Consider the following 57,671-nt stretch of genomic DNA (forward strand, 5'->3'; position numbering starts at 1 on the left):
AGAATCCCTGACATCCTGTCCGTCGAGCAGACGGGGCAACTATTTGCCGCAACCAAAACCTTGAGCTACAAGGTCTTCTTTTTTACCTGCTACAGCATGGGCCTGCGCCTTGGCGAAGGCATTCGACTCACAGTCGGCGACATCGACGCAGGCAACATGCGGGTCCATATTCGTGATGCCAAGGGTAACAAGGACCGGCTGGTGCCGCTGCCAGACAAGACCTTGCGGGTGCTGCGGGAGTTCTGGGCCATGCACAAGCATCCCCGGTTCCTCTTCCCCAGCAGGAAAAGAGGTCTGAAAAATGCCCACCTGGTTGATTTGCCCCTGGACAGGGGCGGCATTCAAACCACCATGCAGACCGTTGTCCGGCAACTCGGCATAAAAAAAAATCTCATGCCACTCCCTGCGTCACAGCTATGCCACCCACATGCTGGAGGCCGGGGTTGATCTGCTTGAGCTGCAGCAGATCCTTGGCCATGTCAGCATCCTGACCACCGCCAGATACACCCACCTGACCTCCACCACGGCCAACAATGCGAGACTGGCCGTCAATTCCCTGGTCAACTCCCTGGACATCAGATGGGGAGGGCGTAAATAATGCTGCTCTCCACGATCATCAACAAGTTCAGGGACAGCTTCTTCCGCACCTACAACAAAAATCTCCTGTCAGGCCACATCAAGGCTCTGGAGTCCATGGCCCGATGCAGATACGAGCATGGACCGCACATGCTGGCCCGTTGTTCGGACCACCGGTGCGGCGAACGGATCTATATTCCCCATTCCTGCGGCCACAGAAACTGCCCCCATTGCCAGAACCATGAGAGCCGGCAGTGGCTGGAAAGCCAGCTTGACAAACGACTGCCGTGTCAATACTACCTGATCACCTTCACGCTGCCCGGGCAGATGCGGGATCTGGCGTGGAAACACCAGAAAACCGTTTACGCCCTGATGTTCAGGGCAGTACAGGACCTCCTGAAATCCTTCACCAATAACGACAAAAAACTCGGCGGATCAGCGGGATTCACCGCCATCCTCCACACCCATTCCAGAACCCTGGACTATCATCCGCACATCCACGTTGTCATGCCCGGAGCAAGCATCAACCCGCAAACCGGGCTGTGGAAGGAAAAATCCGGGAAATATCTCTTCAGCCACAAGGCCATGGCCAAGGTCTTTCGGGCGAAGCTGCTCCAGACCCTGGTCGAAAACAAGCTGCCGGTTCCCCATGATTGCCCCGATCAGTGGGTGGTTGACTGCAAGGACGCGGGCAACGGCGAGAAGGCCCTTATCTATCTTGGCCGTTATCTGTACCGGGGTGTTATCCGGGAAAAAGACATCCTGCACTGCCGGGACGGCATGGTCACCTTCCGGTATCGCCATGCCAAAAGCGGAGAAGACCGGACCCGAACCGTCAAGGGCGAGTACTTCCTCTACCTGCTTATGCTCCATGTGCTGCCCCGAGGGTTTCGACGGGCAAGGTCGTATGGTTTTCTCCATGCATGCAGCAAAAAGCTGCTCCGCTTCCTGCAGCTGGTGCTGCGGGTCGCGCCATGGCGCGCCCTTGTCCGCAACCTGAAGCAACGGCCGGCTATCATCTGCCCGGCCTGCGGGGCCGCCATGGTGATCGCCGCGACAATGATCGCCCGGCCACCGGCCATGGCCGCTCCGTTACGGCAATAGACGAGCCGGAGGCATCGGGTATGTAAACGAAAGCCGTGAACTTGCCGAGGACACAAGCCGGATTGCACCGGGACGGGACTCCTGCGCCCGAAAAACGCCGGAAATCAGCGTAAAGCAGCATGATACAGCACCAAAATCCTTTTCAAAGAACATTGCGGGGGCCACTCCCGTCTTCCTTCGCCTGATCCGATCCCTCCGGAACCCAAAAGCTCTTTTCTATATACGTCCACCGGGCTCGTCCAACCACCGGTTCAGATTGTGGCGCGCTACGCTTGCACAATCTAACCTTGTTCGTTGGATCCTGACCGCGACTTTTATCATCATCGCAAGCTCGGCCGCAGTCGGCGTTTTTCGATGAATATCATCAAGAGAACAGATTTCCTGCAAAGAGTCCATGTAGGCGAGGGTGCGGAAGATGTCGCCGTCAATGGTGAGATATTTTTCCCCATAGGAAAGGAGACTTGTCAAGGTGTGGCCTTCCGGCAGATTGTTTTTGTAGAGAAACAACGCCATCAAGTGTTTTTCGATTCCCATGGCCACCACGTTGTACAACGTTTCCGGGGAAAACTTTTGCGGATTATGGATGCCTTTTTCCGCCAGATGAAGAAACTGGTCGCCTTCCGAGAAATATTTCCGCCACTCCAGCGGCTTTGCAAAAGGGTTTTCCTGTATTTCAGGAAGAACTGACAGTGATTGCATTAATGGCTCCTTCATAAATAACGGCGGTAATACCTCGTTTTGCCAGTTCCTCCCGGGGGCGGTCACCGATCCGGGTCGCATAGACCTGACTGCAGCCTTCAAGCGCCGCAATTACGGCATCAAACCTTTTTTCGTCAAAGGCATGGGATTTATCGCCGGTGGAGAGTGGGGAAACCGGGCGCTCCTCGATTTGCATGAGACCTGCGCCGACTGTTTCAAAAATAAGGAAACGATCAGCCTTGCCGAAGTGTTCATCAACATTTTTTCCGTCTGTTGAAACAATCGCCATCTTCATCTTTTTATCCTCCTTTGATTTTTAATCTTCGATCAACCGCAGCCGTTGCCGCCGCCGGTACATGCCCCTTTTGAAGTGCATTTCTGCTGGCGGCTTTTTAGCTGATTCAGGCCCTCGCCGCTGTAAATCGCTTCGAGACCCATATCGATGAATCCGCTCATGGTCACCGGTTTGATACCCATTTTTGTCAGAATTTCCCTGGGCGTTTCACCGATGTCATTCACCAGCACGGCCTGGCAGTCGTGCAGGGCTCGGGCCAGATTGTGCCAGCGCCGGGGGCCGCCGCTGGGAACCGAGGCGGGTCGTTCCTCCTTCATGTTGAAAGAGCCGTCTTCCCGTTTTTCCCAAATCTGGAAGCGGGTTGCTTCGCCGAGGTGCTGATTGACCAGAACCCCTTCAAGGGTGGCCACCGCTACATAGGGTCGTTCCTGCTTCGGCAGGGAGGGCAGGGAGGCGCAGGCCGACAGGCAGCCGGCCATTTCCTCGCTTTGGTCCTGGCCGAGCAGTCCCACGGCATCGGCCCGGCAGCGTGTACAGTGGCGCATCTGCGGCAGATATTTTTCGCCTTTTTGGCGCAGATCTGCCATCATCTTTTTGCTCGGCTCCGGGATGTGGGCAAAGGGCGTGTCCACATTGGGGAACATGGCCATGCAGTTAAAAAGGTCTGCCCCAAGTTCCGCCATCTTTTTCGCCACTTCCTCGACATGGTGATCATTGATGCCGGGAATGGCGATGGTGTTGATTTTGACCGTAATGCCATGCTCCTTGAGCATGGTGATGGCACTAAGCTGCCGGGCCAGGATCAGTTCCGCCGCCTGGATGCCCCGGTAAACAACATTGCCGTCACGCACCCAGCTGTAGATGTTTTTGATGATTTCCGGGTCAACCCCGTTCACCGTTACCGTGACATGGGAGACGTCGATTTCGGCCAGGGCCTCCACATGGGGGGCCAGGTTCAGACCGTTTGAGGCCAGGCAGAGAATCATATGGGGATACTTTTCCCGGATGAGCCGCATGGTTTCCAGGGTCTCTTCGGCGTTGGCGAAAGGGTCGCCGGGACCGGCAATGCCGGCCACGGTGATGCGCGGCTCGTTTTCCAATACCCGATCCATATAAGTCAGCGCCTGCGTGGGGGTCAGGATGGTGCTGGTGACGCCGGGCCGGGATTCGTTGACACAGTCGTATTTGCGGTTGCAGTAATTGCATTTGATGTTGCATTTGGGGGCAACGGGAAGATGGACACGTCCGAACTGTCCCTTGACCTTGGCATTGAAGCAGGGGTGGTGACTGTAGTCTTTTTTAAGCATGACAATCTCCGGATGAAGGGGTGATAGATTGGTAAATGTTTTGCGTTGGCGTTCTGGGGTTTCTGGGTTTTACTGTTTCAGCGTTTCAGCGTTTCAGCGTTTCAGCGTTTCAGCGTTTCAGCGTTTCAGCGTTTCAGCGTTTCAGCGTTTCAGTGTTTCAGCGTTTAAACGTTTAAACGTTTAAACGTTTGAACGTTTTACATGTAGCTGTAGCCGATCGATGAATCGTTCTGCTTCTTTTCAATCAGGCTGTTGACCACCGTGTCAAAAAGCATTTGCCCGCCCCGGTATCCCAGATGCAGGATGCGCTGGCCGCCGATTCGGTCGTGGATGGGAAATCCAACCCGGATAAGGGGGATGTTCAGTTTGCGGGCCAGTGGGTAGCCTTTGCTGTGGCCCACCAGCAGGTCGGGGCCGAGGCTTTCCGCTTCTTCGGCGATATCAAAAAAATCCATGCCTTCATACACCAGGGGCTGTTCTTCCATCACCCCTTCAGTCACTGCGGCAATGGCATCCGCAAAAGACCCGCTCCTGCCGCCGCTTGCGCAGAGAATAGGTTTCACTCCGATTTCCGCAAGAAATGAGGTCAGGCCCACAACCAGGTCTTCTTCACCGTAGATGATGGCCTCTTTGCCGAAGACGTATTTGTGACCGTCCACATAGGCGTCCACCAGCCGGCCTCGTTCCTGTAAATATTTTTCCGGAGTTTTTTGGCCGGTGAGCGTTTTCAGGGTGGCAAAAAAACGGTCGGTTTCACTGATGCCCATGGGCAGTCCCAACTGAAAATTGGGGACATCGAATTTTTTGGCCAGGATCGAACCTCCGGTCTGGATTTTGCCGATGGTACGTCCGAATTCAACCGTTGCCGCCGCACCTGCCATTTTGACGACGGCGGCAAGAGGGGTACCGCCTTTGGGCACCTTTTCATATTCGAGCAAGGCTTCGCCGTCCAGGGTCTCGGCCAGATCCGGCAGCACGGTTGCCGCAATCCCGCAGTCATCCATGATCTCGTGGAGATGGCGGAAATCGGCCGAGGAAACAAAACCGGGCAACAGGTTAATGGTGTTGTTCGCGTCGTTTGCTTCGCAAAGCTGCTCCACCACGGAGGACACCGCGGCGTGGAACCCTTCCATGTGGGTGCCGGAATAACTGGGAGTGGAAACATGGACGTTCAGCGGTGTGCTTCTGTTGCCGAATTCTTTGTCATATTCCTTGAGGATCATCGGCACATCATCGCCAATGGTTTCGGTCAGGCAGGTGGTGGCAATGCCGATCATCCGTGGCTGGTATTTGCGGGTGACGTTTTTCAGGCCCAGCTTGAGATTGGCGGCCCCGCCGTATACCGCGTGCTTTTCGCTGAGCGACGAGGAGGCGATATCGATCGGTTCGTTGAAATGGCTGATGATATAACGCCGCATGTAGGTGGCGCAGCCCTGGGAGCCGTGCAGATACGGAACCGTCCCTTCAATGCCGCGAAAGGCCAGGCAGGCGCCCAGGGGTTTGCACAGTTTGCAGGCGTTGGTGGTGGATATGTAGTTGGGCATTTTTGTCATGGCGTTTCCTTTCCGTGTGTTTCAGCGTGTCAGCGTGTCAGCGTGTCAGCGTGTCAGCGTTTCAGCGTTTGAACGTTTCAGTGTTTGAACGCTTTTCCCTAGCATTGCGCGGCACAAATCGCCATACCGGACTCATCACCGAGGAGTAAACCTCCCGGGCGAAGTTGAGCATGCCCTCGAATCCGGCCAGCGCTTCCTTGCGCTCATGATTGTGGTCGCAGAAGCCGACTCCGAGCTTATAGGCGATGGGGCGCTCCTTGACCCCGCCGACAAAGACGTCGACGTTTTTCTCCTGGAGAAACGAGGTGAGCTCCAGGGGGTTGGAGTCGTCAACGATGATGGTGCCGGGGTCGGTTATCTCCGCAAGCTCCTGGTAATCCTCTTTGGTGCCGGTCTGGGAGCCGACCATTACCACATCCATGCCGATGAGGCGGAAGGCCTTTACCAGGGAAAATGCCTTGAAGGAGCCACCCACGTAGATTGCCGCTTTTTTGCCCGTCAGCGCTTTTTTGTATTTTTGCAGCTCCGGATAGATGCGCTCCACTTCCTGCTTGACCATCTCGCCGGCGCGGGTCATGATCAGTGGATCCTTGAAGAAGCGGGCCACGTCGTACAGTGCCTCGGCCATGTCTTCAATGCCGAAGTAGGAGACGCGGATGGAGGGGATGCCGTATTTTTCCTCCATCATGTCGGCCAGGTCCATGGTGGCGCCGGAGCACTGCACCACATTGAGCGCCGCGCCGTGGGCCCGGCGGATGTCGTCAATGCGGCCGTCGCCGGTGATATTTGCCACCACCTCGATGCCCATGCGCTGGAAATAGTCGCGCACCATCCAGATCTCGCCGGCCAGATTGAAGTCGCCGAGGATATTGATGCTGTGTTTGCCGATGCCTGCCGTGTCGCCGGTGCCGATCAGGCGAAACATGGCGTTACAGGCGGCCCGGTAGCCGGAACGCTTGTTGCCCTTGAACCCTTCCGACTGCACCGGGATGACCGGGATGCCTTTTTCCGTTTCCACCCGGCGGCAAACCGCCTCCAGGTCGTCGCCGATGATGCCGACGATGCAGGTCGAGTAAACAAAGGCCGCCTTGGGGCTGTGTCGGTCGATCAGTTCCCGCAGTGCCTTTTCCAGTTTTTTTTCACCGCCGAAGATGACGTCTCTTTCCTGCAGGTCGGTGGAAAAACTCAAGCGGTGCAGTTCCGGCCCGGAGGAAAGTGCTCCCCGGATATCCCAGGTGTAAACGGCGCAGCCGATGGGGCCGTGCACCAGATGCAGTGCGTCGGCAATGGGGTAGAGCACGACCCGCGAGCCGCAAAAGACGCAGGCCCTTTGGCTGACCGCCCCGGCCAGACTGTCCTTGTCGCAGGATATCGCAAAGGGTGTTTCTCCTGTGCGGTGGATCTGATCTTCTCTTTCTTTTAAGGCGATTGCTTCCATGGGGATCTCATGCGAAAATGGGTAAAATTCGATCAGGCGGTATTTGTTGTGTTCTGTCTGATCAAAGTTTATAGCAACCGGTGTGCCAAGGCGAATTTGTTGAAGAATGTTGTGTGATTGCGGGAAGTTATATGTGGATGACGCTGCGGGGATTGATCACTGCGGGCCGATGGGGTTCTGCTGATTTGTCGGGAAGATTACAAAAATGAAGGAGGAGGACAAATTTGTCGGATTCGGAGGAAAACAAGGAAGAAAGGGTGAATACGCCAACGCGGCCAGTGACGTTTCGAGTCGGCATCCTGGGGATTGACGGCAGCGGCAAGAGCACCCTGGTTGCAGGGCTTGAACAGCGGTTTTCGCCATCCTGCACGGTCATGAGCATCGGTCAGCGGGTGACGCTGCATGTCGGGTCGGAAGAGCGGCACGACCTCCTTGGGTCCTTGCCGCAAGGCGCGCATCCGTTGCGCCATGTTTTTCGCAATCTGCAGCGGCACTGGATGCTGCAGCGGCTGCCCGCCCTGCTCGAACGGTACCGCCCGGATCTCTGCCTGGAGGACCGCGACGGCGTTATCGATGTGTGCGCACTGGTCACCGCCCATATTCCGGCATTGCGTTTTCTGGCCCCGCAACGGCGGGTAAGAACGGCAATAACCCTGACCCGGCGCGGTCTGGCGGACATGTATCTCGTGCTGAACCTTCCGGCCGAGGTTGCCGAGCAACGTATTCACGAAAAACTGAAACAGACCAGGCGTCCGCGCTCCTATCACGAGAAACGGCATCGCCTCGAGCGTGTTGCGGGTGAATATCTGCGCCTGCGGGACTATCTGGCGGAAATCGGCGTACCGGCGGTAACTCTCGATGCAAGTCTTCCGGCGGCAACGGTTCTTGATGCCGCCTGGCGCGCCATCATGGGGATCGGTCCTGCCGCTCTCAGTCTATCCGCGACAGGGTGATAAAAAATCAACACCTTAGGATTGATGGATTCGTAAAAAGTCCTGGCTTCAAATTGTCGTAACGATAAATCAACAGTTTATCGTACACTGTGGGGCATTGAGCGACTTTTGGCGGGTCAGTCAAAATTCGCCTTTTGTGAGGGTGTAAAATAGTTTGTGTAAATGGCTATGACTGAGTAAGTCAAAAAACTACCCTTTAAAAAGGAGCTCATATGGCCATTGATAAAGAAATTTTGGATCGTTTACTTGCCGACTACAATTACCAGAAGCCCGAAGAACTGATCGGTGAAAACGGGCTGCTCAAGCAGCTCACCAAGGCCTTACTGGAGCGGGCGTTACAGGCGGAAATGACCGTCCACCTGGGCCACGAAAAACATGGAACCATCGTCACCAAAGGCGGTAATGCCCGAAATGGTAACTCTGCAAAGACCATCAAGGGCGACTTCGGTAAAATGCCGATTGAGGTCCCGCGCGACCGCGACAGCAGTTTCGATCCGGTCATCATTCCCAAAGGGCAAACCCGCTTTCCCGGCTTTGACGACAAGATTATCTCTCTCTACTCCCGAGGGATGACTACCAGGGAGATTCAGGGGCACTTGGAAGACATTTACGGAGTTGATGTCTCTCCCACCCTGATTTCAACGGTCACCGATGCCGTTGCTGACGAGGTTAAAGTTTGGCAAAATCGCCCGTTGGACCCCATTTATCCCATTGTTTACATGGACGCTATCCGGGTTAAGGTGCGCGACAATGGGCATGTTAAGAACAAGGCGGTCTATCTGGCTATTGGCATCACCATGGACGGCGTCAAGGATGTCCTGGGAATGTGGGTTGCCGAAAACGAGGGCGCCAAGTTCTGGTTGCAGGTAGTGACTGAGCTAAGAAACCGTGGCGTGCAGGATATTTTCATTGCCTGCGTCGATGGCCTCAAGGGTTTTCCTGAAGCCATTGAGACGGTTTTCCCCTTCACCCAGGTCCAGCTCTGTCTCGTCCACATGGTGCGCAATTCCCTGAAATATGTCTCATGGAAACAGCGCAAAGAGGTGGCTGCGGATCTCAAGGCCATTTACCAATCGCCAACAGCCGAGCAGGCCGAAATGGAACTGATGACCTTTGAAGAAAAATGGGACAAAACGCATCCGTCCATCGGCCAATCCTGGCGAAGAAATTGGGAAAGAATCACCCCATTTTTTGCGTATTCGCCCGAGATACGCAAGGTGATATATACCACCAATGCTATTGAGTCGTTGAACATGTCACTGCGCAAAGTTACCAAGAACCGGGGTTCATTTCCCAATGACGAGTCGATGCTTAAACTGCTTTACATGGCGCTGAACAATATCGCCAAAAAATGGACTATGCCAATCAGAGACTGGAAGGCTGCCTTGAACCGCTTTTCAATCTTGTTCGGCGACAGAATGCCTGCATATTGAAAATTAAAAATGAAAACCATTTACACAAAATTCTTTACAGGCCCCCTTTTGTCAAAAAGTGCTGAAAATGAAGCGTCAAGATACTTTTGCCGCAATCGAAAAAAATGGAAAAATATTTCCGCGTATGTCAGGAAAATTCTTCCGTCCGGCTGTGCAAAAGATGGATTATGTGCTTGATTATTGAGGGTATGCGGGGTATTAACTGAGGAAATTGGTTGGCGATCGGTGAGGGTTTTGTTGGAGTAAAATTTTATTCAGGGACCATCGGGGGAAAAATAATCCCGCAGAGTTGGATAAGATTCTTAAATATGTATTTTGACCATAATTTCAATATCATATAAATAGATATGGATAACCGATTTTTCGAAAAGCCTATTCTCAACTCCCCCTATGTCGATCCGGTCCGCCACTGGGAGCTTGACGATCAGGGCCAGCCGACGCAAAAGATTGTTGAGAACCGCCGGCCCGCCAAGTTCATCACCCCGATTCCAAAACCAAGAAAACGGCAGGGCAAGGCAATCCAGCAAAGTCTTTTTGCCGTGCATGATTTGACATCCCAAACCCAGCAGTACGACCCCACCTCAATCATCAATGAACTTCGCAGGCATGTCGACCAGTGGCGAAGCCGGCAGAACCCCGGTGACTGGCAGGTAACCCCTGAAACCGCTCGTCTGCTCCAGCACTGGCGGCGCCACCGTTTCAGCTCAATAAGGCCGTTCTTCTGTCAGGTCGAGGCGGTTGAAACCGCCATCTGGTTGACCGAGGTGGCACCAAAAATCGGCAAGGTCGGCACCCGTTTTATCGAGCACCTGGCCGGCGCCAACCACGATGCCAATCCCGAATTGATGCGCCTGGCCCTGAAACTTGCCACCGGCGCGGGCAAAACCACGGTCATGGCCATGCTGATCGCCTGGCAGACCATCAACGCCGTGCGCCGCCCCGCCAGCAAAAAGTTCAGCCGCGGCTTTCTGATCGTCACCCCCGGCATTACCATCCGTGACCGTTTGCGCGTTTTGCAGCCCAATGATCCGGACAGCTACTACCAGAGCCGGGAGCTGATTCCCCACGATATGCTGGGGGATCTGGAGCGAGCCAAGATCGTCATCACCAACTATCACGCCTTTAAGCTGCGTGAACGGCTGGAGCTTTCCAAGGGAGGCAGACTGCTGCTGCAGGGGCGCGGCGGTGAAGAGCTGCACACCCTGGAAACCGAGGGGCAGATGCTCCAGCGGGTGATGCCGGACCTGATGGGCATGAAAAACATTATTGCCATCAATGACGAGGCCCATCACTGCTACCGGGAAAAGCCGGGGGATGAGGAAGAGGAAAAGCTGAAAGGCGACGAACGCAAAGAGGCGGAAAAGAACAACGAGGCCGCCCGCCTCTGGATTTCCGGACTTGAAATCGTCAACCGCAAACTCGGCCTGAGTCGGGTCCTCGATCTTTCGGCCACCCCATTTTTTCTCAGTGGCTCCGGTTATGCCGAGGGCACCCTCTTTCCCTGGACCATGAGTGATTTTTCCCTGATGGATGCCATCGAATGCGGCATTGTCAAACTGCCTCGGGTGCCGGTGGCCCAGAACCTGCCCGGCGATGAAATGCCCATGTTCCGCAACCTCTGGGAACATATTCGCAAGGATATGCCCAAAAAAGGGCGCGGCAAGGCGAAGGATCTTGATCCCCTCAGTTTGCCGGTCAGGTTGCAGACCGCTTTGGAGGCACTTTACGGTCATTACGAAAAAACCTTCCAGCTCTGGCAGCAGGAAGGAATTTCGGTGCCGCCCTGTTTCATCGTGGTCTGCAACAATACCTCCACTTCCAAGCTGGTGTATGACTTCATCTCCGGTTTCCATCGAGAGAATGAAGACGGCACCAGCACCCTGGAAAACGGCCGGCTGGCACTGTTTCGCAACTTCGATGAACACGGCAACCAACTGGGGCGGCCCCGCACCCTGCTGATTGACAGCGAGCAGCTTGAATCCGGCGATGCCCTGGACAGCAATTTCCGCAAAATGGCAGCCGACGAAATCGACCGCTTCCGCCGCGAGATCGTCGAGCGCACCGGCGACCTCCGTCAGGCCGAGAACCTTACCGATCAGGACCTGTTGCGCGAGGTCATGAACACCGTGGGCAAAGAGGGGCGCCTGGGTGAATCGATCCGCTGCGTGGTCTCGGTCTCCATGCTCACCGAGGGTTGGGACGCCAACACCGTCACCCATGTCCTCGGGGTGCGCGCTTTCGGCACCCAATTGCTCTGCGAGCAGGTCATCGGCCGGGCCCTGCGCCGTCAGTCCTATGACCTGAACGAGGAGGATCTGTTCAATGTTGAATATGCCGATGTGCTGGGCATTCCCTTTGATTTCACCGCCAAGCCGGTGGTGGCCCCTCCCCAGCCGCCCCGGGAAACGGTGCAGGTCAAGGCGGTGCGCCCCGATCGCGACCACCTGGAAATCCGCTTTCCCAGGGTAGCGGGCTACCGGGTGGAACTGCCGGAAGAACGGCTGAGCGCCGAGTTCAACGACGATTCCGTGCTGGAACTCTCACCGGATATTGTCGGCCCCTCCATCACCCAAAATGCCGGTATTATCGGCGAGGCTGTCGATCTGAGTCTGAAACATCTCGAAGACATGCGCCGCTCCACCCTGCTGTTTCATCTCACCCAGCGTTTGCTCTATACCAAATGGCGCGACCCAGGCGAGGAACCCAAACTTCATCTCTTCGGCCAGTTGAAACGAATCACCAAACAGTGGCTCGATACCTGTCTGGTCTGCAAGGGGAGCACCTATCCGGCCCAGCTCATGTATCAGGAGCTGGCGGACATGGCCTGCGAGCGCATCACCGCTGCCATCACCAGGGCGGAACAAGGCAACCGGCCTATCAAGGCGGTACTCGATCCCTACAACCCGGTCGGCTCCACCAATCACGTCAACTTCAACACCTCCAGGAAAGACCGCTGGCAGACCGATGCCCGTGCTTGCCACGTCAACTGGGTGGTACTGGACAGCGACTGGGAGGCGGAGTTCTGCCGGGTGGCCGAATCCCACGCCAAGGTCAAGGCCTACGTCAAGAACCACAACCTCGGGCTGGAGGTGCCGTATCGCTATGGCTCGGAAACGCGTACCTATATTCCTGATTTCATTGTAATGGTGGATGACGGACAGGGACGTCCTAATGCCGCGGGAGCCAGGGATGGCGGGAGCGGCGATGGGCAAGAAGACCCTCTCCACCTCATCGTCGAGATCAAGGGCTACCGCCGCGAGGACGCCAAGGAGAAGAAATCCACCATGGAAACCTACTGGGTGCCGGGGGTAAACAACTTGGGGCACTATGGCCGCTGGGCCTTTGCCGAGTTCACCGAGGTCTACCGGATTGAGACGGATTTCGAGGCCAGGGTGAAAGAGGCCTTCGATCAGATGCTAGAAAAAATTGTGAAGAGCGAAGAGTGAAGAATGAAGGAAAGGAATTCATGAGTAATATCAAAATATTTGAATCTAAAAAAATTCGATCCGTTTGGAATGAGACGGAGCAGCTGTGGTATTTTTCCGTTATTGATGTGGTTGCGGTGTTAACCGACAGCCCGAATCCAAGAGACTATTGGTACCGTATCAAGCAACGGGAGAAGATCAGCGGCCTTGAACTGTCGACAATTTGTCGACAGTTCAAGCTCGAAGCACCGGATGGCAAGTTGCGTGAAACCGACTGCTCCCATGCTGAAGGGCTGCTGCGCATTATCCAGTCCATCCCCTCCCCCAAGGCCGAACCCTTCAAGCGCTGGCTGGCCCGAGTCGGCTATGAGCGGCTGGAGGAAATCGAAAACCCGGAGCTGGCCGCCAAACGCATGCGGGAGCTGTACAAGGCCAAGGGGTACAGCGACGAATGGATTGAAAAACGGGTGCGCGGTATCGCCATCCGGGACGAACTGACCAACGAGTGGCAGAAGCGAGGGGTGAAGGAGCAAAGAGAATACGCCATTCTCACCGCCGAGATCAGCCGCGCCACCTTCGGCATGACGCCTGCGGAGTACAAGGCCTTCAAGAGTCTGGAAAAACCAGCGGATAATCTGCGTGACCACATGACAGATCTGGAGCTGATTTTCACCATGCTGGGCGAGGCCTCCACCACCGAGATCGCCCGCAACAAGGATGCCCAGGGCTACGGCGAGAATCGGGGCGCGGCCATCGAAGGGGGTACGGTTGCCGGCAATGCCCGCCGGGATTTGGAGAAGAAGTCGGGACGGCGGGTATCGAGCCGGGATAATTTCAAGGAGATTCCTGAAGCGGTTAAGAGGAAGAAAATTGGAAAGAGTAAAGAGTGAAGAGTGAAATGCCAGAGCCGAGGAGAGACTTGCCGGAAAGGACATTTACTTTTGCCACGCAGGTGGTCAGGTTGTGCCAGATAATGGATCAGACACCGGGGGTCAGCAGAACCCTTGCCAATCAATTGCTACGCTCCGGCACTTCAATTGGCGCAAATGTGGAAGAAGGGCAAGGCAGTCAGAGCCGGGCCGATTTTGTCTCCAAATATTCCATTGCCTGCAAAGAGGCGCGTGAAGCTCATTACTGGTTACGGTTATTGGCTGCCACAAGAATTTTTCCTGTTGAACAGTTGTCTGATTTGATTAATGAAGCCGGTCAGTTGGTTGCCATTCTGACTTCGATTGTGAAAAAATGTCGATTAAATAATGAGAAAGGAGAGAGAAAAAAGAGTGAAGTGTGAAGAGTAACAGGTAAAAATAATCTTCTTTTCACTCTTCCCACTTTACTCTTCACTCTTTGACAGCCATGGCAAAATTACCAAACAAACTCACCGTCGAGTCGATCAAGCACGACGAGGCGACTCGGAAGAACATCCCCACGGCCGAGCATCAGTCGATCATGCACGAGGCGGAAAAAAGCTCGGTGCGGGTGGCCTATGAACGGCGCAACCGCGATCTGGACCCGCAGCTGGTCTGGCGCGGCAAGGACGAGCAGGACTGGTCCGATCTGGTGGTTCAGGCCCCGCCCCTCTATATCCAGGAAAAGGTTCATCCCAAGGTCTTGATCGACGATCTGCTGCGGCAGACCAGGGAGCAGGAGGAAAGCGGCAAGGCCCGGCAGCTTGATCTCTTTGCCGATTTCAACGGCCTGCCCAGCGAGAGCGCCAGGACAGAATTTTACCAGCACGACGCCCACTGGGCCAACCGCATGATCCTGGGCGACAGCCTGCAGGTCATGGCCAGCCTGGCCGAACGTGAGGGACTGCGCGGCAAGGTGCAGTGCATCTACCTTGATCCGCCTTACGGCATCAAGTTCAACTCCAACTTCCAGTGGTCCACCACCAGCCGCGACGTCAAGGACGGCAATGCCGGCCACATCACCCGCGAGCCGGAGCAGGTCAAGGCCTTCCGGGATACCTGGCGGGACGGGATTCACTCCTATCTGACCTATCTGCGGGACCGACTGACCGTGGCCCGGGATTTATTGACTGACTCCGGGTCGATCTTTGTGCAGATTGGGGATGAGAACTTGCATTTGGTAAAAGCGCTTCTTGAGGAAGTATTCGGTGCGTCGAATTATGTAAATACGATCGCGGTCAAGAAGAAAGGCTCTACGCTCGTCACCGAAAGTATGTTTGATTTCATAGTCTGGTTTTCGCGGAATAGTGATTCGCTGAAAGTTCGTCGTCCTGTGGAGTACCGGAAATCACCAGAAGAGGATAGTAAGTTTAACACTCTTATGTCCTCAGATGGGGAGTTGTTCCGTGTAACTGGTGTCAAGCCTCAAGAAATCGAAAGGCGATTGAACAAGGGGTGGGGTTGGGCTAGGGTTAACTATCCAATAGTTAGTCAGCATCTTCATGAGACACGAAGCGTGGACTACCTGTACAGGGATAACCTCAAGAAGTGCGGAAAGAACAGACAGTGGAGCTTTGATAATCCGGCAGGCATACGACGACTAGAACGATCTGGGCGTCTATTTGATGCTGGGGGAGACTCTCTTGCCGGGGTGGTTAGGCACGACGATAGACCTGCCGTGGTGGTTGGGAACCTTTGGGATGACGTGAAGGGCGAGGAAAACCCAATTTATGTAGTCCAAACTGCATGGCGGGTAGTGCAGCGGTCAGCCATTCCCGTTATGGGCATCGCTACCCTTTTGGATGATAAAATTTCGCGACGTTTGTGTAAAAAGAGCCATGATGAGTCGCCGTTTTTCGATGATCGGTTCAGTTTAGCCGTTTTATGCTGATTTCCGGCCATTTTTTTTAGTTTTTGGACGTACCAGTCCAGCCGCCTTGCCAACCATGGCTTGACACGGCCCGCTCCTTGACAATCTACTGCTATCCGTCGTTACGTTGCGCATGCCTCTTTCAATTCTCTCCGCTCGAATCCATGGGCTATGGACCGCAGGATGGTCTCCATGGAATCAACCCGGTAGTTGTGGAAAAAACCGCGGACAGTCTCCCACAGGTATCTTTTTGATTCCGCCTTGGCCCATGCCTCCTGGAAGAGCCAGCAACTCATCTGCTGAATCTGGTCGAGCAGGAAGGCCAGCATCATCAGGATGGCGAAAACAGCGCTGAGATTCTTTTCGCCAAGGCCATAGTTGTGACCGAGATTATAACCCTGGTTTTTCAAGGTATTAAAGGTCTCATTTTCGATTTTCCAGCGGGCTCGGCCGCCACGCATGATAGCAACAACATTTTCCCTGGTGATGGGAAGATCGGTTACCCAGCTGAATTTGGTGGTTTTGCCATGTTTATCAACCTGCCAATATTCCAGGAAATTGACCAGCAGATCCTGGTTTGACTGGTTGAGCGGTGCCTGATTGATGAAGCGGAAATAATGGATCTTTTCTGGTTCATCCGGATCTGTGTATTGAAATTCCGTCGCCTTGCCCAGCTCAACCGCTTCGTCCATGCGGTTGAAGAGAAACTGATGATCGCCCGGTTTGGCGCCCAGAATGTAACGCAGATCAAGCCGTGTCAGGTCCCGGATATGCGGGCCATTACTGCTCAGCCCGTCTTCCACCACGATCACCTTCAGGTGCGGATGCTCCCGGCGAAATTCTTCGAAGAATCGACCAGCGGCATTTCGCTCGCTGTCGTTCTTCTTTGCTCCGTCCTTTCTGGTGATCATTTCCGGAAAGACGGGAATGACCTCCCTGTGGTCCGGGTGCACAAAGGCGGCGGCAAACATCTGCTGGTAATACAGGATGCTGCCGTTATTGTTTTTCTTGCCCATGCAGTAATCGGATGACACCTTCTCCGAGGAGTAGAAGCCGGTGCCGTCACCGCTGAGCAGGTAATGGCCATCCAGAAAGGCCATCTTTTCAAAATCCTTGCCGCGTTGCAGCTGCCGGAACGCGCTGCGAAAAGGGGCACGCAGCGAGGAGAGATCCAGTGGGTCGAGAATGTCTCTCATCTGGCTGTCGCAGGGAATATCGGCAATGCCCCAGATGGTATGGAGATTTTCCGGCTCTTCGCGCCGCCGCTTGTCAAAGGCAAGCAGAGAGGGATCTTTCAGCTGGAACATGGCAAGAGCTGACATCAAGGCATCACCAAGTGATATTTTTGCATTGCCGGCACGATGGTCGGGGATTTTCTGAAAATCCTCGCGCATCAGTTGGATCAGGGCGTCGGCATTAAGATGTTTTCTCACGGTTCTTTTGGATTTGGCGGCCAGTTTTCTGACGGCTTCGATACGGTAAATTTTGCGCGGCTTCATGGCGATCTCCTATGTAATTTATTGATATCACATAGAAAAATCGCGACCACCCCTTCAGTGGGTTGTCAATAACAAAATGCGCCGTAGTTTAAAAAATTTCTTTGTTATTTTAAATAGTTATACATGCATACCCCGCCGCCAATGTCAGAAAAGACACCTGTCGGCACCAAAAATGTTTACGAAGGTCTATTTTAGAAATAATCATAAAATCAGATAGTTACATGGCGATCGGGAATTGCTGTGCAGCGGTGCATCTTGATGGTAACCGACCCTGGCGATCTCATTCTCGACCCAACTTGTGGTTCTGCTACCACCGCCTACGTGGCCGAACAGTGGGGCCGCCGCTGGATCACCATCGACACCTCCCGGGTCGCTCTGGCCCTGGCCCGAGCCAGGATCATGGGGGCACGGTATTCCTATTATCTGCTGGCCGATTCCAGGGACGGGCAGGTAAAGGAAGCGGAAATCACCCGCACTGCGCCATCGAGCCGGCCCAGTCGGGGCGATATCCGCCAGGGCTTTGTCTATGAACGGGTGCCGCACATCACCTTGAAATCCATCGCCAACAACAGCGAAATTGACGTCATCTGGGAAAAATTCCAGGAAAAACTTGAACCGTTACGCCTGCGGCTGAATAGTGAAGTGGGAAGAGTGAAGGGTGAAAAAGTGAAGGGTGAAAAAGTGAAGGGGCCTTGGGAAGAATGGGAAATCCCCCGCGAAGCTGACGCAACATGGCCGGAGGCCGCAAAAAAACTCCATGCCGACTGGTGGCGGCAACGCATCGCCCGGCAACAGGAAATTGACGCCTCCATTGCCGCCAAGGCCGAGTTTGAATACCTCTACGACAAACCCTATGAGGACAGGAAAAAGGTGCGGGTGGCGGGTCCCTTTACCGTGGAGAGCCTGTCGCCGCACCGGGTGCTGGCCGTCGGCGCTGATGACGAGTTGCTCGACACCACGATGGAGCCCAAAGGGAGCTACGGCGAGGAGCGGGATTTTACCGCCATGATCCTGGAAAACCTGAAAACCGCAGGAGTCCAGCAGGCCCATAAGGAAGACAAGATCGCCTTCACCTCGCTGACCCCCTGGCCCGGCGATCTGGTCTGCGCCGAAGGACGATACGAGGAGAAGAGTGAAGTGGGAAGAGAGAAGAGTGAAAAAAAAGAGGGTGGATCTGCCGACTTTCATTCTTCACCCTTCACTCTTCAAACTTCAGAAAAGCGCGCAGCGATTTTCGTCGGCCCCGAGTTCGGCACCGTCTCCCGTCCCGATCTGGTGCAGGCGGCCCGCGAGGCCGGTGATGCCGGGTTTGATGTGCTCATCGCCTGCGCCTTCAACTACGATGCCCACTCCTCCGAGTTCGACAAACTCGGCCGCATCCCGGTGCTGAAAGCCCGGATGAACGCCGACCTGCACATGGCCGATGACCTTAAGAACACCGGCAAGGGCAATCTCTTCGTCATCTTCGGCGAACCGGATATCGATATCATCAAGGCAACAGATGACCAGATCCAGGTCAAGGTCAACGGCGTGGACGTCTTTGACCCCAACTCCGGCGAGGTCAGGAGCGATTCCGCCGAAGGCATTGCCTGCTGGTTCATCGACACCGACTACAACGAAGAAAGCTTTTTTGTCCGCCACGCCTACTTCCTGGGGGCCAACGATCCCTACAAGTCCCTCAAGACAACATTGAAAGCCGAAATCAACGAAGAGGCCTGGGCAACTCTAAATAGCGACACCTCCCGCCCCTTCGACAAACCCAAAACCGGGCGAATTGCGGTGAAGGTAATCAACCACCTCGGCGATGAAGTGATGAAGGTGTTTCGAGTAAATGATGTTAGCAATTAAGGACGGACCTCATGTTTATTAGTAAGATCAGAGTACGAAACTTTAGGCTATTGCTCGATGTTGAATTAGTTTTGGAAAAAGAAACAACCCTTGTTGTGGGACGGAATAATAGTGGTAAAACCTCCCTGTCAGAGGTGATTCGCAGGTTCCTGATTGATCAAAGCCCGAAATTTCAGATCGAGGATTTCTCAAACGCTTCCTATGACAATTTTTGCGCAGCTTTAAGTGCCCATAATGAAGGGGCAGAAGAAGATGTTGTCAGGGAACTTCTGCCAAGCATAGAGTTGAGGATATATTTTAAGTATGATCCCGCTCAACCAGATTTTGGCCACCTCAGTGATTTTATCATCGACCTCGATCCCGACAGCAATGAAGCATTAGCAGTCTCCCGGTATGAATTAAAGGATGGTGGTATCGGCCCGTTATTTGAGGGGTTGCCGACGGAGGCGCTGTCTGACGAAACTCGCTTAAGTTTTTTTCGTGTTCTGCGAGAACGGATCCCAGCGTTATTTATTCTGAGGGTATGGGCTGAAGATCCTCGGGATTCCTCCAACCGAAAACAGCTATCGCAATCTTCGCTACGCTCTCTCCTCCAAACTGATCTCATCAATGCACAGCGAGGACTTGATGACAACACATCTAAAGAAAAAGACGTTTTAGCGAAAATACTTGAAGGTCTTTTTACTTCAGCAACGTCTCCAACTGCTGATGAAAATGATCAACTTATCGCGAAGGCATTACAGGAGGCAGTTCTTGAAATACAAGAAAAAGTAGATATTGATTTCAACACTAAACTAAAAGGCCTCATGCCTACTTTGGCCACTTTTGGGTATCCCGGTCTTGGGGGTCATGATATAGAAACGGAAACTACATTAGATGTCAAACGGCTACTCTCAAACCATACTAAAGTCAGATATGCCGGGCAATATGGAGTTCATCTTCCGGAATCATATAACGGGCTAGGAATAAGAAACCTCGTATTTATCCTTCTCCAAATCGTCAGTTTTTATAGAAAATTCAGAGCTGAGACTAGCGCATCCGGCGTAAATCTGATCTTTATCGAAGAACCTGAGGCGCATCTACATCCTCAGATGCAGGAAGTTTTTATACGTCAACTTTCCAAGATAACGCGGCAGCTTAATGCTCAAGAGGGCATAGAGCTTCCCTGGCCTATTCAATTTGTTGTGTCAACCCATTCATCACATATTGCCAATGCGGCTGGTTTTGAAGCTATCAGATATTTCTTGCCACATCTTCCCACCGGAGCATCCGTAGTAAGGCAAACTATAATTAAAGATCTCCGTGAGGGGTTGAAAGAGGCCCCTGGAGATCACAAGAAGTTTCTCCATCAGTATTTGACTCTCACACGCTGTGATCTTTTTTTCGCTGATAAGGCTGTGCTTATAGAAGGGACTAGTGAACGACTTCTATTGCCTGTGATAATAGATAAAATGGAAACAGGGACTCCAGAAACTCCCAAGTTGTCAAGCCAGTACTTGACAATCATGGAAGTTGGCGGGGCCTATGCCCACATATTTTTTGATCTATTGGAATTCCTTGAATTACGGAGTCTTATAATCACCGACATCGACGCGGTGATAGCCGCAGGAGGTAGCGCTTGTCCAGTTCATGAAGGAACTGCCTCAAGCAACGCTTGTCTTAACTCTTGGTTTTCTGGAGGAGATTGTTCGCTGAGCTCCTTAGTATCAAAAGATAGCCAAGAAAAAATTAAAGGACTAAAGCGTATTGCTTACCAGGTGCCGGAAACAGAAGGTGACCCTTGTGGTAGGTCCTTCGAAGATGCTTTTATCTTAGCAAACTTAGAGAAATTTGAAATTACAGACGGGGCATCCAACGACAAAGCCCAAAAAGCCTATGCAATGGCCTCAAAGATTAAGAAATCTCAATTTGCGCTCAAACACGCTATAGATGACAAAAACTGGAATCCACCTCGTTATATCCTCGACGGTCTGAAATGGCTCGCAGCTGGGGTAACACAAACTGTTGAAACTGAATTGGGAGTGGTGGCTACAGATCCTGAATCGATAGAAGGTGGACAAGATGCCTGAGCCAACTCCTCTATTGAATCCTGCTGAGGAAGCCAGTGAACAAGCTCTCTCTGAGGTATATGGCTGCCTTGAACGTGGCGAGAGCTTTCTGCTTGAAGCTGGTGCTGGAGCCGGGAAAACGTACACACTTGTTAAGGCACTGCAATATCTTATAAAACGGGATCAACACAAACTCCCAAATCGTAACCAAAAGATCGCATGTATCACGTTCACTAATGTCGCGAAAGATGAGATTAAAGCGAGAACAGACAGTAGCCCCCTCATCTTTTGCGACACAATACATGCATTTTGCTGGTCGTTAATCAGCGGGTTCCAGCGCTCAATGCGAGATGCTTTGGCACAACTTAGTCAATGGCAAGACAGACTAGCTGAAGTTGGTGATTTAGGTGATCGAGTAATTGAATACACTTTAGGTCACCGTAGCATTCGGGATGATCGTGTTTCTATCCATCACGACGATGTTCTGAGTTTAACTATTTCCCTGATGTCAAACCAGAAATTTAGACTTATTGTCACCTCTAAATATCCCATAATTTTGATTGACGAATATCAGGATACTAACGCGGGTTGGATTGAATCGATAAAAATCCATTTTCTAGGGCAAGCTAGCTCCCCACAATTCGGATTCTTCGGAGATCATTGGCAGAAAATCTATGGTGATGGCTGCGGAAAGATCGAGCACGATAGCTTAACTGTTATTGGCAAGCAAGCCAACTTCCGGTCTGTGGGTGCTGTCGTTGATTGTCTTAATCGAATGAGGCCGGCTTTGCCCCAGTTTGTCGTGGACCCTGGCGATCTGGGTAGTGTTCGTATCTTCCATACAAATAACTGGCCAGGGGCGCGGAAGACCCAAAATCACTGGCAAGGAGATTTGCCTGATGATGCGGCCGATCTTGCATTTAATATGGTTTTAGATCGTCTCTCTCACGATGATTGGGACCTGTCGTCCGGAAAGAGTAAGATTTTGATGCTAACACATCGTGTGCTCGCAGCCAAACAAGGGTATAGCAGCATTCCTCCCGTCTTCGCTTTTAATGAATCATTTACGAAGAAAGAACATCCTCATATTGCTTTTTTTGCAGATAGCCTTGAGCCCGCTTGTGCCGCATATAGTGAAAGAAAATATGGGGAAATGTTTAACATATTGGGTGGGAACGTTCCTGTAATTAAGGGCCATGCTGACAAGGGAAAATGGTCAGCCGCCATGGATCGTCTCATGGCGATTAGAAACATCGGGACGGTTGCCGAAGTAATCGATCATTTACGCCAAACTAGACGGCCAAGACTTCCTGATAATGTTGAAAGACTAGAACGAGAGTTATCTCAGTTCGATCCGGGGACTGGCGAAGAAATACCCCGTGCTTTGCGAGAACTAGAGGCGTTAAGAGGAGTTTCATATCAGGAAATCATTGCGTTAACACATTACCTTTCTGGTCATTCCCCGTTCCAAACGAAACATGGTGTCAAGGGAGCTGAATTCGAAAATGTTTTGGTTATCGTAGGCAGGGGATGGAATCAATATAATTTCAATGAAATGTTTGAATTTGCTGGAGATGTTGCACACATTCCCGCCAGTAAGATTTTAGCGTATGAACGTAATCGGAATCTTTTTTACGTTGCTTGTTCCCGACCGAAAAAACGGCTAGCCATTCTTTTTACTCAAAAACTTTCAAGCGCTGCTCTTCAAACTGTCGGTAATTGGTTCGGGGACAGCACTATCGAGACTTTAGACATCTAAAAGTGATCCCGTTATGAACTTTAGCATCGCCGACACCTTTACCGATAGCCTGGCCAAACTCACCGGCGAAGAGCAGAAAGCCGGGCAAGCCACAGTGGTTGATCTGCAACTGTGCGATTCAAGGACTAATACCACGCCATGACCGATCCCAAACAATTCCTGATCTACCAAAGCGAAGACGGCGCTACCCGCATCGACGTGATGCTGGAGGCGGAAACCCTGTGGCTGAGCCAGAAGCAATTGACCGAGCTGTTCGGTAAGGCCAAGGGCACCATCAGTGAGCACATCAAGCACATCTTTGAAGATGGCGAACTGACTCCAGCGGCAACTGTTTGGTTATTCCGAACAGTTCAATGCGGATTGCTGTGAAGGTAATCAATCATCTTGGGGATGAGGTGATGAAGGTGTTTCGTGTTATGATGGGAAAAATCACTGAATCGGGGGGATTGTTATGACCGAACAATACACAAAAGCCAGATTTTGGAAATGCGCCCTGCAAGTCAACCCGGCGGGTTATATAACCTTGCGTGGTAGCGACCACGGCCTGACGGAAGATCAGTACAATCAAGAACTGCTGCGTATCGCAAAGGATAACGAGATCAAGGTGATTGGTTGGGCAGATCACGGCAATGTCGATGGTGTGGATGCTATTCGCACGGTCATGAATGCCAACGGCATTCTGGTATTTCCGGGTTTTGAGATTTGTTCCACCGAGAAAACGCATTTTGTGTGTCTGTTCTCGGAAGACACCTCAAGAGACCAACTTAATCGCTATCTTGGCGCATTAGGTTTGACTGATCCTGATAACGGTGTTTGGCCGTCCAATCTTGGGGGGAATGATCTCCTTGCTAAAGTTGAGGAGCTAGGCGGTTTCGTTTATGCCGCTCATTGTACCAATGAAAGCGGGATCTTGCGCCAGAAACTCGTTCATGTCTGGCAAAATCCATTGCTCAAGGCCGCACAGATTCCTGGGGCGCTTGACGACCTAAAAAATGGCGAAAGCAATGGCTATCGTAAAATATTGATAAACGTAGATAGCAACTATCAGCGTGAAAATCAGGTTGCTATTATCAATGCCAAGGACGTGGCAAAACCCGAAGACTTGGCCGACCAGAAAGCGTCGTGCCTGATCAAAATGACCCGGCCATGCTTCGAGTCATTCAAGCTGGCGTTTCAAGACCCGGAGTCCCGGGTACGGTTGAACAGCGATGTTTCCGAAAAGTATTACTCGCGTATCGAGAGCCTGAAGGTCACGGGTGGCTATCTGGATGAGGTTCAAATTGAATTCTCCGAACATTTGAATTCGGTCATTGGCGGGCGCGGGACCGGGAAATCCACGCTGCTTGAGTGCATCCGCTATGCCTTGCAACTGAAACCCATTGGCAAAAACGCACAAAAGCAACACGACGAAATCATCAAAGAGAATCTGGGTAAATCCAAAGCGCGAGTAGAGATCGTGATTCGTTCCGCTCGAATGAATGGCAAGCGTTTTACTGTTGCCAGACGCTATGGCGAAAGTGTCAGTCTGAAAGATGAGAGCGGCAATCCGTCTTCATTTACGCCTGCGGATTTGCTGCCCGAAATTGAAATCTACGGGCAGAATGAGATTTACGAAATCGCCCAGGACAAGGCCAGCCAGCGCCAATTGCTGACCCGGTTCGTGGATGCTGGAAAACATGATGGCGAGAGGCGAATCCAGGAAACACTGGGCAAACTGGCGGAGAACAGAAAAAAGTTGATCGAGGCGCAAGGGAATGTGGCATTGATTGAAGACGAGGTCGCGCGTCTGCCAAAATTGGAAGAACAGTTAGGGCAATTCAAATCGTTGGGATTGGAAGAAAAACTGAAAATTGTGCCATTGCTTGAGACGGAAAAGCGCTTACAGAAAAGGGGAGTAGAGGAAGAAGGCGGAAATCTCGATAAAGCCTTTCAAGCCGTGCGCGACAATCTGCCGGACACCGTATTCCTGAGCGATTCCGCCATCGGCCATCTCCCCCATGCCGAAAGCCTGCGTAAGTTGCGTGCGGCTTTGGATGATCTTCGTGGTGATGCCGAAGCCCTGCTGAGCCAATGGCAAGAGAAGTATGTCGCGGCCAAGGCCCGAATTGCTGCCATTGCTGAGGAACTGAATGCGGGTATACAACAGGAAGAGGCTGCACTGGAAAAAACTTTCAAGGAACTTCCCGCTTTCGAAGGCAAAACCGGCAAGGAAATTGGTATCGAATTTCAGGGTCTGTTGCGAGAGATTGAGAGGATAAGACCAAGGCAAACGCTTATTGAGAATCGCAGGAAAGTAGTAACCGAGTTCAACCGGCAACGCCAAGCGATTCTTGATGAGCTGTCATCCATCCGGGCGGAACGTTCCTCTTTATTTGAACGTTCACTGAAAAGCCTGAACAAGCGGCTTTCCGGAAAACTCAAATTGACCGTCAAACCCGAAGCTGAGCGCACTCCGGTCATTCGATTCCTCCTGGATTGCAGGCTGGAGAGCGTAGCGGAGGGACGGCTTGCCTGGATACGGGAGGCGGATGATTTCTCGCCTGTAAAATTGGCTGAACTGATACGCCGTGGCGCCGATGCGCTCAGGGATAGCGGCTGGAGTATCACCCCCACCGTCGCCGAAGCCCTGGCGCGCCTGACCACCGAACAAGTTCTCCGACTTGAAGAACTGGAATTGCCCGATTTGATCGACATTGAATTGAATACCGCTCATGAGGGACGGGAAAACTTCAAGCCCCTGGATAAACTGTCAACCGGGCAACAATGCACGGCTATTTTGCATTTGTTGCTTCTCCAGAATCTTGATCCGCTGCTGATGGATCAACCCGAAGATAATCTTGATAATGCCTTTATTGCTGATCGCATTGTGGCTGAGTTAAGGTCAGCGAAAATAGCCCGCCAGTTCATTTTCGCAACCCACAACGCCAACATACCGGTGTTCGGGGATGCCGAGTGGATCGGCGTTTTTGAGGCCCGGGATGGACAAGCCTATATGCCTTCTGAATCGCAAGGCGCCATTGATGTGACGCAAGTTCGTGATAAAGCCGCCGATATTCTTGAAGGTGGAAAAACGGCTTTTAACCAACGGAAAGCTAAGTATGGCTTTTAAAGGCCTGTTATTTTTGAACAGGCACTAAGGTGAATATATGTTGAAAACTGAATTATTGGAGATTCTTGCCAACGGAGAGAATTCAGGTGTGGAATTCAAAAGAGACGATATTCGGCCTGAGCAGTTGGCAAAAGAAATAGTCGCACTGGCAAATTTACAAGGCGGCCGAATTTTTCTCGGCGTCGAGGATGATGGGACGATTTCAGGCATCCAGCAGCATAACACCCAGGAATGGGTTTTGAACATATTTCGTGATAAGGTTTTTCCGCAAATTATCCCCTTTTATGAAGAAATAAAAATTGACGATCAACGTCGCGTCGCAGTTATTACGATTGCCCAGGGTATTTCCAAGCCTTACATGCTGAAACACAATAACCGTGAGGAAATTTATATCCGCATGGGTGATCGTTCTGAGTTGGCCTCCCGTGAACAACAGTTGCGGCTGTTTGAAAGCGGCGGACTTCTTCACGTCGAGGTGCTTCCCGTCACCGGAACAGCCTTGGCTCATTTAGACAGAGACCGGCTGAAGTACTATCTGTCAGCCATCATGAGAGATCCCGATGTCCCTGTAACAGATGCGGAATGGCAAGAGAGATTGCTGGGTCTCGGCTTTATGGCATCAGACGGTATGGGAAACATCGTGTGTTCTATAGCAGGCTTACTCTGTTTCGGTATTCATCCCCGGCAATTTCTTCGGCAGGCAGGCTTGCGAGTCATGGCATTTACAGGAAGAGACAAGGAATACCAGGCGCAGCTTGATGTGGTGATTGATGCCCCGTTTGTTGGCCGTTGGCAAGACGATGGGACAGGGCGAAAACAATTGATTGATGAAGGATTGATAGAAAAATTTGCCGCGGCTATCGAACCCTTTATTTCCCAGGAGGCTTCCCACGTCGACGAACACATGCGACGTGAAAAAAACTGGCTTTATCCTTGGGAAGCCGTTCGTGAAGCAGTGATAAACGCAATCGCTCACAGGGACTGGACAAGATCGGTTGATATCGAGGTAACGAATTATGCAGACCGGCTTGAAGTCATCAGTCCTGGGAAAATGCCGAACTCAATGACTGTCGACAAAATGATCGCCGGCCAGCGGTCACCGCGAAACCCTCTTATTATGGAAATTCTTCGTGATTATGCATACGTCGACTCGCGGGGAATGGGTGTCCGCACTAAGATAATTCCATTGATGAAAAGAGACAACCAGGCAGCCCCGGGGTTTGAGGCAACAGATGATTATCTGAAGACCGTGCTGCCTCGAAAGAAAGTGGACTCATAAACGATGAACTTCCGTATCGCCGATACCTTCACCGACAGCCTTGCCAGACTCACCGGCGACGAGCAGAAGGCGGTCAAGACCACGGCCTTTGACCTGCAATTGAACCCGGCCAGTCCTGGCATGAGTTTTCACAAACTTGACAACGCCAGGGACAAGAATTTCTGGTCGGTACGGGTCAGCAGTGATCTGCGCATGATTGTTCATAAAACCTATGACAGTCTGCTGCTCTGCTATGTCGATCATCATGACAAGGCCTACCAGTGGGCGGAGCGGCGCAAACTGGAAACCCATCCCAGCACCGGGGCGGCCCAGCTGGTGGAGGTCCGGGAGTCGGTGCAGGAGATCATCATCCCCGTTTACGTGGAGGCGGCGGAGCCGAAGCCGCCATTGTTTGCCCACATGTCCGACGATAACCTGCTGCGCTACGGAGTGCCGGCGGACTGGCTGGCGGATGTCCGGCGGGCAGACGAGGATTCGCTTCTGGGTCTGGCCGATCATCTTCCTGCCGAAGCGGCCGAGGCCCTGCTCGACCTGGCTACCGGGGTAACGCGGCAACCGTTTCAACCGGCTGCCGCAGGCGACAGCCCCTTCGACCACCCCGACGCCCGGCGTCGCTTCCGGGTGATGAGCGATGTCGAGGAACTGGAGCGCGCCCTGGATTATCCGTGGGAAAAATGGACCATCTTTCTCCATCCTGCCCAGCGCCAACTGGTGGAGCGCGATTATGGCGGCCCGGTCCGGGTTTCCGGTTCAGCCGGGACCGGCAAGACCATTGTCGCCCTGCATCGGGCCGTATTTCTGGCCCGCGCCAATCCTGCAAGCAGGGTGCTGCTCACCACCTTTTCCGAGCCTCTGGCCAATGCCCTGCGCACGAAACTGTTTCGGCTGATCGGCAATGAACCCCGGTTGGGCGAACGGTTGGATCTCCACTCCATGGATGCCATCGGGCAGCGGCTCTATGGCCTGCACTTCGGCCGGGCGAAGATTGCCGGCCGGAACGTGCTGCGCAATCTGCTGGCCGGGGCATCGGCCGGGGTCGAAGGGCACAAATTCAGCCCGAACTTTCTGCAAACCGAATGGGAGCTGATCGTTGACGCCTGGCAGCTGGAAACGTGGGAGGCATATCGTGATGTGCCTCGACTGGGACGGAAAACCCGTCTGTCGGAACAGCAGCGGCAGTTGCTTTGGACGATATTTGACCAGGTCCGATCACGGTTGCAGTCTGACGGTCTTCTAACCACTGCGGCAATGTTCGGCAAACTGGCGGCCCGGTTGATCGAAATTGCGCGATCTCCGTTTGATTTCTGCGTGGTGGACGAGGCCCAGGATATCAATGTCCCCCAGCTCCGTTTTCTTGCCGCCCTGGCTGGTGGACGGCCCAACAGTTTATTTTTTGCCGGTGACCTGGGGCAGCGGATATTTCAACAGCCGTTTTCCTGGAAGGGGCTCGGGGTCGATATCCGCGGCCGTTCCCGCACCCTGAAGATCAATTATCGCACCTCCCATCAGATCAGGAGGCAGGCAGACCGGTTGCTGGCTCCGGAATTGTCCGATGTGGACGGTATTACCGAAGAACGGCGGGGCACCATTTCAGTGTTCAATGGTCCAGGCCCGATTATCAGGGAGCTGGTGAGCAGAGATGAGGAAGCACGGTTCGTCGGACAATGGTTGCGGGAGAGGATGGCTGAGGGAATCATGCCGCATGAGGTGGGGGTGTTCGTACGTTCGGCCGCGGAACTGGATAGAGCCGGGAGTGCCGTGGCGCACTCGGCTTTTCCCTGCAAAATCATTGATGATACCATTGAAACGACAATGGGGTTCATTTCGGTTTGCACCATGCACCTGGCCAAAGGATTGGAGTTTCGTGCCGTGGTCGTCATGGCCTGCGACGATGAAATCATTCCGCTCCAGGCCCGCATTGAAGCGGTCACCGACAACGCGGATCTGGAAGATGTTTACAATACCGAACGCCATTTGCTCTATGTCGCCTGCACCCGGGCAAGGGATCATCTGCTGGTGACGAGCGGCGATCTGCCATCGGAATTTCTCGATGATCTGCGGATGTGAAGCGGCAGGTGGCAACTGTTGTAATCGGACTTGCTCCACCGAATGATATGTCAAGGGGGGTGGACCAGGCGTCCGCGCTCCTATCACGAGAAACGGCATCGCCTCGAGCGTGTTGCGGGTGAATATCTGCGCCTGCGGGACTATCTGGCGGAAATCGGCGTACCGGCGGTAACACTCGATGCAAGTCTTCCGGCGGCAACGGTTCTTGATGCCGCCTGGCGCGCCATCCGCGATGCCGGCGCGACCCGTTTTCAAGCCAAACCGCGGATGCGCTCCTCCATTTCCGAGTAGTGAAACAGGCGTTCATATTCCACCATGCCGGCCATGGCACGGGACTGGATCCGTGTGCCGGTTTCTTCCAGAATGGCGACCGGGTTAAGGCCGCCGATGACGACAATACCCGTTCTCCCTTCCGGCACGGGAATTTCAAGCAACGGTTGCCCCGGCCAGCCAACCAGCAGAAATCCTCCCAGCCCGGCCTCCTTGAGTTTTTCGATAAGGTCAATGACCCGGTCGCGGCTGTCGGCCGGCACTTCCCGGAAACCGACGCCGATCCGGCCGTTGCCGTTTCTGATCGCCCCGACATAATCGGTCATGCCGCTCCTGATGAAGACCTCCAGCGGGTCGAGGCTCGTGCCGTCATACTTGATGATTTCCACGAACCGCGCCGGTTTTCGGTGGCGCAGTTCAAGGAGGCCGCCGAAACTCGAATGGATCGGAATGCCGTGGCCAAGGAGAATCCCGTTCAAGGTGATGGAGCAAACCGTGCCGAAGCCGATCATGCCCGGTGGAATGGTGATGTCGCCCACCCTCTCGCCGGGGCTGAAAAGCCCCATCATGGCGCCCATTGAGTAGCCGGCTTCATATACCTGGCATATCATTGGCGCAGCTCGGGTCAGGGTCGGCTTGTCGATGAGGCTGATGTTGACGATGACCGTGCCCTTCTTTTGGGCGAGATCAAAGGTCATCCGGTAGGTCAACTGGTCGATTTTCGACTCCAGAAAACCCACTTTGTCAAAAACCCTGGCCTTGCTCAATTCCTTTTTGCCCAACGGGGTGATGATCCGCCCTTTTTTGCCCAGATTTTCCGTCAATCCTTTTTCGTCAAGGGTCTTGAAATAATAGCGGATCGTCCGTTCGCTGACCTCCTGGCCCATGGCCTGGAGGCTTTCCTGTATTTTGTAACTGGACAGCGGTGCTTCCGCTTTTTGCAGAAGACGTAAAATGGTCAGTTCTTTTTTTTCCGTTTTATCGCTCATGAAAAAAATATAAAGGGAAGTGGCCCTGTTTGTAAATGAATAAAAAGGCAAAATTGCCGAAACCGGCGGGGGTCATGGGGCAGACATGCTGTTTTCTTCCTGGGGGAATAGGGTGAAATGGGGGGCTGCTTCACGGTATTTTCTGTTGCCGTTCGTGATGAGCCCCTGTTGGTGTGCGAGATGTTGCGGCAAAATTGCCGAAGACATTTGTTTTTGTGTTTCCGGTATCATTTCGTTGGCCCCCTTCATGTCGCAAATTCAACATTTTAACAGTTGAAAAAAAACAGACTCCGTACTATGTATCACCATTTCGGCAATCATTTGCCGAAATGGTGATACGGAAGAACAGGCATACGACCGGGCAGCGACTTCGGCTGGACAAACCAGCTGCCTGTGCGGGGAAGAGATGATAAGCGGCAAGCAGCTACCGAATATTCCCGGCATTGAGACAACCTCCGTGTTTTGCGGCACGAACCGGCAGCCGTTGCATGACGCGAAATCGCGGCCCATCACATTCCTAACCAGAAAACATAAAGGAAAACGCAGATGAAAAGTGTCGATGAATTCATGGCCGATGTTGTACGCAAGAATCCCGGGGAGCTGGAGTTCCACCAGGCCGTCCGCGAGGTGGCGGAATCGCTCTTTCCGCACCTGGAAAAACACCCGAAATACATGAAGGAAAAGATTCTCGAACGAATGGTCGTGCCGGAACGGGTGATCATCTTCCGGGTGCCGTGGCTTGACGATAACGGTGATGTGCAGGTCAACACCGGCTACCGGATAGAAATGAGCAGCGCCATTGGTCCTTACAAGGGGGGGCTGCGTTTTCATCCCAGTGTCAACCTGGGCATCCTGAAATTTCTCGCCTTTGAGCAGGTCTACAAGAACAGCCTGACCACCCTGCCCATGGGCGGCGGAAAGGGCGGTTCCGATTTCGATCCCAAGGGCAAGTCGGAGCGGGAGATGATGAAGTTCTGCCAGAGCTTCATGACCGAACTCTTCCGCCACATCGGCGAGAACACCGACGTGCCGGCCGGCGACATCGGCGTGGGCGGCCGGGAGATCGGCTACATGTTCGGACAGTACAAGCGGCTGAAAAACGAGTTTACCGGGGTGCTGACCGGCAAGGGCCTCAACTGGGGCGGGTCGCTGATCCGGCCCGAGGCCACCGGTTACGGCTGTGTCTATTTTGTCCAGGAGATGCTGCGCACCCGCAGCATGCTCATCGAGGGCAAGGTGTGCACCATTTCCGGCTCCGGCAATGTCGCCCAGTTCACCGCGGAAAAGCTGCTGGAGCTGGGAGCCAAGGTGGTCACCCTGTCCGATTCCAACGGCTATGTGGTCAAGGAAAAGGGATTCACCAGCGAGGATCTCAAGTATGTCGCCGAGCTCAAGAACGTGCGCCGCGGCCGTATCCGGGAGTGCGCCGATGATCTGGAAGGCTGCCGGTATGTCGAGGGGAGATGGCCGTGGGAAGTGCCCTGCGACATCGCCTTCCCCAGCGCCACCCAGAACGAAATCGACGCCAATGACGCGGAAACTCTGGTGAAAAACGGCTGCATCGCCATCGGCGAAGGAGCCAACATGCCCACCAGGCCCGAGGCGGTCCGCGTCTTCCAGAAGGCGAAGATCCTCTACGCGCCTGGCAAGGCTGCCAATGCCGGCGGCGTTTCCACCTCCGGTCTCGAGATGAGCCAGAACAGCATCCGCACCTCCTGGAGCCGCAAGGAGGTGGACGAGAAGCTGCACCAGATCATGATTAATATCCATGAATCCTGTGTCCGTTATGGTAAGCATGAGGATGGCTACATCAACTACGTGGATGGCGCCAACATCGCCGGCTTTGTCAAGGTGGCCGATGCCATGATCGACCAGGGCATTGTCTGATCCGGTCCGACGTTCTACACTGAAGGGGGATCATTCGATCGCGATCCGGTGGAATGATCCCCGCGACAGGAGGAAAACATGGCGGCACCACAGGCAAAACCGCTGTTCAGTTCCGGAATAGAGTCCCTGGACGAGATCCTGCAGGGGGTCCTGGCCGGCGACAATGTCGTCTGGCAGGTTGACGCCGTGGAGCATCAGCTGCCCTTTGTCCGCGCCTTCTGTCGTTGCGCCCATCTTGACGGGAAAAATCTCGTCTATTTCCGTTTCGCCGGCCACCAGCCCCTGGTGCCGGACGAATTCGAGCCCGACGTCTTTGTCCTCAATCCCACCGCCGGATTTGAGCAGTTCATCACGAAGATTCTCAATGTCATCGGCGAATATGGTCGCGGCGCCTGCTATGTCTTCGACTGCCTCTCCGGACTGGCGGCGGACTGGTACAGCGACCGGATGCTGGGCAATTTTTTCAAGCTGGCCTGTCCCTTTCTCTATAGCGCCGACACGGTCGCCTACTTCTCCCTGCTGCGCAACTTCCACACCCCGCTTTCCGTGCAGCCGATTCATCGGACGGCCCAGGTGGTGCTCGATCTCTATTGCAACAACGGCACATACTATCTGCTGCCGCTCAAGGTGCTGAGCCGCCAGACCCCGACCATGTACATGCTGCATGCGCTGCAAGGCATCGACTTCACGCCGGTGACGAGCAGTGTCATCGTTTCGGAGATCCTCGCCGCCACCCCGCAGCCCTGGATTGACTGCAAAATCGTGCTCAAGGATGCCTGGGCCCGTATTCTGGGCGAGGCGCAGACCTGCTGCGCGGCGGCGGGAGACAAGGGGGATGGTGAGCGGAGCAGGGTCCATCGCCGGCAGCTGATCCGCATGATTGTCACCCGCAACGACAAGGTGGCGAAGCTGTGCGAAGAGTATTTCGATCTCGCCGAGCTGGTCGCCATCGGCAAAAGGATGGTGGGCACCGGACTCATCGGCGGCAAGGCGACGGGCATGCTGCTGGCCCGGGCCATTCTGAAGAAAACCGATCCGCGCTGGCAGACCCTGCTGGAGACCCATGATTCGTTCTACATCGGCTCTGATGTCTTTTACACCTTTGTCATCAACAACAGGTGCTGGTGGGAGCGGCACAAGATGAAATCCGCCCCCGACCCCATTGCGGCGGCCGAGAAGATCCGGCAGCGGCTGTTGAAGGGTAAATTTCAGCGGGACACCCTGGAGCAGTTCCAGGAGGTGCTGAACTATTTCGGCCAGGCGCCGATCATCGTTCGCTCCAGCAGCTTGCTGGAGGACGCCTACGGCAATGCCTTTTCCGGCAAATATGAAAGCGTCTTTCTCGCCAATCAGGGGTCTCCCGAGGAACGGCTGGAAAGATTCAAGGAGGCGGTGCGCATCGTCTATGCCAGCACCATGAGCCGTGATGTTCTTTCCTACCGGGCGCACCGGGGGCTGTGGAACCGTTATGAAGAGATGGCGCTGCTCGTGCAGCGGGTTTCCGGTTCCTTTTGCGGCACCGTCTATCTGCCCCATCTCGCCGGGGTCGGCTACTCCTACAACCCTTTTGTCTGGAATCGGGACATCGATCCCCGGGCCGGGGTGCTGCGACTGGTTTTCGGCCTCGGCACCCGGGCGGTGGATCGGCACGATGACGACTATACCCGCATCGTTGCCCTCAATGCCCCGTTGAAGCGGCCGGAGGTGAGCGCCGATGAGGTGCACCGGCACAGTCAGCGCATCGTCGATGTCATTGATCTCGCCAACCGCCGGCAGGCCAGCGTCGCCTTTGAACAGGTGGTCAGGATGGTCCCGGGGCTGCCCGTGGCCCTGTTGGCGGACCGGGATCAGGAGATGGAGGAGCGCGCGGAGCTCTATGGCGTCAAAAACGTCTTCAGCTGGATGCTGACCTTCGGCAGGGTGCTGAAGAGTACCCCGCTGGCCGCCGACATGCGGGAGATGATGGCTGTCCTGGCCCGGGCCTATGAGTATCCGGTGGACATCGAGTTTGCCGTCAATTTTGTCGCAGGCGAAGGCTACCGCATCAACCTGCTGCAGTGCAGGCCCTTTCAGGTGCGGATGCCCCTGGCCGCCAACCGCCTGCCGAAAGATATCAGGGAAAAGGATATTCTGCTGCAGACCGCCGGGCCGATCATCGGCGAGGCGGCGGCACAGCGAATCGACAGAATCATCTATGTCCGGCCGCAACAGTACAGTTCCCTGACCACCTCGGAACGGTACTTGCTGGCCCGGCTGATCGGCGACATCGCCAATGACGGGGCGGCGGGCAAAAAGACCATGCTGGTCGGCCCGGGCCGCTGGGGCAGCAAGATGCCGGAGCTCGGCGTGCCGGTCAGCTTCAGCGATGTGCGCAACGTGTCGGTGCTCTGCGAACTTGCCGTTATGCATGAAAAACTGACGCCGGACATCTCGCTCGGTACCCATTTCTTTAATGATATCGTGGAAATGGGGATCGTCTACATGGGCATCCATCCTGCCCGGCAAAAAGAGGGGTACCTGTTCAACGAGGCGTTGCTGCTCGGGATGCCGAACGCCCTGGACATGCGAGATCAGGAGGAAAACAGGGTTGCCGGGGCAATCCACTTTGTGGAAATAACGGCCGGGCAGCCGGAGATATTCCTCCACACGAACATCATGGAGCAGAAAGGAATTGCCTTCCGGACGCAGCCGTAGAGCGGCGCCGCGAATTTTTTTACGCACTTGCCGGTCATGGGGTCTTGCTCCGACGGAAAGAGTGCCGCATAAAACGATTATACACACCATGGAGAAGAGAACATGTGTCGCCTTGCTTTAAAAACAGCATCTATTCCCTTTTCGCCCTTCAATGTTCTGCGGGCCATGGAGGCCATGCAGGAAGGCTATGACGGCAGCGGCCTGGGGCTGCTGCTGCGTGGGGTCAACTTTGCCGATTACAGTTATCGCAACGGCGATCCGATTTTGTCCGGAATCGCCCACAGCAAAGAAGCCTTGGATCGTCTGAACGACGTCATGCGGGAAAAGGGCTTTTCCAAGATCTATGATCATGATTTCAAGACCGATCCGACCCGGCTGGAGGTAAAGGACCGCTACAAATACTTTGTCCGGGTCTACCGGATGCCGAAACAATGGGAGGGTTACGACCGGGACCGCATCGAACGGGAGCTGACGCTGACCCGCCTGCTGCTGCGCCGGCTCGGCGAGGAGAACAATGGGGACCTCTCTGTTTTTTCCGTTTGGCCGGATGTCATCATGCTCAAGGAGATCGGCTGGCCCCTGGACGTGGGCCGGGCCCTGGGGCTTGACGACAACCGGATAGAGGCCAGGATGATCATGGCCCAGGGCCGGCAGAACACCAACTGGGGTATCAATCTGCATGCCTGCCATCCCTTTTTCCTGCAAGGGATCGCCACCATGACCAACGGCGAGAATACCGCGTTCGTCACCAACCGCGACTGGCTGCTCGGCCGGGATTTTCCCGGTTACTGCGGCTATCAGAGCGACAGTGAGGTGTTTGCCCATACCCTCCATTATGTCACCAAAAAGCTCGGACTGCCCCTGGCCGTCTACAAGCATATCATCACCCCGCTTTCTTCGGCCGAGCTTGACCGTCATCCCCAGGCGGATTTTCTCATCGGACTGCGTCATGCCTGCCGCAACCTGGTTATCGACGGCCCCAACTGCACCATTGCCAGCCTGCCGGATGAAAGTTGTCTGATGGTCATGGATCAGAAAAAGCTGCGGCCCGGGACAATCGGCGGCAGGCCCGGCGAGTGGGCCATGGCGTCGGAGATGTGCGGGGTGGCCGCCATGGTCCCGGATCGGGACCCGGCCCTTGATTTTCAACCCATGCGTCAGGACACGGTGGTTGTCGGACCGGACAGGCAGCGCTACGAGGTGTGGTCCCAGTCCGATCCCCTGTTGCTGCTGGAGGCCGCGGTGTGAGTCGGCGGCAGGCGCGGGTTACACCCACCAGATCTGGCGCTTGGCCGGGTTGCCGATGAGGTCGAAGGAATCGCCCGATTCCCTGAGCACCTCGTCGAATTCGCCAAGGGTGAAGTCATAGCCGTCACCATTGGCGGCTGCGACGAAATCCTCCTTGGTTTTGATGGCATCATATTTGGCCCGGATCCCATGGTTTTCGCCCCCGGCAATAAGAAATGATTCCGCGTTTTTTTTGGACATGGTCTACCTCATAAAAGAAAAAATGATTAAGCAGCAATAGTGGTCTTTTCAGTATACTCCCGGCTCATCCGGCAGCCTTCTGCGCAGGCAGATGAGAGATGTGTCCTGCCAGCCGAGAGCTTTGTAAAATTCCTGTCCCGTCTTGTTATTCCGATCCGCCAGAAGCTGGAGGCGCATCACCTTTCTGGCGCGAGCCCATTGCTCGAGAGCTGCCATCAAGGCGCGTCCGATGCCCCGGCCCTGCCACGGTTTGTCCACCACCACATCTTCAATCAAGAGAGCAGGTCCTCCCTCGGCCGTGGATATGGTGAGCTGACCGGAACACATGCCGATTACCCGTCTTTCCGCTTCGGCAACCAGGATAACAGCACCGTCATGGCCAAGCATCATCTCCAGGCCTCTTCTCTGCCGGTCGGGGTCAAAGGTGAAATCCTCCTCAATGCTAAAGAGGAGGCGCAGGAGATCGATCATGGGCGCGATGTCCGCCGGTCGGGCCGGACGTATCATTTCCCGTGTCATGAACGGTCTTTCATCAGGCAATGAGGTGTTCGGCTGCCGGTTCGCCATCCTCCAGGCCGTCAAGGATGGTGTCAATCGCCTCGTGGCTGTCCACACCCTTGAACCACCAGTTCTCCGGCTGCACCACCATGATGGGTCCGCTTTCACATTGTTTGAGGCAGGTGGTCGCGGTAACAAGGCAATCGAGCCCGCGGTCGAGAATCTCCTCTTCCAGGTACTGCAGGAAGCCGTCGGTCTGCTTGTGGCAGATCCCTTTTTTGTCGCCCGCCACGCGAAAGCTCTGGCAGACAAGTATTTGTCGTTCCGGTATGGCCATTGTTCTCTCCTTTATTGTATCGCCCGGAGACAAATTTGAAATTTGTCCCCAATTGCTTTGTGTCGTATATTATTTTTTACATTTACCCTTCTTGTCGCCACCAAAGAGGACATCCACCGTCCCTTCCACATTGTCCTCCATGAGCAGCAGGTTCAGTCCGTGACGCCCTAAAATTTCACGCGGTTTTTGTCCGGCACTGGTCGCCAGAAGAACAAAACAATCATTTAAGATCCCGGCCACCTGCTGCCAGCGTGTGTCGCCGCTGCCTGGTTCGGGAAGATCCCGGGCCTCAAGCAGGCAGGTCAGTCCGTCTTCTCGCGGGCCATAAATCAGGGCCTTGATGGCTTGGCCGAGATGAAGATCGATATCCATGCCGTTGGCGCTGAGCACCGCCACGTTGGGCCGCTCCTTGGTCGGTTTGGGTATAATCGTGGCTCCTGCGCAGGCCGGCGGGATAATGTCTCCTCCTACGGCCGGCATATGCAGGCAAACAGCCGTGATGTGCTGCCGGGCTTTCTGTGCCAGGTCCTCCATTGTTGCGGCCGAGGGTGGGAGCAGTTTTTCTTCGCTTGTCAGCCATCCTTTGCCGGGCAGCAATGTTATGGACTCGGCACCGAGATCTGAAACCAGGCGGGCAATTTTCTCAATCTCATGTTCATTGATCCCGGCGTAAACCGTGGTCCGGATGGCGACAGGAATACCTGTCGCCTTGCAGGCGGCTATCCCCTTTGTCTGCTCATCGATCAGAATCTCGGCACCCTTTGCCATGGGCATGTTTCGTTTTCCCGGCCGAATCCAGGCATAGAGATTCCGCACCGTCTGCGGAGTAACCCCATCCACAAGCAGGGTGACTTTCGTAACTCCCTGTTCGGCAAAACTGCCGGCATGCCGGGCAAGACCAATCCCCAGGGTCGTCAAGCCCAATGGCAGTCCCGGGGATTGCTTCCGGAGCATGGAGATAATATCCTGCGTCATGGTCATGGTGGCCAGCGGGTCACCCGGGCCGTGTATATTCAGGCCCGCAATGCTTTTTCCGCGCGCCGACAAATCCGTAATCCAGGCAAGGGCCCCATGGAGGGGGATTGCCTGGGGCAGTTTGTCCTCTCCACAGAACCGGATACGGGCGGCGGCCTGTGGAGCCACCGGCAGGGTAAGCCACTCAGTCGCCTTGCTGCAGGACTCCTGCTGGGTTTCAGGAAAAGGAATAATGGTCACTGTGCGCTCCTCTCTTGTGGCAGCATTGGGTGTGGGGACAGATTTCAAATCTGTCCCGGGTTTTTGTTAAAGAACCAGCTCAAACTTCGATTCAGGATCGTCACGGTCCTTGCGATCAAGCAGGACGCCAAGGATCTTCTCAAGCAGTCTGAGTCCGCCCTTGTAGCCCACGGTGGGGAAGTACTGATGGCCCTGGCGATCCAGAATGGGAAAACCCCAGCGCACATAGGGGAGATCCTCATCCCTGGCAATATACTTGCAGTAGGTGTTGCCGATGATCAAATCCACCGGTTCGTTCTTGATCCACTGATGAAGCAGGAACATGTCGCCCTTGGCCTTAACGTTGACCTTGCACCCCATGTCCTTGGTAAGCTCCTTGATCCGTTTTTCAAACTTCTTACCCGGGGTACCGGTGACCACATGGAGCGGCTTCATATCCATGGAAACGAGAAATTCAGTCATGGCAATGAGCTGATCCGGATCACCCACCAGGGCAACTTTCTTGCCATAGAGGTACTGGTGCATGTCCGAAATCATGTCCACCAGCTGGCCGCGTTCATGGAGAATCTGCTCAGGGATGGTCACCCCGCCGATGGTCCGCAGGGCATCGATGAAACGGTCCGTTGCCTTGAGGCCAAAGGGCATATCCAGCACACTGCAGGGAACTTTGTGTTTGGCGTCGAGCTCCCGGGCCGCATCGGCGGAGCACCATTCACCAAGGGCCAGGGTGCCGATGGAGTCCCCGGTGGATTTGAGTTCCGCCATGGTGGTGCCGCCCTCCGGAAACATCTTGTATTCCCCGGACAGGGGGCCGTTCAGTACGCCTGATGTATCCGGGAAAAGGATCGTTTTCACGCCGATAATCTTGGTGATCCGCTTGATCTCCTCCATATCGGCCGGCTCAACCCAGCCGGGGATGATGTTGACCTTGCCGTTTTTCTTGCCGGTGGGTTCAGCGGCCATGGCCATGGATTTGACCATGTTGGAAAAACCGGTGACGTGCGACCCCACATAGCTCGGGGTGGAGGCGCTGAGCACGTGCTTGCCCTTGGGAATTTTGCCTTCCGCCAGGGCCTTTTTCTTGATCTGGGGCAGATCGTCGCCGATGGTTTCGGACAGGCAGGTGGTATGGACGGCAATAACCTCGGGGTTATAGACGGTAAAAATATTGTTGATTGCCTGCAGCAGGTTGGCCTGGCCTCCGAACACCGAGGCTCCCTCGGTGAAGGAGCTGGTGGCGGCGGCGATCGGCTCCTTGTAGTGCCGGGTCAAGGTGCTGCGGTGGTATGCGCAGCAGCCCTGGGAACCATGGCTGTGCGGCAGGCATCCGTGGATGCCAAGCGCCGCATACATGGCACCTATGGGCTGGCAGGTCTTGGCCGGGTTAATGGTCAAGGCCTTGCGTTCGGTGATGTCGGTGGGTGTATGTCGTAATAGCATTGTATTTGCCTCGTAATGTCGTTAAGTGCCGCAACCGGGGTAGTAGAATGTTTCAGCGTGCAAGTGTTCAAGCGTTCAAGGGTTTAAACGTTTGAGCGTTCACGCGTTTGAACGGTTTGAACGCTGCCTATTCCCAGTTATACGATGCTGAGAGCTGCGGGTTCTCCTGCCATGGAGCCTTCATGTAGCTCCAGACCTTGGAGTTCACCAGTTGATCAATCTCCTTGTAGAAGTTGATTGCCCCCTTGAACCCTGCATAGGGGCCGCCTGAATCATAGCTGTGCAGCTGCTTCATGGGCACACCCAGCTTCTGGATGGAATACTTTTCCTTGATGCCGGCGCAGAAGATGTCGGGCCGCATCAGTTCCACCAGTTTTTCCGCCTCGTACTGATTGAGGTCGTCGATAATCAGTGTCCCCTTGTCCATGTCCGGAGCAAGGCCGTCATACTCCTTGAATTTGAAGCCTTTCTTTTCAAGGGCCTTCATTTCCTTGTCGCTTTTACGTGGTTTGAAGCGGGTCTCATCAGGCTCAACTTCAATCTCCTCAATGTTGCGGCTGTCAGCGTCGACCTTGATGTTGGGCAGCACCTGGCGTCCTTCATAATCATCCTGATGGCCGAACTCATAACCGGCTGAGATGGTTTTCATCTTAAGCTCGTCAAAGAGCTCCTTGTAATGATGGGCCCGGGAGCCGCCGACAAACATCATGGCGGTCTTGCCCTCGGTACGGGGGGTTATTTCAGCCAAAGCCGCTTCCACCTCGGGCATCTCCTCGGCAATAACCTCTTCCACCCTGTCGATGAGCTCCTTTTCCCCGAAATATCCGGCGATCTTGCGCAAGCTCTTGGCCGTGGCCTTGGCGCCGATGAAGTTCACCTTGACCCAGGGAATGCCGTATTTGGTCTCCATCATGTCCGCCACATAGTTGATGGAGCGGTGGCACATGACGGCATTGAGATCCGCCGTATGGGAGGAGGCAAACTGGTCGTAAGTCGAGTTGCCGGAAAAGGTCGAGATGCAGGTGATGCCGCATTTCTTGAAGATCCGGTCGATCTCGAAACCGTCGCCGCCGATGTTGTACTCGCCCAGCAGGTTGATCTTGTACTTGCCCGGTTTGATCTCGTCGTTCAAACCGACCAGGTGACGGAACACCTGATTGTTGGCGATATGGTGGCCGGCGGACTGACTGACACCCTTGTACCCCTCGCAGGAAAAGGCATAGACGTTACAATCGCCGAATTTTTCCTTCATGTTTTTCGCCACGGTGTGGATGTCGTCACCGATCAGGCCCACCGGGCAGGTGGCGAAGATGGCGATGGATTTAGGATGAAAGAGGTCGTACGCTTCCTGGATGGCTGCGGTCAGTTTTTTTTCACCGCCGAAAATAATATCCGAGTCCTGCATGTCGGTTGAAAAGCAGTAGTTCATATAATTTTCACCGTCCGGACCGGCATCGGTCTGGTTACGACGGGTGAGCCAGGCGTAAAAGCTGCAGCCGATGGGGCCGTGTACCAGGTTGACGATGTCGCGGGTCGGGCCCATGATGACGCCTTTGCACCCCGCATACGTACAGCCGCGCATGGTGATGATGCCCGGAATGGTGCGCACGTTTGCGGTGAGCGCCGGGGTGTCATTCTGTTGGGCCTCGTTGATCATTATCTGTTTGGCGCGTTTGCGGGCCACCTTGGGAGGGTACTGCCGCAGGAGTTCCGCCTTGATGTCGGAGGGTTCCCACTGCACCATTTTTTTCTTTGCATTTGTTGCCATGTTCATTCTCCTTCGTGATCAGGCGATGGCTTTGCCGCCGGTTTCGCCGGTTCGGACGCGAACGGCATCGGCCATGGGCAGGACGAAGATCTTTCCGTCGCCCGGTTTGCCGGTTTGGTTGGTGGTGATGATCGCCTGGACCACCTCATCGACAAGGTCATCCTTGACCACCACCGCGACCATCCGTTTGGCGTAGAGTTTGCCTTTTTCGCCGAGCAGGGAGGCCGCTTCTTCGTAACCCTGTCGGGTGCCTTCGAGAATGGCCGGGTTGACAAAGCCCTTGCCGCGGCCATGTGCCTCATGGGCAAAAAAAGCATCGATGCCGGCATCGGTCAGGGCCTGTTTTGTTTGGTTCATCATGTTGATGCGCACGACTGCGATAACTTCCTTCATGCCGGGACCTCCACGGGTAATACTCCGTTTTCCTTAACGCCGGAGCTGATGGTGTAGGATTCCTCCACCTCGGTGACAAAAATTTTTCCGTCACCGAAGGCGCCTTTTTCGCCGGATCTGGCGGTGCGCATGATGGTGTCGATGACAAAATCCTTTTCCTCCGCCTTGACCACGCTCATCAACATCATTTTGGGAATTTCATCATAGGTGACTTCGCCGATTTTTATACCGCGCTGCTTCCCTCGTCCTGCCACCGAATACTTGGTCACGGCGGGAAAACCCGCATCCATCAGGGCTGCCAGGATTTTATCCGCCTTTTCGGGCCTTACAATTGCTCTAATCATAGTCAACATAGTAATTTCTCCAGTAGAGAGCGTTTCAACGTTTCAACGTTTCAACGCTTGATCGATTGATCGTTTGTTTAGGCCGCTTCCATCAGGCCGTAATTCATCAACAGTTGTTCCAGTTCCTCGATTTCCAGCGGCTTAGGGACCACGAACATCTTGTTTTGGTCAATGGCCTTGGCCAGCCCACGGTAATGGTCGGCCTGGGGGACAGCCGGATTCCATTCAATAACCGTTTTGCGGTTGATTTCCGCCCGCTGGACGTCATTGTCCCGCGGGACAAAGTAGATCATCTGGGTGCCGAGTTTTTTGGCGAACTCCTCGATCATCTCTTTTTCGTTGTCAACCGCCCGGGAGTTGCAGATCAGGCCGCCGAGGCGAACCGAACCGGACTGGGCAAATTTCATGATACCCTTGCTGATATTATTGGCGGCGTACATGGCCATCATCTCGCCCGAGCAGACGATGTAGATCTCCTCGGCCTTGCCGTCACGGATCGGCATGGCGAAGCCGCCGCAGACGACGTCGCCGAGAACATCATAGAAGGCGTAATCGAGGCCCTCGCTTGCTTCATAGGCGCCGAGGGATTCCAGCATATTGATGGAGGTGATGATGCCGCGTCCGGCGCAGCCGACGCCCGGTTCCGGACCTCCGGACTCAACGCACCAGGTGCCGCCGTAACCGGCTTTGCGGATATCATCGAGTTCCACGTCTTCACCTTCCTCGCGCAGGGTGTCGAGGACCGATTTCTGGGCCAGGCCGCCGAGCAGCAGCCGGGTTGAGTCCGCTTTCGGATCACAGCCCACCACCATGACTTTCCTTCCCAGTTCAACCAGCCCGGCCACGGTATTCTGGGTGGTGGTTGATTTGCCGATTCCGCCTTTGCCGTAAATTGCTACTTTTCTCATGATATCTCTCCTTTATGATGAAATTGATGTTGCCTGCGGCACGAAATGATTTTCGCGGAAAGCGCGAATCGCCTTTGCCGCGTTGAATGCTTTTCCTGAAGCCCGCTGTTGGGGTGCTGCCGTTGTTGCTGTATATCTCCAAAGGCAATCGGTGTGCCATGAGAAGATAAAAAATTTTCTTGTTTTATTTCAGGTATTTATTGGGAAGAAGGCCTTGTTTTCCGGCAAAGGTGGGGAGGAGGTGGGGATTCATTTTTTGTCGAAAAGGCGACAAAAAGGAAGGAATGTTTCGTTTTTGTCGGAAGGCGGGAGCGAATGGCGATGGGGTGATATTTCTTACGAAAAAGTATATTTCTATGTGATTATTTTGCAATAATGTCATTTTTCCCTGCGGCATAAATTGGAATGGAAAGTGTGTTTGTTTATTTTGTTCTTTTATGTCGGTATGTTGCCTGTTTGGTTGGAGAAGTGCCGATGTGTGGAATGTGTTTTGCTACATGAATGAATGGATAAGGGAAAAATAATATTTTTGCCGCAAAATCGTCACCACCTGCGTGCCATGGAGAAATAATGACAGTAACAAATTCGGTTTTCTCTTCTGATAATTCCAGTTTGCTGGCCTTGGAGCTGCAGGCGCTTGCCGAGATCTGTCAACTGATCGGCTCGGCCGTGCATCTGGACACCACCCTGGGGAAAATACTGCGCATCCTGCATGACATTTTGCGCATGGAGCGCGCCACCCTGATGCTGCTCGACAGCAGCGGCACAAAGCTGTCCATTCGCGCCTCCTACGGCTTGACTGTCGAGGAGGAAAGGCGGGGCGTCTATAATCTCGACGAGGGGGTCAGCGGCCAGATTTTCCAAACCGCTTCGCCTTTCGTGGTGCCGGATATTCAGAGTGAGCCGCTTTTTCTGAACAGAACCCAGTCCCGCTCCAAAATCAGCAAGGAAAGGATATCCTTTCTCGGCGTGCCCGTCATTCTCGCCGGGAAAACCGTCGGGGTGCTCAGTGTCGACAGGTTGTTCGGCATGGATGTTTCCTTTGAGGAAGACATACGGTTTCTGTCCATGCTGGCCACCTTGATCGGTCAGTTCCTCAGTCTCAACCGGGCCATTATCCGGAAAGAGGCGGTGTTGGTCGAGGAAAACAAAAGTTTGAAGGCGGAATTGCATGGTCGCTATAACCGGCATTACATCATCGGTCAGAGCAAGCCCATGCAGGGGTTGTTCTGGAGTATCGAGAAGGTGGCGCCCAGCCGGGCGACCGTGCTGTTGCTCGGCGAGTCGGGAACCGGCAAGGAGCTGGTGGCGCGCGCTCTTCATCAGGCCAGCCCCCGTAAGGACAAGGTGTTTATCAAGGTAAACTGTGCCGCCCTGCCGGAGAACCTGCTGGAAAGCGAACTGCTGGGCCATGAAAAAGGCGCTTTTACCGGCGCGGTGAGTTCGAAGCCGGGTCGTTTCGAGCTGGCCGACGGCGGCACCCTTTTTCTTGATGAAATAGGCGAGTTACCCCTTGCCCTGCAGGCCAAACTGTTGCGGGTTTTGCAGGAAAGCCAGTTTGAGCGTTTGGGCGGCACCAGGACATTGACCGTGGATGTGCGGCTCATTGCCGCCACCAATGTGCGGCTGGAAGATGCCGTGGAGGCGGGGCGATTTCGCAACGATCTCTATTATCGACTCAATGTCGTGCCGCTTACCCTTCCGCCCCTGCGGCAAAGGCGGGAGGATATCCCGCTTTTGCTCGATCATTTTCTCCGTTCAAGCAACAAGCGCAATGAAAAAGGGGTCAAATTAACCAGGGAATTTCTCGATTTTCTTACTGATTACGACTGGCCGGGTAATGTGCGGGAGTTGCAGAACCTGGTGGAAAGGCTGGTGATTTTAAACGACAGCGGCTGGCTGGAGATTGCCGATCTGCCGGATTCCCTTTTTACAAATCAGAAAATAGTCCCTGTCGTCAATTCGCCGGCAACAAGACCGGTTTCTTGCCCGCCTTCAGCCTCAGGCGGCCGGGCCTTGAAAGATATTGAGCGGGCTGAAATCGAGGCGGCATTGCAGCGCCACGGCTGGGTGCAGGCCCGGGCTGCCCGGGAGCTGGGGCTGACCCAGCGGCAGATGGGCTACCGGATGAAAAAGCTCGGCCTGGAAAAACCGCATCCGTGGTAGCGGATACGAGTTGCTCTTCCTCGTGCCGACAGTGGCGCATTCGCCTGCGCGGGCCGGCTCTCAGCGAGCGGCGATTCGCAATATTTCATCATCGCTGAGGGGCCGTTTTTTTCTTCCGGACTGCAGGCGTACCAGGGAGGTTATCCGTTCCAGTTCCTTTTCCTCCACAGTGATCCCCATGCTGTCAAGCTTGTCGATGATGGATCTTTTCCCGGATTTTTTGCCCAGCAGCAGATGGCGATGGCCGCCCACCCGGCTCGGGTCAAACGGTTCATAGGTGGCGGGATTTCTGGTCAGGCCCTGGAGATGGAGTCCGGTTTCGCAGGTAAAGATTGCTTCCCCGACAACGGGATGATGAGCGGGAATGGAGCGGTTCGCCGCTTCGGCGACAACATGGCAGAGGGCGCGCAGGTCCTTGGTTTTGTAAGGTCTGCTTCCTTGCCGCAAGGCCAGATAGCCCGTTATCTCCTCCAGTCGGCTGTTTCCGGCCCGTTCCCCAAGCCCGAGGACGGTGGCGTCCGCCCAGTCGGCACCTGCTTCGAGCGCGGCAATGCCGTTTGCCGTTGCCATGCCGAAATCATTATGGGCATGCACGCCGATTTCCAGCCCGCAGCTGCGACGAACCCGGCTGACAAGGGCGCTGATCATGGCCGGGCCGGCAATGCCGACGGTGTCGGCCAGCCGCACTCTGCCGGCTCCTGCCTGTTCAGCGATCCGGATCAACTGGCCGAGAAAATCAGCATCCGCCCTGGTGGCATCCTCCAGTCCGACGGAGACGGTGGGGAGGCCGAGGGCGATGCTCTGCCGTATCGAGTTCTCCAGGGTGGTGCGCGCCCAGTCCCTGTTTTTTTCCAGCTTGTCATAGAGGTGCAGGTCCGAGGCCGGTATGGACAGGGACAGGACGTCGGGTCGCAGGGAGGCTGCATGGGCGATATCGTGTGCCTCGCACCGGCACCAGAGGGCCAGTCGGCTGGTGGAAATGCCCTGGCGGCAAAGGCGCATCAGTTCCGGCAGTTCCCTGTCCCGGGGGGTGGCGGTGCCGATTTCAATCTCCTCGATTCCTATGCGGGCGAGCAAAAAAGCTATTTTGCTTTTTACCGGCAAGGGAAAAGCGACGTTGGGCGTCTGTTCTCCTTCCCGCAGGGTGCTGTCGATCAGGCCTTTCATGGCAGGCTCTCACATGGACATGGTGAGATCCAGCAGAATGGCCAGGACCGAGGTGGCGAAAATGAACAGGTAATTCAGGCTTTCCCTTGATTTCTGCAGCGAGGAGAGCAGGTAGGACAGTGCCTCCCGGTCCTCGGGCGACAGGGGGTGGCCTTGCTCGACTTTACTGATCAGGTTGTAGTCGCTGATGGTTTTTTTTCTTTTCCAGGCAATGCTGTAGCGGAAAGAGAAAAAAAGAACATAACCGATAATCCCTACATACCAGACGGCGCGAAACAACTGGGGCTGAAAGTCCTTCACCGCCATGAGTGCCCTGAAGCACAAGGCGGAAATCAGGCCGATGGCGAAAAAAAGATTGATAACGGCCGGCGGCAAGGTGTGGGGCGCGTGTTTCTTCACGGCTGTCTGTGCGTCTTTCATTTCAGGACTCCTCTATCTGGCGGCGAAACCAGGCAAGCTGACGTTCCCTGACCTTTTTCATGTCCAGATAATAAATGTCCTGCGGAAAAAGCAGATCGGCCACGCCGGTGTCGAAAATACGCTTGACCTCATATTCATCATGGGAAACATCCTTTTGGTAGATGTAGTTGAGGTAACTCTCGTAGGTGTGGACGATGAATTCCACCCGCATGCCGCCGAGACGGGCAAAGAATTTGAACATGGCGGTACTTGCGGAGCTGCCGATATTTTTGCCGGCCCGTTTGGCGCCGGTAAGCGAATCCGATATGTCCTCCAGGGACATGAAAGAGTTGGCGGCAATGGCGCTGCTGGTCAGATGTTTCTGGAAGATCTTGACGTCCTGCGGGGTGGCAAGCACGCCCATCAGTCCCAGTTCATCATCAACCGCCACCGCCGGGTTTTCCTCGCCCTTGCGCAGCAGCTTGAGGACCTTGGCCTCAGGCGGCTTTTTGCGGATGGAGACATAGATGGGGATTTCCCGGTCATCGGCCAGGAATCGGCGCCTTTTGATCAGGGTGAGCTTCTGGCCCGGCTTCAGGGTGATTTTTTCCGCCTCCTTGCGGCTGATGACCTGCAGCTCGCGGCAGAGGAAATTTTTCTTTTCATGGCTGCTCAGCAGATAGACGATTTCCAGTTCACCGATTTTGCTTTTTGTGCTCCAGACATAATCGTTGAGAAAATCAAGAAAGCGGGCGAATTTGCCTTCAATGCCGGTTTCCCGTTCCCTCTGATCGATGGAGCCGGCAAGGTGCATGAGGACAAGCTTGCGCTTGGCCTCAAAGCGCGCCTTCTGATGGTAGCGGTCATCGAAGACGATGAGCAGCAACTCGGCCGGGCTGCTTGCGGCATCGATTTCGTTGGTCATCTCGATGTGGGAACTGTAGTTGGCCAGCACCTTGTTGCGCAGATAACGGATTACTCCGTCGGCGGTGCGCGAATAATTGTTGACCCGAATGATGATCTCCCTTTCCGTGCCCTCGATGCCGAACATGTTACCCAGCAGCATGTAGGCCCTTTTTTCGATCATTTCCCGTCGTTTTCTGTCCCGCAGCAGCTGATTGATCTCGTCAAAGGACCGGACGTCAAGAAATTCGAAGATCTGGTTGCGGGTGATGCGGTATTTTGTGGCTGCTTCACCTCGTCCGAGCAGCAATGCCATGTCGCGCGCCTGCCGGCAGAATGTCTTGCCCGGCAGGATGCCGGCGCGGGTGGCAAACGGGCCGTTTTGCTTGAGGAGAAGAAACATGTTGTCCTGGTGCAAGTCGTTCATGGGGTGTTTTTCCGGCTTTGGCGGACGGCTGAAGTGTGCGGCCGCCCGCACTTACCGCCGCGGCGGTTTGGGGAGAATCAGAAACATCGGTCCTTGTCTCGTATTATTTTAATAAAATTTTCAAAAAATTGCTCGAATTGATGCTGCATTTCAAAGTGGCGGCTTATCGCCTCCGCCTGCACCCGGTGAGGATTTATGTTTTTGTTTGTCAATGATTGCAGCCAGCAGGCATCATGCCGCAGCCAGCAGGCGACGTCCGCCGGATGGGCGGCATGGTTGTCGAACTGGACCCCGATAATGTGCGGTCTGTCCTGCAGGGTAAACGCTTCCACCTGGCACTCCTTTGAGGTTGCAAGAATATGAAAATGGCGGGGAACCGGGGGGAGAACGGCGTAACCATGCCATTTGAACAGTTGCAAGTGGGTGCTGATGGAGGAAAAAAGGGGGTGCCGGCGCCCGTTGCCTGTCAGGTGTCCCTCGATGAATCCGATGCTGTGGCAGAAATTCGGCCCGATTTTTGCGCCCAGGGCGTCAGCCAGCAACTGGTGGCCGAGGCAGATGCCCAGGCAGGGCCGGTCACTTGCCAGCCAGGAGCGGATCGCCTCTTTTTCCCGGCGCAGGAAGGGATATTGTTCTTCCTGGTCAACGTTGGGGCCGCCGCCGAGAATAATCAGTCCGTCGTAAAAAGTTAAATCGGGAACAGGGTCTTGCCAAATTTTGACCACCTTGCAATCGACGCTGCAACGGGCTGCCGCGCTGTGCAGAAATTTGCCCGGCCCTTCCCAGGAAACATGTTGGAATATGGCGAGTTTTGTCATGGCTGCCGGCTGTAAAAAAGGCGCACAGGGCGTGAAGAGCGATGCCCTGTGCGCCGGGAGTTTGAGGAGCGGCGTTGGTTTTTCCCGGGGATCAGAAAGACATGCTCAAGGTCACACCGCCGTAGATGTAGTCACTGTCGTTGCTGTACGGGTTTGAATCCTCAATGTCGTCTTCGGCATCGCTGGTAAGCGGAAATGAGTAGTAAATTTCCGGCGTGATGGAGAAGTACTGGCCCAGTGGGAATGCCATGGAGGCGGAGATCACCGCGTCATGAAATTCGCTATATGCGTCAGTTGGGTCATCGCGGTAGCTCTTGGTGCTTTCGTCATCAACATCCAGGTAGCCTATCTTGGCGCCGAGATCGAGGCTCAGGTCGTCGCTGACCGGAAATGAGTGGGAGATGTCGGCGGTAATGTACCAGCCCGGTGCGAAGTCGTAATCGCGATAAACAGTCAGCGTCGGTGTCAGCAGTGTTTTCAGGCTTGCGCTGGCGTATACCTCCTGGGTGTCGTCCGCGTCATCCAGGGCATAATAAATGTATCCGACCGAATAATCGGCAAAGCTGCATGATCCGGCGTAGGAAAGGGTGACGTCGGTTTCGTTGAACTCGTTGGTTTCCGTCAGGTCGTTGTCCGTATCCAGGTTGCCCCACAAATTCATGCTGAAGCCTTTGTAACCGACCGTCATCGAGGGCTGGATGACCAGACTGTCCTTGCTCAGTTCATAGCCGCGCCAGACGTATTTGCTCAAAAATGAGGCGCTGAGATCGGCTGTTGGTTTTTCTTCTTCCGCCCAGGCGGTTGAGGCGAGGATGGTGGTGGCTGTCACGCCGACTAAGGCGATGCGGCCGAAGGTGCGGATGCTTTTTTTCATTTTCTTTCTCCTTGGGAAAACAGATTGATTGTGTATGTCCGGGAATGGATGCCGGAATGTCGTTTGTTCGCTGGTTGTACTCTATCATAGCAGGGGCGGCAGGCTGTCTCTTTTTCCTCCGGCCCGGGGGCAGTATGATTGTCTCGGATTTTGCCAAGGTCATGCTGCCCCGGTGGGCCGGGGGAAAAGCGGAGCCGTGTCGGGCCGGTGCGGGCAACGATTCTTAATATTTATACGCTGATTCACCGTGGCTTGAAGTGTCGAGACCCTGTCTTTCCTCTTCCTCGGTCACCCTGAGGCCGATAACCATATCCACCACCTTGTAAGCGATAACCGAGACAACGGCGGACCAGACAATGGTTGTGCCGATACCCCACAGCTGACTGATAACCTGACCGCTGGTTGAGTACTCGGCAACGCTGTTTGCCACATAGTCATAGACCCCGACGCCGCCAAGGGCGGGATTGGCAAAAATACCGGTGAGAAGCGCGCCAAGGATGCCGCCGACGCCGTGCACGCCGAACACGTCAAGGGCATCGTCGGCACCGAGCAGGCGCTTGAGTCCATTGACACCCCAAAGGCAGAGCGCACCGGCGAGCAGTCCGATAACCAAGGCCCCGCCGATGCCGACGAAACCACAGGCCGGGGTGATCGCCACCAGGCCGGCCACGGCACCGGACGCAGCGCCGAGCATGGAGGGTTTTCCTTTGATTCCCCACTCAAGAAAAAGCCAGGACAAGGCTGCCGCTGCCGTCGCCGTCATGGTGTTGCCGAAGGCAAGGGCGGCGAGACCGGTTGCTTCGAGATTGGAACCGGCGTTGAAACCAAACCAGCCGACCCAGAGGAGAGAGGCGCCGATCATGGTCATGGTCAGACTGTGAGGTGCCATGGATTCCTTGCCGTAGCCAACCCGTTTGCCCACCATGAATGCGCCGATCAGCCCCGCAATAGCCGCATTGATATGCACCACGGTGCCGCCGGCAAAATCAAGCGCTCCTTTCTGAAAAAGAAAGCCGGCAGTGGCTGCTGCCTTGGCGGCCGCCTCGGCATCGGTGTAGGCGTCGGGCCCGGCCCAGTACCAGACCATGTGGGCGGCCGGCAGGTAGGCGAAGGTGAACCAGAGGGCAATGAAGGCCAGCACCGCGGAGAATTTCATGCGCTCGGCAAAAGCACCGAGGATCAGGGCCGGGGTAATGGCGGCAAAGGTTGCCTGGAAGAAAACGTAGATGAGTTCGGGGATAACGACGCCCTTGCTGAAGGTAGCGGCAACGGAATCAATTGTTATGCCTTTGAGGAAAATCTTGCTCAATCCGCCGAAAAAGGCATTGCCCTCGGTAAATGCCAGGCTGTAACCGTAGATTACCCACAGGACGATACAAAGGGAAAAAACGGTAAATACCTGCATTAACAAGGAAAGCATATTCTTGGTGCGAACCAGGCCGCCGTAAAAGAGGGCCAGGCCGGGGATGGTCATCAGGGAAACCAGGACGGTAGCCACGATCATCCAGGAGGTGTCACCTTTGTCGGGGACGGGAACATCCGCGGCAAAGACATTCGCCGCGAGTCCGACAATAAAAATCGCTGCGGCAAGAACAGAGAAAGATGTGATTGTTTTTTTCATGATATGTCACCAAGGAAAGAGAAAATTAATCTTTGTTGTTTTGGAATTATATGGCGTCATTGTCTTTCTCGCCGGTCCTGATACGACAGATCGATTCCACCGGCGTGACAAAAATTTTGCCGTCGCCGATCTTGCCTGTTTTGGCGGTTTTGACGATGGCGTCCGTGATTTCGGCGACCCGCTCGGACTGGCAGACGATTTCAACCTTTACTTTGGGGATAAAGTCCACCACATACTCCGCACCGCGATAAATTTCCTTGTGCCCCTTTTGTCTGCCGAAACCCTTGACCTCGGTGACTGTCATGCCGTGGACGCCCAGTTCATGCAGGGCGCCTTTCAGCTCATCGAGTTTAAACGGTTTGATGATTGCTTCTATTTTCTTCATGGCGTGCCTCCTTCAGGTTGCCGTTAGTTGGTTTATGAGTCTTTAAAGCCAGAACTGTGCCAATAGCTATTTTTTAAATTTGTTATCGGTAACTCGCTGGAAATATGAATAAAAAGAAAATCACAGGGGCGGGAGTGCACGTGTAGTTGAGATAAAATGACACAATTTTGTAATTTTTGTATCTCTGAAGTGTTCAGAAATGTAAAATATAACGAGGTGGCGAGGTTTTTGAGGCAGGACAAGCGCATACCATGCCATTGGCGCGGCGCTTTCCAGCTGTGCGGTGAAACGGAGAGGGGTATTATTTTGTACAAAAATGTAATTATTTGCGCTTTGCAGTAAGGATTTTTTTTGCCGGGTAATTACTTGAAGATCATTTTGTAATAATGCTGCAACGAATCATCCGGCACCGAGGTGTGCCAGTGGCCGGTGACAACGGCAACGAGCCAGAAGGTGAAGAAGACGGACAAGATGCCCAAAGGGAGGAAAAAGGGGGAAATGGATTTTGTTATGGGCAGGGCGGGGGCGGCAAGGCTGAGGCAGTCCTTTTGCGGGCAGGCGGCAATGCATTCAAGGCAGCCGATGCATTCGGGGGTGCGGATTGTTGTTTTGTCCGTCACCTTGATTGCGCCGGGGCAAACGGCCTCGCATTGTTTGCAATCAATGCAGGTGGCGGGATTACGCCTGACAAGCAGGGGAGAGGGGACGGCAAGCAGTCCGAGCAGCGCTCCGTAAGGACAAAGATAGCGGCACCAGAAATTCCTCCAGAAAAACGAGACAAAAGCAAGAACGGCAAGCAGGGTTGCGGCAAGTTGCGAAGGCTGAAGAAAAAAGTGGAGCATGCGGGCATCTGCCGACAGGCTGTAGGGCGAGCGGCTGAATCTCTGCAGGGTGATGATATCCATTTTCCAGATAATGGCGTAAAAGAAAAAAAGAAGCAGCAGATATTTGAAAACCGGGAGAAGAGAATCAACCAGGCGCGGCGGCGACCAACCGGATTTTTTGCTGGTTTTGCCGAAGCGTGCAAGCAGTCGGCTGCCCCCGGCATGGAAAAGTTCCGAGCAGCAGCCGATGGGACAGATCCAGCCGCAGAAGCCTTTGCGGAAGAAAAAGGCCACGACAAGGGCGGCAAGGAAAATGGTCAGACCGGCTGGATGGATGGGGTCGTATATGCCGGTCACCAGGAGCTGCTTGAGGCTCATGAGCGCGGCAATGGGCAAAAAGGCCTCCACGGATGGAGGCCTTGGGGTGTAATCCGCACCGGCGGTGGCCCAGAGAAAAAAAGAGTAAAAACGGTAGCCGATAAAGAGGCAGAAAAGCAGAAATGCGGCCTGGACACCCTTGCGTAAAGAAGGCAGCAGATGCGGATGTCCGGGGATCATCCTTACTGGCCCATATACTGATATCCCTGGGGTACGGCTTCCATTTGCTGCTGCATTTTCGCAAGATCAAGGGGGTAGATCAACACGGTGCTGTCTTTGGCGGCAAAAACGTCACTCCAGCCGCTGTTCATGACAACGCCGACAAAGAGGGTGGCCGGTCCTTCTTTTTCCTTATCGTGAATAAACTGATAGGAGGAAACATAGCCGTCGATCTTGCGCGTTCTCCAGAGCTCGGTGAGCCCGATACCGTTCCAGGCCAGGGCATGCATTTCGCCGGTCGGGTAATTTTTCAGATTCTTCAGCACCTTGGAGGCGGTTGACAGGTTTTTGTTGATGATGATATCCGGCTGGTTGTCGTTGTTGATATCATCAATAATAATACGGGAGTGAATATACCTGCGGTCTTTCGTCCTGGTGTCGTGGATGTCCTTGTTGCTCTGCGCCCGAGGGTCATCACCCCCCACATAGCTCAGGGTGCCGCCAAAGCTTTCATCGCTTTTCCAAATCTGTTTGCCGCCGCTTTGCATGACCAGCAGCTTATCGGAGTCGTCAAGGGCGATGATCTCGATTTTGCCGTCGCCGTCAAGGTCAGCCATGGAAAAGTCGTAAATGGTGATGGAATCGGGAACCGGTAGCTTTTCTTCCTGCTGGAGGATGGACTCCGTCACTCTGATCTGATAAATGCCTGGGGCAAATGCCGCATCCATGGCCGGTCGTTGCCCGGCAAGGACAAGACCTGGTCCTGGAACATAAAGCGGCCGGACATACCAGCGTTCATTTTTGAAAAGATAGGTGAAGTCCTTGTCCTGCCATTCAGCCCCCAGGGAGTCCGGAGTGATCCAGTCAACCCCTGTGACGTAGATTTCCGCCTTGCCGTTGCCGTTGATATCCGCAAGGTTAAGGGCAATGATCTTGTTGCGGGAGAGGGTGGTGATTTCGCCGAACGGCACCAGTCGGTTGTTGACCAGATGATAAACCGTGACCTTGTTTTTTTCAGCAATTGCCACATCAAGCTGCCCGTCTCCGTCAATATCACCGACGTCAAGCGCCTGCATGGAAAAATTGAGATTCTGGGTTTTGGTGAATCCGAAGGGGCCGTTAATGGCGGTGGGAAACATGATCGGCGCCGGGTTCATGCCGCCATGGCTGCCCATGAACTGGCGATCCGGGTGGGCCGTCATATAGGCGGGGTTCTCGCCTTGTGGCTGGCCGGTGGGCAGGGCTGGAGCAAGCATGGGTTGTTCGCCCGGCTGGGCGGCAACGGGTTGCTGCATCTGGGCCTGCTGGGCGAATTTGGGCACGGGACGCTGTTTGCCGAAGGATTTTTCGGCAATGTCCCAGGCCAGACTGTCCACTGCGCCGATGATTTCGTTTTCGCTTGCCGCGGACGCATAAAAAGTTTCAATCTGTCCCTGGCTGCTCACCGGATAGAGTTTTGCATCAAGGCTCAAGCTGTTGCCGATGGCGGTCAGGGTGCAGGCAAGGGCGAAATCGGCCTGCAGGGCGCTGCCTGTTTTGGCGGCCCGCTCGGCTTCGCTTGTCTGTCCGGCGGCCGCGGCCGCCTGGTCAACTCGGGGCAGATCAACAACAGTCACTCCCGCTTCAGCCGCAAGGCGGCTTGCCAGCATGCTGCGGATACCCGTCTGCAGATAAGAAATATCTTTGCTGCCGCTGCTCTGGACAGGCAGCAGGGCAATCGATTTTTTCGATACTTCCTGGGCCGAAATTTCTCCGCAAAAAAGAAGCAGGGCAATGAATGAGACGATGATGGGAAAAAAAATGGGATTTCTATTCATGGTCGGTATCCTGAAAAATTACCAGAAAAATCCTGGGTAAAATGGAAAGTGCGATGTTGCTCGCTGCCGGAAAAAATCATACCTTCATGTAAATCGCCTTCTAGTGGATGGAATCGCCAGTCACCTTACCCTGAAGCCTAAATGGTTCGCAAGTGTTTTTACCGGAAGAGAAAAGGAATAACGCTGCATTTTTTTGTTGCCGAGGGCAGGGTGCGGGGAGGAATATTTTTGTCGCGAGGTGTGGAAACTCGCCGACGGAACTTTCAGGCCTTGTCGATATCCCGGTGGGTAATAAAAAGTTTGACGTCCTGCCGCAAAAGCAATTCTTTAACTTTTTCCGTCACCGCAACTGAGCGGTGTTTGCCGCCGGTACAGCCGATGGCGATGGTGAGCTGGGTTTTGCCCCCCTTTATATATTCGGGGATGAGGAAGGCCAGCAGCGGTTGCAGCAGGGAAAAAAAACGGCTGCTTGTCTCGTTTTGCAGGACGAAATCCGCGACTTCCTGCTCCAGGCCGGTATGGGGCTTCAGTTCAGGCACCCAATAGGGATTGGGAAGAAAGCGAACGTCCCAGAGGAGTTCCGTTTCCGAGGGCGGGCCGCCATGCTTGAACCCGAAAGAGATGAGATTGACCGCCAGGCGCTGGTTTGAGTCACCGCCGGCATAAAGGCTGCGCAGCTGTCGTGCCAGGTCGGTCGGTGTCAGGGAGGTGGTGTCGATAACCCGGGTTGCCAGTTTTTGCAGTTCAGACAGCCGTTCTTTTTCTCGGCTGATCGCTTCCCTGATGGTGCAGTCGGTCGCCAGGGGGTGCTGGCGTCTGAGCTGATTGAATCTGCGCAAAAGCGCGTCCTCGGCGGAGTCGAGGAAAAGGATGTCAAGCTCGATGGTGTTTTTGAGGTGCGAGACAACCGGTGCAAATGAGGAGAAGAAGGCCGGATCCCGGCAGTCCATGACCAGGGCGAGTTTTTTGTGCGGCAGTTTTCCGGCGGCGGTCTGGGTCAGCAGTGGCTCGAGAAGAAAAACCGGCAGATTGTCAATGGCGTAAAAGCCCATGTCCTCAAGGGCGTTTGAGGCGGTACTTTTCCCGGCCCCGGCAAGACCGGTGATGATGATGACCTGCAGCTTATCGGAATTCACGGGCGGATGCGAAAATTTGTGCAATTTCTTCGCTGGTTTCAGCATGAAGCAGTTGCGAGCGGATATGTGAGCTTTTTAAAAAACGAGCCAGCATGGCCAGGGTTTTCAGGTAAGGGCCGGAGGATTCCGCCGGGGCGAGCAGCATGAAAAAAAGGTGGACCGGCTTGTTGTCGACGGCGGCAAAGGGGATGCCCCTGATGCTGCGGCCGAATAAAATTTCGATCCGTTCAAGTTTTTCAATTTTGCCGTGCGGGATCGCCACCCCTTCACCGAAGGCGGTTGAACCGATCTGTTCCCGTTCCGATAAAACAGCAAAGATGTCTTCCTCCGTGCCGCAGGATGGGCAGGCTGCATGCATCAGCGACGCGAGTTCCTGCAGGACATCCTTTTTGCCGGTAGCCTGCAGGGATGATGCTATTCTGTCTGCGGTCAGAGTGTGGAGCACGGTGGAGGGCCGTTTTAGTTCATTTTTGGGCGTTTTCGGAATTTGGAGGAAAGAATACCGAGCTGCTCCCGATATTTTGCCACTGTCCGTCGGGCGAGCTGGATGTCATCTTTCTGGAAAATTTCCGAAATAGCGAGATCGCTCATGGGTTTATCCGGCTTTTCCGTGGAGATAATCTGGCGGATACGTTCCTTGATGCTTTCCGAGGAAAGGGCGTCGCCGCCGTCTTTGCGTTCAATGGAGGAGGTGAAAAAGTATTTCAGTTCAAATGTCCCCTGGGGCGTATGAACGTATTTGTTGGTGGTGACCCGACTGATGGTGGATTCATGCATCTCTATGTCTTCCGCCACATCGCGGAGAACAAGGGGTTTGAGATAGGCAACGCCTTTTTCAAAGAAATCGTACTGGAATTTCAGGATGCTCTCCACCACCTTGTATATGGTGCGCTGGCGCTGGTGGATGCTTTTGATCAGCCAGGCTGCGGATTTCAGTTTTTCCTGGATATAATCCTTGGTGGCATCCTGTTGCCCCTTCTTTTCCTTGAGGATTTCCTTGTAATAGCTGCTGATTTTCAGCCGGGGAAGTCCTTCGTCATTTAATATGATGACATATTCGTCATCCACTTTCTGAATAAAGACATCCGGCAGGATGTAATGAGGTGATTCGTCCGAGTAAACCCGGCCCGGATGCGGGTCCAGGCCGACAATGATTTTTACGGCGCTGATCACGTCATTTATGGAATGCCTGGTTG

At 54.4% G+C, this 57,671-nt stretch carries 47 protein-coding genes and 3 pseudogenes (1 of these 50 running past the window's edge); 22 read left to right on the forward strand and 28 right to left on the reverse strand.

From position 1 onward, the window contains the following. From BM485_00005 to BM485_00015, 3 genes and pseudogenes are all read left to right on the forward strand, one after another. Positions 1–491 (forward strand): annotated as a pseudogene (locus BM485_00005) (hypothetical protein). After that, entirely contained in the window at positions 404–598 is a 195-nt protein-coding gene (locus BM485_00010; GenBank protein ID OKY76942.1) for a hypothetical protein, read from the forward strand. Before BM485_00005 ends, BM485_00010 begins: the two are co-directional and overlap by 88 nt. After that, entirely contained in the window at positions 598–1,680 is a 1,083-nt protein-coding gene (locus BM485_00015; GenBank protein ID OKY76943.1) for an IS91 family transposase, read from the forward strand. Before BM485_00010 ends, BM485_00015 begins: the two co-directional genes overlap by 1 nt. A gap of 216 nt (positions 1,681–1,896) precedes the next feature. Here BM485_00015 and BM485_00020 read toward each other — a convergent pair whose 3' ends face one another. From BM485_00020 to BM485_00040, 5 genes are all read right to left on the reverse strand, one after another. Next, on the reverse strand, positions 1,897–2,379 hold the full coding sequence (locus tag BM485_00020) for a hypothetical protein (protein OKY76944.1): 483 nt from the start codon (positions 2,377–2,379) through the stop codon (positions 1,897–1,899). Then, the gene (locus BM485_00025; protein OKY76945.1) at positions 2,354–2,674 is read right to left on the reverse strand and encodes a hypothetical protein; all 321 of its coding nucleotides are present in this window, start codon (positions 2,672–2,674) and stop codon (positions 2,354–2,356) included. The genes BM485_00020 and BM485_00025 overlap by 26 nt, the downstream gene beginning before the upstream one ends. Positions 2,675–2,706: 32 nt before the next feature. Then, positions 2,707–3,981 carry a nitrogen fixation protein NifB gene (locus BM485_00030; GenBank protein ID OKY76946.1) on the reverse strand — a complete coding sequence of 425 codons (1,275 nt, stop codon included), beginning with the start codon at positions 3,979–3,981 and terminating at the stop codon, positions 2,707–2,709. Between the two features lie 197 nt (positions 3,982–4,178). After that, positions 4,179–5,534, reverse strand: coding sequence for a nitrogenase (locus tag BM485_00035; GenBank protein ID OKY76947.1), 1,356 nt, complete (start codon positions 5,532–5,534; stop codon positions 4,179–4,181). Between the two features lie 61 nt (positions 5,535–5,595). After that, complete coding sequence (locus BM485_00040; GenBank protein OKY76948.1) at positions 5,596–6,972, reverse strand: nitrogenase iron-molybdenum cofactor biosynthesis protein NifE; 1,377 nt, start codon at positions 6,970–6,972, stop codon at positions 5,596–5,598. Between the two features lie 224 nt (positions 6,973–7,196). On the opposite strand from BM485_00040, the gene BM485_00045 reads away from it, so the two are divergent. The 6 genes and pseudogenes from BM485_00045 to BM485_00070 all read left to right on the forward strand — a co-directional run bounded on the left by BM485_00045 (position 7,197) and on the right by BM485_00070 (position 15,018). Continuing rightward, positions 7,197–7,925 (forward strand): hypothetical protein, encoded by a 729-nt coding sequence (locus BM485_00045; protein ID OKY76949.1) that lies wholly within the window; start codon positions 7,197–7,199, stop codon positions 7,923–7,925. A 212-nt stretch (positions 7,926–8,137) separates the two neighbouring features. Further along, the gene (locus BM485_00050) at positions 8,138–9,358 is read left to right on the forward strand and encodes an IS256 family transposase (protein OKY76950.1); all 1,221 of its coding nucleotides are present in this window, start codon (positions 8,138–8,140) and stop codon (positions 9,356–9,358) included. A 347-nt stretch (positions 9,359–9,705) separates the two neighbouring features. Next, a complete protein-coding gene (locus BM485_00055) occupies positions 9,706–12,804 on the forward strand; it encodes a restriction endonuclease (GenBank protein OKY76951.1) in 3,099 nt (1,032 codons plus the stop codon). Positions 12,805–12,824: 20 nt separating this feature from the next. Beyond that, entirely contained in the window at positions 12,825–13,673 is an 849-nt protein-coding gene (locus tag BM485_00060; protein OKY76952.1) for a phage antirepressor protein, read from the forward strand. Positions 13,674–13,681: 8 nt separating this feature from the next. Beyond that, complete coding sequence (locus BM485_00065) at positions 13,682–14,074, forward strand: four helix bundle protein (GenBank protein OKY77063.1); 393 nt, start codon at positions 13,682–13,684, stop codon at positions 14,072–14,074. Between the two features lie 65 nt (positions 14,075–14,139). After that, positions 14,140–15,018, forward strand: a pseudogene (locus BM485_00070) (site-specific DNA-methyltransferase). A 665-nt stretch (positions 15,019–15,683) separates the two neighbouring features. On the opposite strand, the gene BM485_00075 reads toward BM485_00070, so the two are convergent. Beyond that, positions 15,684–17,060: a transposase gene (locus tag BM485_00075; protein OKY76953.1), complete on the reverse strand. Its 1,377-nt coding sequence runs from the start codon at positions 17,058–17,060 to the stop codon at positions 15,684–15,686. A gap of 240 nt (positions 17,061–17,300) precedes the next feature. Between BM485_00075 and BM485_00080 the strand changes: the two are divergent. From BM485_00080 to BM485_00115, 8 genes and pseudogenes are all read left to right on the forward strand, one after another. Further along, positions 17,301–18,908: pseudogene (locus tag BM485_00080) on the forward strand (site-specific DNA-methyltransferase). An 11-nt stretch (positions 18,909–18,919) separates the two neighbouring features. Then, a complete protein-coding gene (locus BM485_00085; GenBank protein OKY76954.1) occupies positions 18,920–20,977 on the forward strand; it encodes an ATP-dependent endonuclease in 2,058 nt (685 codons plus the stop codon). Then, the gene (locus BM485_00090) at positions 20,970–22,715 is read left to right on the forward strand and encodes a DNA helicase II (GenBank protein OKY76955.1); all 1,746 of its coding nucleotides are present in this window, start codon (positions 20,970–20,972) and stop codon (positions 22,713–22,715) included. Before BM485_00085 ends, BM485_00090 begins: the two co-directional genes overlap by 8 nt. Positions 22,716–22,853: 138 nt before the next feature. Then, positions 22,854–23,084, forward strand: a complete 231-nt coding sequence (locus BM485_00095; protein OKY76956.1) for a hypothetical protein — start codon at positions 22,854–22,856, stop codon at positions 23,082–23,084. Positions 23,085–23,166: 82 nt separating this feature from the next. Further along, positions 23,167–25,824 carry a DNA repair protein gene (locus BM485_00100; protein OKY76957.1) on the forward strand — a complete coding sequence of 886 codons (2,658 nt, stop codon included), beginning with the start codon at positions 23,167–23,169 and terminating at the stop codon, positions 25,822–25,824. Between the two features lie 37 nt (positions 25,825–25,861). Continuing rightward, on the forward strand, positions 25,862–27,103 hold the full coding sequence (locus tag BM485_00105) for a transcriptional regulator (protein ID OKY76958.1): 1,242 nt from the start codon (positions 25,862–25,864) through the stop codon (positions 27,101–27,103). 3 nt (positions 27,104–27,106) lie between these two features. Continuing rightward, the gene (locus BM485_00110) at positions 27,107–29,170 is read left to right on the forward strand and encodes a DNA helicase (GenBank protein ID OKY76959.1); all 2,064 of its coding nucleotides are present in this window, start codon (positions 27,107–27,109) and stop codon (positions 29,168–29,170) included. Between the two features lie 42 nt (positions 29,171–29,212). After that, a complete protein-coding gene (locus BM485_00115) occupies positions 29,213–29,461 on the forward strand; it encodes a hypothetical protein (protein ID OKY76960.1) in 249 nt (82 codons plus the stop codon). Here the strand turns inward: BM485_00115 and BM485_00120 are convergent. After that, entirely contained in the window at positions 29,422–30,429 is a 1,008-nt protein-coding gene (locus BM485_00120) for a hypothetical protein (GenBank protein OKY76961.1), read from the reverse strand. The two genes, BM485_00115 and BM485_00120, sit on opposite strands and share 40 nt — an antisense overlap. 546 nt (positions 30,430–30,975) lie before the next feature. Here BM485_00120 and BM485_00125 point away from each other — a divergent pair. The 3 genes from BM485_00125 (at position 30,976) to BM485_00135 (ending at position 36,258) form a co-directional block, all read left to right on the forward strand. Continuing rightward, positions 30,976–32,316, forward strand: coding sequence for a glutamate dehydrogenase (locus tag BM485_00125; protein ID OKY76962.1), 1,341 nt, complete (start codon positions 30,976–30,978; stop codon positions 32,314–32,316). A gap of 78 nt (positions 32,317–32,394) precedes the next feature. Next, positions 32,395–35,010 (forward strand): hypothetical protein, encoded by a 2,616-nt coding sequence (locus tag BM485_00130; GenBank protein OKY76963.1) that lies wholly within the window; start codon positions 32,395–32,397, stop codon positions 35,008–35,010. Between the two features lie 102 nt (positions 35,011–35,112). Further along, positions 35,113–36,258, forward strand: a complete 1,146-nt coding sequence (locus BM485_00135; GenBank protein OKY76964.1) for a glutamate synthase — start codon at positions 35,113–35,115, stop codon at positions 36,256–36,258. Between the two features lie 18 nt (positions 36,259–36,276). Here BM485_00135 and BM485_00140 read toward each other — a convergent pair whose 3' ends face one another. The 9 genes from BM485_00140 to BM485_00180 all read right to left on the reverse strand — a co-directional run bounded on the left by BM485_00140 (position 36,277) and on the right by BM485_00180 (position 43,401). After that, positions 36,277–36,498, reverse strand: a complete 222-nt coding sequence (locus tag BM485_00140; GenBank protein ID OKY76965.1) for a bacteriocin — start codon at positions 36,496–36,498, stop codon at positions 36,277–36,279. A 48-nt stretch (positions 36,499–36,546) separates the two neighbouring features. Continuing rightward, positions 36,547–37,017, reverse strand: coding sequence for a GNAT family N-acetyltransferase (locus BM485_00145; GenBank protein ID OKY76966.1), 471 nt, complete (start codon positions 37,015–37,017; stop codon positions 36,547–36,549). 13 nt (positions 37,018–37,030) lie between these two features. Continuing rightward, entirely contained in the window at positions 37,031–37,333 is a 303-nt protein-coding gene (locus BM485_00150) for a ferredoxin (GenBank protein ID OKY76967.1), read from the reverse strand. Between the two features lie 69 nt (positions 37,334–37,402). Then, positions 37,403–38,548: a hypothetical protein gene (locus BM485_00155; GenBank protein ID OKY76968.1), complete on the reverse strand. Its 1,146-nt coding sequence runs from the start codon at positions 38,546–38,548 to the stop codon at positions 37,403–37,405. Between the two features lie 66 nt (positions 38,549–38,614). Next, entirely contained in the window at positions 38,615–39,988 is a 1,374-nt protein-coding gene (locus BM485_00160) for a nitrogenase molybdenum-iron protein subunit beta (GenBank protein OKY76969.1), read from the reverse strand. A 127-nt stretch (positions 39,989–40,115) separates the two neighbouring features. Then, a complete protein-coding gene (locus BM485_00165) occupies positions 40,116–41,756 on the reverse strand; it encodes a nitrogenase molybdenum-iron protein alpha chain (GenBank protein ID OKY76970.1) in 1,641 nt (546 codons plus the stop codon). Positions 41,757–41,774: 18 nt separating this feature from the next. Then, on the reverse strand, positions 41,775–42,149 hold the full coding sequence (locus BM485_00170; GenBank protein ID OKY76971.1) for a P-II family nitrogen regulator: 375 nt from the start codon (positions 42,147–42,149) through the stop codon (positions 41,775–41,777). Then, positions 42,146–42,502 (reverse strand): nitrogen fixation protein NifHD, encoded by a 357-nt coding sequence (locus tag BM485_00175; protein OKY76972.1) that lies wholly within the window; start codon positions 42,500–42,502, stop codon positions 42,146–42,148. Before BM485_00175 ends, BM485_00170 begins: the two co-directional genes overlap by 4 nt. Positions 42,503–42,570: 68 nt before the next feature. Further along, positions 42,571–43,401, reverse strand: a complete 831-nt coding sequence (locus BM485_00180) for a nitrogenase iron protein (protein ID OKY76973.1) — start codon at positions 43,399–43,401, stop codon at positions 42,571–42,573. A gap of 151 nt (positions 43,402–43,552) precedes the next feature. Between BM485_00180 and BM485_00185 the strand changes: the two genes are divergently transcribed. Beyond that, positions 43,553–43,777, forward strand: coding sequence for a hypothetical protein (locus BM485_00185; GenBank protein ID OKY76974.1), 225 nt, complete (start codon positions 43,553–43,555; stop codon positions 43,775–43,777). A gap of 194 nt (positions 43,778–43,971) precedes the next feature. Next, positions 43,972–45,567: a nif-specific transcriptional activator NifA gene (locus tag BM485_00190; protein OKY76975.1), complete on the forward strand. Its 1,596-nt coding sequence runs from the start codon at positions 43,972–43,974 to the stop codon at positions 45,565–45,567. Between the two features lie 60 nt (positions 45,568–45,627). Here BM485_00190 and BM485_00195 read toward each other — a convergent pair whose 3' ends face one another. From BM485_00195 to BM485_00250, 12 genes are all read right to left on the reverse strand, one after another. After that, positions 45,628–46,734, reverse strand: a complete 1,107-nt coding sequence (locus tag BM485_00195; protein OKY76976.1) for a hypothetical protein — start codon at positions 46,732–46,734, stop codon at positions 45,628–45,630. A gap of 9 nt (positions 46,735–46,743) precedes the next feature. Further along, entirely contained in the window at positions 46,744–47,154 is a 411-nt protein-coding gene (locus tag BM485_00200; protein ID OKY76977.1) for a hypothetical protein, read from the reverse strand. 1 nt (position 47,155) lies between these two features. Continuing rightward, positions 47,156–48,463 carry a hypothetical protein gene (locus BM485_00205; protein OKY76978.1) on the reverse strand — a complete coding sequence of 436 codons (1,308 nt, stop codon included), beginning with the start codon at positions 48,461–48,463 and terminating at the stop codon, positions 47,156–47,158. A gap of 77 nt (positions 48,464–48,540) precedes the next feature. Further along, a complete protein-coding gene (locus tag BM485_00210; GenBank protein OKY76979.1) occupies positions 48,541–49,281 on the reverse strand; it encodes a glutamine amidotransferase in 741 nt (246 codons plus the stop codon). Positions 49,282–49,372: 91 nt separating this feature from the next. Then, positions 49,373–50,155 carry a hypothetical protein gene (locus BM485_00215; protein ID OKY76980.1) on the reverse strand — a complete coding sequence of 261 codons (783 nt, stop codon included), beginning with the start codon at positions 50,153–50,155 and terminating at the stop codon, positions 49,373–49,375. Positions 50,156–50,378: 223 nt separating this feature from the next. Then, positions 50,379–51,776, reverse strand: a complete 1,398-nt coding sequence (locus BM485_00220) for an ammonia channel protein (protein ID OKY76981.1) — start codon at positions 51,774–51,776, stop codon at positions 50,379–50,381. A 46-nt stretch (positions 51,777–51,822) separates the two neighbouring features. Continuing rightward, a complete protein-coding gene (locus BM485_00225; GenBank protein OKY76982.1) occupies positions 51,823–52,161 on the reverse strand; it encodes a transcriptional regulator in 339 nt (112 codons plus the stop codon). Between the two features lie 362 nt (positions 52,162–52,523). Beyond that, positions 52,524–53,543 (reverse strand): hypothetical protein, encoded by a 1,020-nt coding sequence (locus BM485_00230; protein OKY76983.1) that lies wholly within the window; start codon positions 53,541–53,543, stop codon positions 52,524–52,526. 2 nt (positions 53,544–53,545) lie between these two features. Beyond that, the gene (locus BM485_00235; GenBank protein ID OKY76984.1) at positions 53,546–55,339 is read right to left on the reverse strand and encodes a hypothetical protein; all 1,794 of its coding nucleotides are present in this window, start codon (positions 55,337–55,339) and stop codon (positions 53,546–53,548) included. Positions 55,340–55,602: 263 nt separating this feature from the next. Then, a complete protein-coding gene (locus BM485_00240) occupies positions 55,603–56,460 on the reverse strand; it encodes an RNase adaptor protein RapZ (protein OKY77064.1) in 858 nt (285 codons plus the stop codon). A gap of 1 nt (position 56,461) precedes the next feature. After that, positions 56,462–56,920 (reverse strand): hypothetical protein, encoded by a 459-nt coding sequence (locus BM485_00245; protein ID OKY76985.1) that lies wholly within the window; start codon positions 56,918–56,920, stop codon positions 56,462–56,464. 14 nt (positions 56,921–56,934) lie between these two features. Continuing rightward, on the reverse strand, positions 56,935–57,671 hold the final stretch of the coding sequence (locus tag BM485_00250; protein ID OKY76986.1) for an RNA polymerase sigma-54 factor. Its footprint extends 739 nt past the window's final position; only the last 737 of its 1,476 coding nucleotides appear in the window; its start codon lies beyond the right edge, outside the window; its stop codon occupies positions 56,935–56,937.

The organism is Desulfobulbaceae bacterium DB1 (assembly GCA_001914235.1).
Lineage (GTDB): Bacteria > Desulfobacterota > Desulfobulbia > Desulfobulbales > SURF-16 > DB1.

Bases quoted from the DNA above. Each gene is read 5' to 3' on its own strand.
- BM485_00015 (OKY76943.1), top strand. From the start codon at position 598: ATGCTGCTCTCCACGATCATCAACAAGTTCAGGGACAGCTTCTTCCGC.
- BM485_00020 (OKY76944.1), bottom strand. From the start codon at position 2,379: ATGCAATCACTGTCAGTTCTTCCTGAAATACAGGAAAACCCTTTTGCA.
- BM485_00025 (OKY76945.1), bottom strand. From the start codon at position 2,674: ATGAAGATGGCGATTGTTTCAACAGACGGAAAAAATGTTGATGAACAC.
- BM485_00030 (OKY76946.1), bottom strand. From the start codon at position 3,981: ATGCTTAAAAAAGACTACAGTCACCACCCCTGCTTCAATGCCAAGGTC.
- BM485_00035 (OKY76947.1), bottom strand. From the start codon at position 5,534: ATGACAAAAATGCCCAACTACATATCCACCACCAACGCCTGCAAACTG.
- BM485_00040 (OKY76948.1), bottom strand. From the start codon at position 6,972: ATGGAAGCAATCGCCTTAAAAGAAAGAGAAGATCAGATCCACCGCACA.
- BM485_00050 (OKY76950.1), top strand. From the start codon at position 8,138: ATGGCCATTGATAAAGAAATTTTGGATCGTTTACTTGCCGACTACAAT.
- BM485_00055 (OKY76951.1), top strand. From the start codon at position 9,706: ATGGATAACCGATTTTTCGAAAAGCCTATTCTCAACTCCCCCTATGTC.
- BM485_00060 (OKY76952.1), top strand. From the start codon at position 12,825: ATGAGTAATATCAAAATATTTGAATCTAAAAAAATTCGATCCGTTTGG.
- BM485_00065 (OKY77063.1), top strand. From the start codon at position 13,682: ATGCCAGAGCCGAGGAGAGACTTGCCGGAAAGGACATTTACTTTTGCC.
- BM485_00075 (OKY76953.1), bottom strand. From the start codon at position 17,060: ATGAAGCCGCGCAAAATTTACCGTATCGAAGCCGTCAGAAAACTGGCC.
- BM485_00085 (OKY76954.1), top strand. From the start codon at position 18,920: ATGTTTATTAGTAAGATCAGAGTACGAAACTTTAGGCTATTGCTCGAT.
- BM485_00090 (OKY76955.1), top strand. From the start codon at position 20,970: ATGCCTGAGCCAACTCCTCTATTGAATCCTGCTGAGGAAGCCAGTGAA.
- BM485_00095 (OKY76956.1), top strand. From the start codon at position 22,854: ATGACCGATCCCAAACAATTCCTGATCTACCAAAGCGAAGACGGCGCT.
- BM485_00100 (OKY76957.1), top strand. From the start codon at position 23,167: ATGACCGAACAATACACAAAAGCCAGATTTTGGAAATGCGCCCTGCAA.
- BM485_00105 (OKY76958.1), top strand. From the start codon at position 25,862: ATGTTGAAAACTGAATTATTGGAGATTCTTGCCAACGGAGAGAATTCA.
- BM485_00110 (OKY76959.1), top strand. From the start codon at position 27,107: ATGAACTTCCGTATCGCCGATACCTTCACCGACAGCCTTGCCAGACTC.
- BM485_00115 (OKY76960.1), top strand. From the start codon at position 29,213: ATGATATGTCAAGGGGGGTGGACCAGGCGTCCGCGCTCCTATCACGAG.
- BM485_00120 (OKY76961.1), bottom strand. From the start codon at position 30,429: ATGAGCGATAAAACGGAAAAAAAAGAACTGACCATTTTACGTCTTCTG.
- BM485_00125 (OKY76962.1), top strand. From the start codon at position 30,976: ATGAAAAGTGTCGATGAATTCATGGCCGATGTTGTACGCAAGAATCCC.
- BM485_00130 (OKY76963.1), top strand. From the start codon at position 32,395: ATGGCGGCACCACAGGCAAAACCGCTGTTCAGTTCCGGAATAGAGTCC.
- BM485_00135 (OKY76964.1), top strand. From the start codon at position 35,113: ATGTGTCGCCTTGCTTTAAAAACAGCATCTATTCCCTTTTCGCCCTTC.
- BM485_00140 (OKY76965.1), bottom strand. From the start codon at position 36,498: ATGTCCAAAAAAAACGCGGAATCATTTCTTATTGCCGGGGGCGAAAAC.
- BM485_00145 (OKY76966.1), bottom strand. From the start codon at position 37,017: ATGACACGGGAAATGATACGTCCGGCCCGACCGGCGGACATCGCGCCC.
- BM485_00150 (OKY76967.1), bottom strand. From the start codon at position 37,333: ATGGCCATACCGGAACGACAAATACTTGTCTGCCAGAGCTTTCGCGTG.
- BM485_00160 (OKY76969.1), bottom strand. From the start codon at position 39,988: ATGCTATTACGACATACACCCACCGACATCACCGAACGCAAGGCCTTG.
- BM485_00165 (OKY76970.1), bottom strand. From the start codon at position 41,756: ATGGCAACAAATGCAAAGAAAAAAATGGTGCAGTGGGAACCCTCCGAC.
- BM485_00170 (OKY76971.1), bottom strand. From the start codon at position 42,149: ATGAAGGAAGTTATCGCAGTCGTGCGCATCAACATGATGAACCAAACA.
- BM485_00175 (OKY76972.1), bottom strand. From the start codon at position 42,502: ATGTTGACTATGATTAGAGCAATTGTAAGGCCCGAAAAGGCGGATAAA.
- BM485_00180 (OKY76973.1), bottom strand. From the start codon at position 43,401: ATGAGAAAAGTAGCAATTTACGGCAAAGGCGGAATCGGCAAATCAACC.
- BM485_00190 (OKY76975.1), top strand. From the start codon at position 43,972: ATGACAGTAACAAATTCGGTTTTCTCTTCTGATAATTCCAGTTTGCTG.
- BM485_00195 (OKY76976.1), bottom strand. From the start codon at position 46,734: ATGAAAGGCCTGATCGACAGCACCCTGCGGGAAGGAGAACAGACGCCC.
- BM485_00200 (OKY76977.1), bottom strand. From the start codon at position 47,154: ATGAAAGACGCACAGACAGCCGTGAAGAAACACGCGCCCCACACCTTG.
- BM485_00205 (OKY76978.1), bottom strand. From the start codon at position 48,463: ATGAACGACTTGCACCAGGACAACATGTTTCTTCTCCTCAAGCAAAAC.
- BM485_00210 (OKY76979.1), bottom strand. From the start codon at position 49,281: ATGACAAAACTCGCCATATTCCAACATGTTTCCTGGGAAGGGCCGGGC.
- BM485_00215 (OKY76980.1), bottom strand. From the start codon at position 50,155: ATGAAAAAAAGCATCCGCACCTTCGGCCGCATCGCCTTAGTCGGCGTG.
- BM485_00220 (OKY76981.1), bottom strand. From the start codon at position 51,776: ATGAAAAAAACAATCACATCTTTCTCTGTTCTTGCCGCAGCGATTTTT.
- BM485_00225 (OKY76982.1), bottom strand. From the start codon at position 52,161: ATGAAGAAAATAGAAGCAATCATCAAACCGTTTAAACTCGATGAGCTG.
- BM485_00230 (OKY76983.1), bottom strand. From the start codon at position 53,543: ATGATCCCCGGACATCCGCATCTGCTGCCTTCTTTACGCAAGGGTGTC.
- BM485_00235 (OKY76984.1), bottom strand. From the start codon at position 55,339: ATGAATAGAAATCCCATTTTTTTTCCCATCATCGTCTCATTCATTGCC.